This is a genomic window from Kumtagia ephedrae (genome assembly GCF_003012745.1).
GTDB lineage: Bacteria > Pseudomonadota > Alphaproteobacteria > Rhizobiales > Rhizobiaceae > Kumtagia > Kumtagia ephedrae.
Genome location: NZ_PXYK01000009.1, coordinates 1 through 56,621 on the forward strand (window position 1 = coordinate 1; position 56,621 = coordinate 56,621).

At 65.5% G+C, this 56,621-nt stretch carries 50 protein-coding genes and 1 pseudogene (1 of these 51 running past the window's edge); 24 read left to right on the forward strand and 27 right to left on the reverse strand.

Going from position 1 to position 56,621, the window contains the following annotated elements; all coding sequences use genetic code 11:
* Positions 1-148 precede the first annotated feature (148 nt).
* The 4 genes from C7I84_RS29675 to C7I84_RS10800 all read left to right on the forward strand — a co-directional run bounded on the left by C7I84_RS29675 (position 149) and on the right by C7I84_RS10800 (position 5,956).
* Positions 149-709, forward strand: coding sequence for a hypothetical protein (locus C7I84_RS29675; RefSeq protein ID WP_133170085.1), 561 nt, complete (start codon positions 149-151; stop codon positions 707-709).
* Positions 706-2,583 carry a MobA/MobL family protein gene (locus C7I84_RS10785; RefSeq protein WP_165816044.1) on the forward strand — a complete coding sequence of 626 codons (1,878 nt, stop codon included), beginning with the start codon at positions 706-708 and terminating at the stop codon, positions 2,581-2,583. The genes C7I84_RS29675 and C7I84_RS10785 overlap by 4 nt, the downstream gene beginning before the upstream one ends.
* Before the next feature lie 895 nt (positions 2,584-3,478).
* Complete coding sequence (locus tag C7I84_RS10795; protein WP_106772194.1) at positions 3,479-4,990, forward strand: hypothetical protein; 1,512 nt, start codon at positions 3,479-3,481, stop codon at positions 4,988-4,990.
* 6 nt (positions 4,991-4,996) lie between these two features.
* Complete coding sequence (locus C7I84_RS10800; RefSeq protein ID WP_106772195.1) at positions 4,997-5,956, forward strand: DUF4238 domain-containing protein; 960 nt, start codon at positions 4,997-4,999, stop codon at positions 5,954-5,956.
* A gap of 66 nt (positions 5,957-6,022) precedes the next feature.
* Here the strand turns inward: C7I84_RS10800 and C7I84_RS10805 are convergent, their stop codons facing one another.
* From C7I84_RS10805 to C7I84_RS10820, 4 genes are all read right to left on the reverse strand, one after another.
* Complete coding sequence (locus tag C7I84_RS10805) at positions 6,023-6,256, reverse strand: hypothetical protein (RefSeq protein ID WP_106772196.1); 234 nt, start codon at positions 6,254-6,256, stop codon at positions 6,023-6,025.
* Between the two features lie 383 nt (positions 6,257-6,639).
* Positions 6,640-7,605 carry a hypothetical protein gene (locus C7I84_RS10810; RefSeq protein WP_106772197.1) on the reverse strand — a complete coding sequence of 322 codons (966 nt, stop codon included), beginning with the start codon at positions 7,603-7,605 and terminating at the stop codon, positions 6,640-6,642.
* A gap of 384 nt (positions 7,606-7,989) precedes the next feature.
* On the reverse strand, positions 7,990-8,961 hold the full coding sequence (locus tag C7I84_RS10815; RefSeq protein ID WP_245428388.1) for a formylglycine-generating enzyme family protein: 972 nt from the start codon (positions 8,959-8,961) through the stop codon (positions 7,990-7,992).
* A 50-nt stretch (positions 8,962-9,011) separates the two neighbouring features.
* Complete coding sequence (locus tag C7I84_RS10820; RefSeq protein ID WP_245428401.1) at positions 9,012-9,965, reverse strand: HAD family hydrolase; 954 nt, start codon at positions 9,963-9,965, stop codon at positions 9,012-9,014.
* A gap of 430 nt (positions 9,966-10,395) precedes the next feature.
* Between C7I84_RS10820 and C7I84_RS10825 the strand changes: the two genes are divergently transcribed.
* The 10 genes from C7I84_RS10825 to C7I84_RS10870 all read left to right on the forward strand — a co-directional run bounded on the left by C7I84_RS10825 (position 10,396) and on the right by C7I84_RS10870 (position 22,548).
* A complete protein-coding gene (locus tag C7I84_RS10825) occupies positions 10,396-11,964 on the forward strand; it encodes an arylsulfatase (RefSeq protein ID WP_106772370.1) in 1,569 nt (522 codons plus the stop codon).
* Between the two features lie 307 nt (positions 11,965-12,271).
* Entirely contained in the window at positions 12,272-13,822 is a 1,551-nt protein-coding gene (locus C7I84_RS10830) for an arylsulfatase (RefSeq protein ID WP_425351327.1), read from the forward strand.
* 113 nt (positions 13,823-13,935) lie between these two features.
* Positions 13,936-14,913 carry an AAA family ATPase gene (locus C7I84_RS10835; RefSeq protein ID WP_106772200.1) on the forward strand — a complete coding sequence of 326 codons (978 nt, stop codon included), beginning with the start codon at positions 13,936-13,938 and terminating at the stop codon, positions 14,911-14,913.
* 131 nt (positions 14,914-15,044) lie between these two features.
* Positions 15,045-16,049, forward strand: a complete 1,005-nt coding sequence (locus C7I84_RS10840) for a DUF58 domain-containing protein (RefSeq protein ID WP_106772201.1) — start codon at positions 15,045-15,047, stop codon at positions 16,047-16,049.
* 2 nt (positions 16,050-16,051) lie between these two features.
* The gene (locus tag C7I84_RS10845; RefSeq protein ID WP_106772202.1) at positions 16,052-16,579 is read left to right on the forward strand and encodes a DUF4381 domain-containing protein; all 528 of its coding nucleotides are present in this window, start codon (positions 16,052-16,054) and stop codon (positions 16,577-16,579) included.
* The gene (locus C7I84_RS10850) at positions 16,566-17,576 is read left to right on the forward strand and encodes a vWA domain-containing protein (RefSeq protein WP_106772203.1); all 1,011 of its coding nucleotides are present in this window, start codon (positions 16,566-16,568) and stop codon (positions 17,574-17,576) included. Before C7I84_RS10845 ends, C7I84_RS10850 begins: the two co-directional genes overlap by 14 nt.
* Positions 17,573-19,144, forward strand: coding sequence for a VWA domain-containing protein (locus tag C7I84_RS10855; protein WP_106772204.1), 1,572 nt, complete (start codon positions 17,573-17,575; stop codon positions 19,142-19,144). The genes C7I84_RS10850 and C7I84_RS10855 overlap by 4 nt, the downstream gene beginning before the upstream one ends.
* Positions 19,141-20,511, forward strand: coding sequence for a BatD family protein (locus tag C7I84_RS10860; protein ID WP_106772205.1), 1,371 nt, complete (start codon positions 19,141-19,143; stop codon positions 20,509-20,511). The genes C7I84_RS10855 and C7I84_RS10860 overlap by 4 nt, the downstream gene beginning before the upstream one ends.
* Before the next feature lie 111 nt (positions 20,512-20,622).
* Positions 20,623-21,420 (forward strand): hypothetical protein, encoded by a 798-nt coding sequence (locus C7I84_RS10865; RefSeq protein WP_106772206.1) that lies wholly within the window; start codon positions 20,623-20,625, stop codon positions 21,418-21,420.
* 264 nt (positions 21,421-21,684) lie between these two features.
* Positions 21,685-22,548, forward strand: a complete 864-nt coding sequence (locus C7I84_RS10870; protein WP_165816045.1) for a SphA family protein — start codon at positions 21,685-21,687, stop codon at positions 22,546-22,548.
* 179 nt (positions 22,549-22,727) lie between these two features.
* Here C7I84_RS10870 and C7I84_RS10875 read toward each other — a convergent pair whose 3' ends face one another.
* The 3 genes from C7I84_RS10875 to C7I84_RS10885 all read right to left on the reverse strand — a co-directional run bounded on the left by C7I84_RS10875 (position 22,728) and on the right by C7I84_RS10885 (position 24,644).
* Positions 22,728-23,447, reverse strand: a complete 720-nt coding sequence (locus C7I84_RS10875; protein WP_106772208.1) for an SIMPL domain-containing protein — start codon at positions 23,445-23,447, stop codon at positions 22,728-22,730.
* Between the two features lie 226 nt (positions 23,448-23,673).
* Positions 23,674-24,039, reverse strand: coding sequence for a hypothetical protein (locus C7I84_RS10880; protein WP_106772371.1), 366 nt, complete (start codon positions 24,037-24,039; stop codon positions 23,674-23,676).
* A 158-nt stretch (positions 24,040-24,197) separates the two neighbouring features.
* Positions 24,198-24,644 (reverse strand): YcgN family cysteine cluster protein, encoded by a 447-nt coding sequence (locus C7I84_RS10885; protein ID WP_106772372.1) that lies wholly within the window; start codon positions 24,642-24,644, stop codon positions 24,198-24,200.
* A gap of 158 nt (positions 24,645-24,802) precedes the next feature.
* On the opposite strand from C7I84_RS10885, the gene C7I84_RS10890 reads away from it, so the two are divergent.
* Entirely contained in the window at positions 24,803-26,929 is a 2,127-nt protein-coding gene (locus C7I84_RS10890; protein ID WP_106772209.1) for an OmpA family protein, read from the forward strand.
* Positions 26,930-27,061: 132 nt separating this feature from the next.
* Here the strand turns inward: C7I84_RS10890 and C7I84_RS10895 are convergent, their stop codons facing one another.
* Positions 27,062-27,928: an SDR family oxidoreductase gene (locus C7I84_RS10895; protein WP_106772210.1), complete on the reverse strand. Its 867-nt coding sequence runs from the start codon at positions 27,926-27,928 to the stop codon at positions 27,062-27,064.
* Between the two features lie 131 nt (positions 27,929-28,059).
* Between C7I84_RS10895 and C7I84_RS10900 the strand changes: the two genes are divergently transcribed.
* Positions 28,060-28,461, forward strand: a complete 402-nt coding sequence (locus C7I84_RS10900) for a lysozyme inhibitor LprI family protein (protein WP_106772211.1) — start codon at positions 28,060-28,062, stop codon at positions 28,459-28,461.
* Between the two features lie 941 nt (positions 28,462-29,402).
* Here the strand turns inward: C7I84_RS10900 and C7I84_RS10905 are convergent.
* From C7I84_RS10905 to C7I84_RS10925, 6 genes are all read right to left on the reverse strand, one after another.
* A complete protein-coding gene (locus C7I84_RS10905; RefSeq protein ID WP_106772212.1) occupies positions 29,403-29,834 on the reverse strand; it encodes a hypothetical protein in 432 nt (143 codons plus the stop codon).
* Between the two features lie 20 nt (positions 29,835-29,854).
* Entirely contained in the window at positions 29,855-30,166 is a 312-nt protein-coding gene (locus C7I84_RS10910; protein WP_106772213.1) for a YcgJ family protein, read from the reverse strand.
* A gap of 98 nt (positions 30,167-30,264) precedes the next feature.
* A complete protein-coding gene (locus tag C7I84_RS30005) occupies positions 30,265-30,402 on the reverse strand; it encodes a hypothetical protein (protein ID WP_165816046.1) in 138 nt (45 codons plus the stop codon).
* Positions 30,399-30,626: an amino acid transporter gene (locus tag C7I84_RS10915; protein WP_106772214.1), complete on the reverse strand. Its 228-nt coding sequence runs from the start codon at positions 30,624-30,626 to the stop codon at positions 30,399-30,401. Before C7I84_RS10915 ends, C7I84_RS30005 begins: the two co-directional genes overlap by 4 nt.
* A gap of 165 nt (positions 30,627-30,791) precedes the next feature.
* The gene (gene carB, locus C7I84_RS10920) at positions 30,792-34,271 is read right to left on the reverse strand and encodes a carbamoyl-phosphate synthase large subunit (RefSeq protein ID WP_106772215.1); all 3,480 of its coding nucleotides are present in this window, start codon (positions 34,269-34,271) and stop codon (positions 30,792-30,794) included.
* 234 nt (positions 34,272-34,505) lie between these two features.
* Positions 34,506-36,005: an MFS transporter gene (locus C7I84_RS10925; RefSeq protein ID WP_106772373.1), complete on the reverse strand. Its 1,500-nt coding sequence runs from the start codon at positions 36,003-36,005 to the stop codon at positions 34,506-34,508.
* Between the two features lie 80 nt (positions 36,006-36,085).
* On the opposite strand from C7I84_RS10925, the gene C7I84_RS10930 reads away from it, so the two are divergent.
* Positions 36,086-36,646, forward strand: a complete 561-nt coding sequence (locus C7I84_RS10930; protein ID WP_106772216.1) for a TetR/AcrR family transcriptional regulator — start codon at positions 36,086-36,088, stop codon at positions 36,644-36,646.
* Positions 36,647-36,738: 92 nt separating this feature from the next.
* Here the strand turns inward: C7I84_RS10930 and C7I84_RS10935 are convergent, their stop codons facing one another.
* The 5 genes from C7I84_RS10935 to C7I84_RS10955 form a co-directional block, all read right to left on the reverse strand.
* Positions 36,739-37,212, reverse strand: a complete 474-nt coding sequence (locus tag C7I84_RS10935; protein WP_106772374.1) for a VOC family protein — start codon at positions 37,210-37,212, stop codon at positions 36,739-36,741.
* Positions 37,213-37,493: 281 nt separating this feature from the next.
* Positions 37,494-38,126 (reverse strand): SH3 domain-containing protein, encoded by a 633-nt coding sequence (locus C7I84_RS10940; RefSeq protein WP_245428390.1) that lies wholly within the window; start codon positions 38,124-38,126, stop codon positions 37,494-37,496.
* A gap of 191 nt (positions 38,127-38,317) precedes the next feature.
* Complete coding sequence (locus tag C7I84_RS10945) at positions 38,318-38,944, reverse strand: class I SAM-dependent methyltransferase (RefSeq protein ID WP_106772217.1); 627 nt, start codon at positions 38,942-38,944, stop codon at positions 38,318-38,320.
* Positions 38,945-39,303: 359 nt separating this feature from the next.
* Positions 39,304-40,278: an alpha/beta fold hydrolase gene (locus tag C7I84_RS10950; protein ID WP_106772218.1), complete on the reverse strand. Its 975-nt coding sequence runs from the start codon at positions 40,276-40,278 to the stop codon at positions 39,304-39,306.
* 97 nt (positions 40,279-40,375) lie between these two features.
* Positions 40,376-41,314 (reverse strand): NADP-dependent oxidoreductase, encoded by a 939-nt coding sequence (locus C7I84_RS10955; protein WP_342587161.1) that lies wholly within the window; start codon positions 41,312-41,314, stop codon positions 40,376-40,378.
* 198 nt (positions 41,315-41,512) lie between these two features.
* Between C7I84_RS10955 and C7I84_RS10960 the strand changes: the two genes are divergently transcribed.
* Entirely contained in the window at positions 41,513-42,112 is a 600-nt protein-coding gene (locus tag C7I84_RS10960; RefSeq protein ID WP_106772219.1) for a TetR/AcrR family transcriptional regulator, read from the forward strand.
* A 65-nt stretch (positions 42,113-42,177) separates the two neighbouring features.
* Here the strand turns inward: C7I84_RS10960 and C7I84_RS10965 are convergent, their stop codons facing one another.
* On the reverse strand, positions 42,178-42,933 hold the full coding sequence (locus C7I84_RS10965) for a metallophosphoesterase family protein (RefSeq protein ID WP_106772220.1): 756 nt from the start codon (positions 42,931-42,933) through the stop codon (positions 42,178-42,180).
* A gap of 2 nt (positions 42,934-42,935) precedes the next feature.
* Positions 42,936-43,328 (reverse strand): ArsR/SmtB family transcription factor, encoded by a 393-nt coding sequence (locus tag C7I84_RS10970; RefSeq protein ID WP_106772221.1) that lies wholly within the window; start codon positions 43,326-43,328, stop codon positions 42,936-42,938.
* A gap of 141 nt (positions 43,329-43,469) precedes the next feature.
* On the opposite strand from C7I84_RS10970, the gene C7I84_RS10975 reads away from it, so the two are divergent.
* The 3 genes from C7I84_RS10975 (at position 43,470) to ypfJ (ending at position 48,496) form a co-directional block, all read left to right on the forward strand.
* A complete protein-coding gene (locus C7I84_RS10975) occupies positions 43,470-44,642 on the forward strand; it encodes an MFS transporter (protein WP_106772222.1) in 1,173 nt (390 codons plus the stop codon).
* A 181-nt stretch (positions 44,643-44,823) separates the two neighbouring features.
* Entirely contained in the window at positions 44,824-47,475 is a 2,652-nt protein-coding gene (locus C7I84_RS10980) for a bifunctional diguanylate cyclase/phosphodiesterase (protein ID WP_245428391.1), read from the forward strand.
* Between the two features lie 103 nt (positions 47,476-47,578).
* The gene (ypfJ, locus tag C7I84_RS10985) at positions 47,579-48,496 is read left to right on the forward strand and encodes a KPN_02809 family neutral zinc metallopeptidase (protein ID WP_106772224.1); all 918 of its coding nucleotides are present in this window, start codon (positions 47,579-47,581) and stop codon (positions 48,494-48,496) included.
* 98 nt (positions 48,497-48,594) lie between these two features.
* Here ypfJ and carA read toward each other — a convergent pair whose 3' ends face one another.
* Positions 48,595-49,797, reverse strand: a complete 1,203-nt coding sequence (carA, locus tag C7I84_RS10990; RefSeq protein ID WP_106772225.1) for a glutamine-hydrolyzing carbamoyl-phosphate synthase small subunit — start codon at positions 49,795-49,797, stop codon at positions 48,595-48,597.
* 286 nt (positions 49,798-50,083) lie between these two features.
* Here carA and C7I84_RS10995 point away from each other — a divergent pair, with 286 nt between their 5' ends.
* Both C7I84_RS10995 and C7I84_RS31015 read left to right on the forward strand, forming a co-directional pair.
* Positions 50,084-50,533 (forward strand): GatB/YqeY domain-containing protein, encoded by a 450-nt coding sequence (locus C7I84_RS10995; RefSeq protein WP_106772226.1) that lies wholly within the window; start codon positions 50,084-50,086, stop codon positions 50,531-50,533.
* A gap of 135 nt (positions 50,534-50,668) precedes the next feature.
* Positions 50,669-50,878: pseudogene (locus C7I84_RS31015) on the forward strand (DUF433 domain-containing protein); the annotation flags it as partial.
* Between the two features lie 125 nt (positions 50,879-51,003).
* Here C7I84_RS31015 and C7I84_RS11005 read toward each other — a convergent pair.
* Positions 51,004-51,780, reverse strand: coding sequence for an alpha/beta fold hydrolase (locus C7I84_RS11005; RefSeq protein ID WP_245428392.1), 777 nt, complete (start codon positions 51,778-51,780; stop codon positions 51,004-51,006).
* A gap of 282 nt (positions 51,781-52,062) precedes the next feature.
* Complete coding sequence (locus tag C7I84_RS11010) at positions 52,063-53,727, reverse strand: Na/Pi cotransporter family protein (RefSeq protein WP_106772229.1); 1,665 nt, start codon at positions 53,725-53,727, stop codon at positions 52,063-52,065.
* A 469-nt stretch (positions 53,728-54,196) separates the two neighbouring features.
* Here C7I84_RS11010 and C7I84_RS11015 point away from each other — a divergent pair, with 469 nt between their 5' ends.
* Positions 54,197-54,598: an RcnB family protein gene (locus C7I84_RS11015; protein WP_106772230.1), complete on the forward strand. Its 402-nt coding sequence runs from the start codon at positions 54,197-54,199 to the stop codon at positions 54,596-54,598.
* A 105-nt stretch (positions 54,599-54,703) separates the two neighbouring features.
* On the opposite strand, the gene C7I84_RS11020 is transcribed toward C7I84_RS11015, so the two are convergent.
* The 3 genes from C7I84_RS11020 to C7I84_RS11030 form a co-directional block, all read right to left on the reverse strand.
* Positions 54,704-55,888, reverse strand: a complete 1,185-nt coding sequence (locus C7I84_RS11020; protein ID WP_106772231.1) for an MFS transporter — start codon at positions 55,886-55,888, stop codon at positions 54,704-54,706.
* 226 nt (positions 55,889-56,114) lie between these two features.
* Positions 56,115-56,450, reverse strand: coding sequence for a BrnA antitoxin family protein (locus tag C7I84_RS11025; RefSeq protein WP_106772232.1), 336 nt, complete (start codon positions 56,448-56,450; stop codon positions 56,115-56,117).
* Positions 56,413-56,621, reverse strand: partial view of a BrnT family toxin gene (locus tag C7I84_RS11030; RefSeq protein ID WP_106772233.1) — the 3' portion only. It continues 88 nt past the right edge of the window; the window shows 209 of its 297 coding nt (coding positions 89-297); its start codon lies off the right edge, out of view — the gene reads right to left on this strand; the stop codon is at positions 56,413-56,415. Before C7I84_RS11030 ends, C7I84_RS11025 begins: the two co-directional genes overlap by 38 nt.

Here is a 56,621-nt window from a genome sequence, read left to right on the forward strand (position 1 = left end):
CGACTTCATCCCCTCTCCATCCGCTCGAAAAACCGAACGGATGGTCGCAGAACGAACCAATGAGGGGGGTCAATTTTGGACGCCGATAACCCCGCCTAGGGGGTCAACTTTGCACGCCGGTTCACACGCAGAAGGAAGGGGCGTTCAAATGAGTGACGGTCCTATCAAAATCAGTCACGGCGGTCCTGGTGTTCAGCAACTTCCGCACATCGATCCGGCCCGCCCGCCGTTCCGGCCTGACCCGAATTTCAAGCCGTTGTGCTACGAATTTCGAGTGACGGTTTCCCGTCCGGATTGGCTCTGGACCGACGAGGAATTGCACGAGTGCAAATTGCCACGCACGGAATCCGGTCTCTTCCTTTCGTACCGCGAATCCGGGCGCTGCCACACCATCGTATGGTGTCGCCCGCAACAGTGGTGTCAGTGGAAAGGGGCATCGCTTTTCGGTGATGCACCTCCGGGCGGCGGATTCGACCGCTCCAAAATCGACCAATGGAGTCATCGCGATTTCTGCATGCTGCTCGCAGCGGAATACCTCCGCGACGAGGGCCATTACACCCGTTTCCCGAGCAACGATTTCCGCCCAGCCTCTCGATTCTCCCTAGAGGCGCTGGACATCTGGACCGCCGTCGATCCGCTCGGCGAATCCGGCAGGGCCATTTTCGGCGAAGGCTTCACGCCGTCTAAAAATGCCGGAGGATTGCATTGACCAGCCTCCCTTCCGACGCCGCCCTGTACCACGCGCAAGCCAAAATATTTAAAAGGTCCGAAGGCCGTTCCGCCGTGGCGGCAGCAGCCTACCGATCTGCCTCCCTGCTGCATGACGAGCGCACCGGTCAGGATTTCGACTATCGGGCGAAACACAAAGTCGCCGCCTTCATTATCGCGCCCGAGAACTCCCCGGCGTGGGCCCACGACCGTCAGGAACTCTGGAACCGGTCGGAAGCGGCGGACAGGCGGAAAGATGCCCAGATCGCTCGTGAATGGGAAATCTCGATACCGAGGGACATCCCCCGGGACCAATGGGAATCCTTCGCCCGTGAGGTGGCTGCGCCGTTCGTAGCAGCGGGCGCGATCGTCGACGTTGCCATCCACTGCCCGAGAGCGGCAGACGGCGGCGAGCAGCCGCATATCCACATGATGGTCACACTCCGTGCGATCGATGAATCGACGCCCTCCGGCTTCTCGAAAAAGAAGAATGCCGCTCTCGAATCCATGCATGCCAGCGGCGGCAGGTATGGGGGCGGGGAGCGCGGCGGCCGTCTGAAAGAGCAGCGGGAGCGCATCGCAGCTGTGATGAACCGATACCTTGAGGCGGCAGGCTCCGAACGTCGCGCCTCCCATCTTTCCCGTGTCGCCCGTGGCCTCGATGACGACCCCGAGCCGACCATGGGCGAGCAGCGCAAGCACGCCGCTGCCAAGCGCGGCTCTCACGATGCGGTGACAAGTGTTGTGTCTCGCATGCGGCAGACAAGAATTCTCGAAAACGAACTCGCCAAGACCGAGGAGGCAATCATGGCAACGAACCCGAAATTCCAGAACCTGAACGGCATCGCCCCGAGGCGGAAACAAGACTTCAAAACAAAATTGTTTCAGGAGAGGTTTCCCGACGCCGATCTGTCGGGTTTCGCCGACCAGCTTCACCAGGTCGACACCCGCAATCCGAGGACGACAAAGATTCGGATGAAAGACGGCGGATGGATCGATGTCGACGCCGCAGGTCGGACCATCAAAGTCTACGGCCCCACAGGTACCGCCGACGAGCTTGCACAGCGAGTTGTTGAAGCGGATTACGCCGACTATATCGACCGCCTTGAGATCACCCAGAGGCTTCAGAAACAGGGCGCGACACCGCGCAAGACGGTCCCTGCTGCCGAAGTCGAAACTATCGCCGATCGCTGGCGCTCGCGTGGCTACACTAACATTTCCGAAGCGCCGGATGGCGTTTGGGTCACCATCGGCAACACGCGCATCCAGGATCTCGGCGACGAACTCCGAATCCATGGAAAGCCGACTGAGGCAGCAACCCGTGCGATGGTCGAGAAGGCGATCGACGAGTGGTCGAGCGAGCTTGAGGTTTTCGGAACGCAAGAATTCAAGGATGCCGTTTGGCTTGATTCTGCCCGGCGCGGGGTGACGGTTTACGACAAGCTGACTGGCGAACTCTATCAGCCCTCTCCTGATGTCAGGGCCAAATTCGAAGCCGACCGCAAAAGGGTCGCCAAGGAGTCCGACGACATGGACGACTTGCAGGCGAACAAGAAGGTTTCGGCTCTCCTGAAGAGCGCCGCAGCGGGCGACGCCGAGGCCGCCACACGTTTGGAAAACAACGATGACAAGCTTTACGCCTTCGTGAGCCTTCACCTCGACGAGGACCAGCGGAAATCGCTGGCCCACGAGCCCGACGAAAAGGTCATCGCGGCCCTTGCTCACTTCCGTAAGCGTGGCGCGAAAGCGCTGGAAGACGAGGAAAAGAAGGGTGAGGACAAGAAGGTCGTTTCCCTGTCACAGCGCCTCGCTGCCAAGGCCGAGCGCGAAAAGGAACTGGAGGCGGGTCGCGGAAACGCCCCGGCACCGCAGTGAGCATCCACCGCGCCGCCGTCCGTCATGTCGACGACGAGCGCCTGTGGCTGACTCTGGAAGCGTTCGAGCGGCGGGGGCGTTACCCTCTGACACTTGAATCTTTCCTCCGGGAGCGCTGGCCCCCGCAGCCTGCCACGGACGGGGCGCATGTTGCCGTCCCTGTGGGCGTGTGGGAGGGAATCCGACTGTGGCGTCTCTTCCGTTCCGGAAGGAGCCTTGGCTATCTCGGCACCGACAATGCTGTCGGCATCGGAGCCCAAGCCGATGATGCTCTCGCCTTCGCAGGTAGGCTGTCATGAGCAGGATTCGACATCGGCACGAAGACGCGGACATTGCAGGGGGGCATGCCTTGCGGCGTTATGTTGTCGCCCGCGCGGCCGGTCGCACCGCTCCCGAGTATTCCCGCGCCGACATCGTAGACGGCTGCCCTGTATGGGTCGCTGCCACGTATGCCGAGGCCGCAGGCCAATGTGACGGCACCCGATTCAGGCAGGTTCGCCGCCCCGGGCGGCCTTGGTGCAAATACCTTGGGCTCGATGTCTCGATTGCAGCGGACTCGGCATTGCAAGCTTTTTTCGAAGTCACGGAAGAAGACCCGCATGCCTGGAACGCCCTCAGAACCGAGGTTTGCCGCGACCGCATGAAAGCCCTGCGGTCATGGCGGTCCCGTGGACGCGAAGTCCTGTCCCGTATTCGTGCAGCACGAACAGAGTCGGACATGTCCACGCTCCCCGAGCTTGCCGTCAAGTACGCCGAGCGCGGAAAAGGAATGCGGTGAGACAGGGAACCTGTCACCGTTCCTCCCATCTTGATCCCAGCATCTAACAGGTGGTGTCCAAGAGATAATTTTCCACGATGGATTGAAATGCTATACAGGCGGTCGGGGGGAAATAACATGCGCCAGAAGAGCATTGAAACTATCGTTAGCAAGGCCGAGGAACTGGCCACCAGCGCCAATAACCTTCTCAGCAGTCTCGCAAGGTTTGAGGATGGCAGTGGTCAGCCATTCGATGTTCGAAAGACGATCCGCAGCATCGACAGCTCCGTCTCGCAGATTGTAGCGCGCATTCAGTCGGCTGTTGGAATCATTGCCGAGTTTGGCAAGGCCACGCGGGCAGATCTCGTGCCTGCATTGGTGCTTTCCAATCTCCAGCAATCCATTACCGATTGCGTTACCGCGATCGACACTCTCATTAAGCTCGTCGAGAATTTAGTGCAGAGCCAAGGCGGGCTCCTGACTTTCAACTACACGAATTTTCATGCCCAGACGAAAAATGGGCAGAGCCACAATATGGAGGGGCAGTTTCTGGCCCTGTTCAATGCGTCGGAGACGTTCCTGCAACGATTCTTCGAGAGCCTCTATATTCTTAAGCCGCGCGCCTCGTATAGCTTTCAGGCCGCCGCGAGCGGTCTCTCGTCGGTCATTGATAATGCGAATGACAACCTCACGGCGCTCAAAAATTCTCTGAAGAAGGTCACCGTTTCGGAGCAAAGCCTTAAGTCCAAGGAAGACGAAGCGACGAGCCATCTTGAAGAAATCAAGCGCCTCAAAACGGACGGCGATGCCGACCGCAAGACGATTGCAGACTACCTCGCACAAGCCACCCAGCAGAAAGCTTCAGTTCAGGCCTTACATGATGAGGCGGTGAAATTAGATAGCAGCGTCAAGGCGTACCAGACGGCCTTCGACCAGTTCCAGAAACAATTGGACGAGCGGGAAGAGACATTTACGGAAGGCACGGCCAATCTCGCTGCATTGATTGCGATGTTCGAAGGGCAGCGGACCAGCGTCGAGGAGTTGATCAAACGCTCCGAGCAGATGCTGGCATCCGCAACAGTCTCGGGATTGGCATCCAATTTCTCAACGATGACGGAGAAACTGACCTCGGAGCTCTGGTGGGCACGTTTTGCCTTTTACATTGGCATCTTATTTCTGACGGTCTCAGCACTTCCGCTGTTGGCTTTCGTCATCATGCCGCTGGCAGCCCCGTTCATACAGTTCTATTTCCCCGGGGTCACCATACCTGCGATCGAGATTGCCCCCTCTGGAGCCCAGAACGGATGGCAATATCTGGGGCAGGTTTTGGCCCGTATCACCATCCTGCTTCCTGCTGCGTGGTTCGTCTCGTTTGCGGCAATCCGCCACTCGTCGTTGTTCCGGCTGCGGGAGCACTATGCCTACAAATATTCGATGGCCGTCGCTGTCGAGGGCTTCAAGCAGCAGGCACCTTCCTATGATCAGGAGATCGCTGCACTTGTTCTGGAGCAGTTGGCGTTCAACCCTGCGGATAAGCTGATTCCTTCAAAGGATATCAGGGAGGGAAAAGCACCGGGAATTGCTGGCTATCTGCTCGAAAAGATTCGGGCGAGGGTTGAACCACCGTTGGCTACGCCGAAGGCCAAATGATGGCAAATGGCCGACGCTCATAATCATCACTATGTCCCGCAGGGCTACCTGCGCAGATTCGCCCAAGGGGAAGGTCGCCAAGCGAAGATATTCACTTCCGATCTGGAAACGGGCAAGTCATTCACTACGCTTGTGCGCAACGTCGCGGCACTTCGCGATTTCAATCGCATCGAGACTGACGGGCATCATCCGAACGCGCTTGAAGAAGCATACGCGAAATTCGAGGGTCCGGCGGCGGAGGCCTTGAAACGGATCGGCGAAACCAGGTCCATTGCGAACGGCGACGACCGTTTGCTCGTCATCAACCTCATGGCACTTATGTCCACACGGCACCCGAGAGTGCGAGCGACGATCGACGAATTCATGGGTCGGGTCATGCGTGGCGTCGGCGAAATGATGACAAGCACAAAAGAGCGCTGGGAAAGTGTGGTCCGCAGGGCAGATGCCGCGCAGCCATTCTCACCAGAACATAAGGAAGTGACCTACGAGCAGATGCGTGATTTCGTTCGCTCAGGCGAGTATGACATCAAAGTTCACCAGAACATGCACATCGGCCTCGAAATCGACGGCATGGATGCAGTCCTGCGCACGATGCTGGCCCGCAAATGGGTGCTACATGTCGCCGACGAGCACGCAGGCGACTTCGTGACATCCGACAATCCTGTTTGCCTGATGACTACAAGGCCTCTCCCGGCCCCTTGGATGGGCGTGGGACATGGGATGCAACACACCGCTATCCTGTTCCCGGTTACGCGGCGGATGGCACTCGTTGGCCTGTTCGAGGGGATGGAAGGAGAATTGTCGGCCGACGGCGGAGCCGTAGCCCGGATGAATTCCTTGATCATCACCCATGCCGAGCGGCAGGTCTACGCCTATGACGACACCTTCAAGTACGCGAAAAAGGGGGGGTATTTCGGTGGCCGTGATCTAGTGCGCGATCCTGACGCGCTGAGAAAGCAGGACTAGTCGAAACCCTCCGCAATCGGCGATTGACACCAAAAGGGAGGCCGGTGAGCCTCCCTTTTCTGTGTCCTAGAGCAGTCTTATGAACCGCCGCCGCGCCTGTGCGATGGCCTCTGCCTTGGCCGCTGCCATGTCCGGCAGCACACCCCGCCAGATCACGTCAGCACCGTCGATCACATCCGCCTCGACGCCTGTCGCCGTCTCCGTCACGAGCATGTCGAGCAGCCTGTTGGCATGGCCGTACGAGGCAGCCTCGCCGATGCGGCCTTCCTTCTCCCATCCGTAAAATTCAAGCGTCCGCATATCTCTCACTCCTTCTGTTGACGACAGGAGCCTGGCGGGCTCAGGAAACAGAAACAAGTGAGATCTATTGATAGGTTCCAAGGCATAACCCAAGGATTCGATTGCGAAAATTGAATTTCCGGAATTTAGAATCCTTTTCCGGAGTCGCGAATCCTTGGCGGCGAAACTCCGATTCATCACTCGATTTGATGAGTTCATTCGGGCCTAGCCGAGCAGCCACCAAAGAACGAGGCACCATGTGCCAGCCGTCGCGGGCCCAGCGAGAAAATACCGCCAGCGGTCCCACTGCCAAGTCAGGTATTCCCGCCATGAAAGCGAGGCCCGCCATTCTAGGTAGGCCTTCTGTTGCGCTTGCTCGTAAGCCTTATCCGCCCGCCACCCCTCTATCGGTCTCGATGGTGTTTGTCGGCAAGGTCCAGGAAATTTCGCAACAGGTGTTCCCCCAATTCGGCAGCGGAGAAATCACGCCGTGGACTTTTGTTGTCGACATAGCCATGTCGATCCGAGGACAAGAGTTCGTATCTGAATTTGAGGTTGCGTAGTTGCCGCGCCTCGTTAAACGAGCCGTAAAACCCTGGAATGCCTTTTGGAAAGCCCTTGTAGTATTCCGCTTGAAGAAAAATCTCTTCCAGCGAATTGGCGTAGTGTGGTCGCCATGACACGATCAAATGCACCGGGCCATATCCGTTGACGATGCGGAATTGCTGGCTTGTCTGCACGCGAAGACTGATGCTCGGCTCAGCCTCGCCGATCGCTTTGCATCCCTCTTCCAAGGCCGTTGTGAGCACGGCATAGGCGTCGGTTGCAGCCTTGACGCCATGGTCGCTGTTCAGGAATTGTCGTTGCTGCTCTTTCAATTTTGTTGCACGGCTAAAACGCGCGGCGCGATCTGTCAGGGACTCGACCTTCGGTTCGCCGCCCCGTTCCCTTAACCGTTCCTCGACAACCGAGGCAGCACCGGTGAGACCCCACCGCTCCAAGCCGACGTAGAGTCTGGTTTTGGGAACCCACGCAGGCATCTTCGCGGGCATCTCGGTCGGAATGAAAACAGTGAAGTCCCACCCGTCTTGCAGAGACCGATTCTTGATTGCGTCCATCTCTATTCGGGTGAACGGTGTCTGTCCCCATTCTTCCCGATAAAAGACCACCACCAGGCGTGCTTTCTCGCCATAGACGGCACTGAAAGATTCCTGTCCATCCGTTCCGGCTATCTCTTTTTGACGGGCGGAGTAGATGAAGGTTTTCACCCTGTCCTGCAACAGGTCATTCAGGGCTGTTGCCGTGCCTTCATCCTTCGAGTGAAAGGAAAAGGCGATGTCATATTCGAAGTGATCAGGAGGATGACTCATTCGATATCGATAGCAGCTTTCTGCCGATCGAGGTCAAGGTCGGCATGGGTTTCCCGCCACATTTGCGACTTGGGCGGAAGAAGTCTTCGGACCTTCCCGCCCACTGCCACTACACCGCCCTCAGGAACCTGCGCTTTAACCTCGGCTTTAGCCGCCGCCATGTTCAGCAGTGTACGTGCCAGACAACTCGACGGAGCCAGAAACCCTAAATTGTTGACACGGGAATCCTTGGAGCGGTACACCTGACCGGACACCAAATAGGTGTACCACCCCCGATTCTGGCGGGAGACGGTGACCGAGATTTCTTAGTGGAATCAGTTGGTTAAGAGGGAAATGCCGACAGGCTCCCTCCGGGCCCACCATTTCTGCTTTGTACGTACGGCTTCAGGCGGCGGGCACCCTCACCACGCAGCGGAAGCCGAGATGGCTCATCGAGGTATCTTCCGGTTGCGTGTGCCGCGCCGCCGGGCGGTACCGGCGGCAGTAATTCGGCGCGCAAAGGTGCGACCCCCCCTTCACCACCCGGCGGGCGATGCGGATCGCCGGCTGGCGCGGGTCGTAGCTGCCTTCCTGCCTGCCGCCGCGCGGATTCTTCGGCGTGCAGCACGGGCTGTCGGCAGGCTCGGGGTGCCGCGACGACCAAAAATCGTCCGTCCATTCCCAGACATTGCCGATCATGTCGTGGAGGCCGTAGCCATTGGGCGGAAAGCTTCCCACCGGCGAGGTGCGCTCGAAGCCGTCGGCGCCGAGATTCTGGTGCGGGAACATGCCCTGCCAGATGTTGGCCATGTGGCGGCCATCGGGCATCAGCTCGTCGCCCCAGGCGAATTCCGCGCCCTCCAGGCCGCCGCGCGCGGCAAGCTCCCATTCGGCTTCCGTCGGCAGATCCTTGCCCGCCCAGGCGGCATAGGCCTTTGCATCGGCATAGGCGATATGGACGACGGGGTGGTCGAGCCTTGTGCCGATGCTCGACTTTCGCCCATAAGGCCGCCGCCAACTGGCGCCGAAGGTGAAGGTCCACCACCGCGTCATGTCGTCGGTCGGCACCGGATGGCCAGGCGGATCGAACACAAGCGAGCCGGCCCGCAGCATGCGTTTTTCGGCGCCGGGATAGTTTTTCGCGTCCGGCGCCTTCTCGGCGACCGTCACATGGCCGGTGGCGTTGACGAACTCCAGGAACTGCCGGTTGGTGACCGGCGTCACGTCGATCCAGAAGGGATCGATGGTAACCCGGTGGGCCGGCGCCTCTTCCGGATAGTGGTGGTCAGAACCCATGACGAAAGTACCGCCGGGGATGCTGATCATGTCGGGCGGGTCCACCATGCAGCCGCTCGCCCGGGCTGTCGTCTTCTCCATGGCGCTGCCTCCATCGATACTGCGGCCGGCCCCGATGCAGAACTTCGCAGCTATGGCGCCGGAGGATAGACCACTTTCCAGTCGGCTTTCATGTCGACGATGGTCCAGCCCCTGGCCATGCCCTCGTCGAGCGCCTTGTCGAGCTTGCCGATATGCGACTGGCGGTCATAGGCCCATTCGCGCGCCGCGTCGGTGTGGTGGACGATGCCCATGAAGCGGGCGCCGTCGCCGGCGGCCGTCCATTCGAGCATCTGCTGGTCGCCGTCGGAATTGCCGAAGGCGAAGATGGGGCGGCGGCCGATGAAGCGGTTGATGCCGACCGGCTTGCCGGGACCGTCGTCGACGAACTCCACCTTGGGCTCCTTGATCAGCACCGGCTTGCCGTCCGCACCCATCTCGAACTTGACCACGCCCGACGAGCCGACGACCTGCTCGGGCGGGATGCCGTAGGCGCGCTCCGCGAAGACGCGCATGAACTCGACGCCGCCGCCCGACACGATGAAGGTCTTGAAGCCGTTGGCGCGCAGATAGGCGAGGAGCTCGAGCTGCGGCTGGTAGACGAGCTGGTCGTAGGGCCGGTCGAAGCGTGGATGTCTCGCCGTCTCCAGCCAGTCGGCGACGGTCTTCGAGAACTCGTCGGTGGTCATGCCGGCATGGGTGACCTCCAGGATCTCGACAAGACCTTTCTCGCCCGCCGCCATGAGTCCCTGAACGTCGCCGGCCAGGGCCGACTTGTACGGCTCGGTATCCTTCCACTCGGGATGCTCGGGCGCGACCGCCTTGATGCGGTCGAGCGCGAACTGGAACTGGAAATAGATCGGCTGCTCGGACCAAAGCGTCCCGTCATTGTCGAAGACGGCGATGCGCCGCTCCGGCGCGACGAAGTCGGGTCCGCCGTCTTCCGTCACCCTGGCGACGAAGCCGGTGATTGACGCCTTGACCGCGCCGTCGTTCCACGAAGACAAGGGATCGGACTGAGCAAGGGCGCCCGCCGAGAAGGCCATAAACAGACCGACGACTACAGCGATGGCGGACAGCAGCCTGACCGAATTCGGGTGCATGGAAACCCTCCTGGTTACTTCCCGCCGGGGACCCGGCGGGAAGCTTAGCGGATCGCCCGCAGCAAACTAGTGATTTCTGCAATCATCGCCCGGTGATGGTTATCGAGATTGGTGCAGCAGGACTGCAATGACTGCACCAGAAAAGGTCAATCACGGCAAGTTGTTAACACTCAATGCCGACCGCCTTGGACGAAAGTCCATATGCCCCGAATCGGCCTTGTCTTATCGCCTTCGCCGGAACATGCTTACCCTCGGCCGCGGATGCTAGGCTCTTCTTAGACTGCGGGCACGTTTGCAAGACGCTGGCTCGCGGTATCAGCGCTGCATTCCCTGACTTTTGCAAGAAAGAAATCGAGGGAGGTCAACCATGAGGATGCGAGGACTACTGAGAGCAATGGTGCTCACGGCGACGACCGCCTTGACCGTAGCCGCACCGGCGGCCGCGCAGGAGCAGCCGGCGGCGAAACCGAACATCCTCGTCATCTTCGGCGACGACGTCGGCCAGACCAATATCTCGGCCTACAGCTTCGGGGTGATGGGTTACAAGACGCCCAACATCGACCGGTTGGCCAGGGAAGGCATGATGTTCACGGACTACTATGCCGAGAACAGCTGCACGGCCGGGCGCTCGACCTTCATCACCGGCCAGGTCTGCCTGCGCACGGGTCTGTGCAAGGTCGGCATACCCGGTGCGACGGTCGGCCTGCAGGATCGCGACGTCACTATTGCGGAGGCGCTGAAGCCGCTCGGCTACGCCACCGGTCAGTTCGGCAAGAACCATCTCGGCGATCGTGACGAATATCTGCCGACGAAGCACGGCTTCGACGAATTCTTCGGCAACCTCTACCATCTCAATGCCGAGGAAGAGCCCGAGCGGCCCTACTATCCCAAGGACGACGCCGAGTTCGTCAAGACCCAGTCGCCGCGCGGCGTTCTCAAGGCGACCGCCGACGGCAAGATCGAAGATACCGGTCCGCTGAACCGAAAGCGCATGGAGACAGTCGATGACGAGACCACCAATGCGGCGATCGACTTCATGAAGCGGCAGCACGAGGCCGGAAAACCGTTCTTCACATGGATGAACACGACGCGGATGCACGTATTCACCCATGTCCGCGCGTCGATGAAGGGGCAGAGCGGCATGCCGGGCAACGAATATGCCGACGGCATGGTCGAGCATGACGGGCATGTCGGCCAATTGCTCAAGGCGCTCGACGACATGGGCATCGCCGACAACACGCTCGTCGTTTACACCACCGACAACGGTCCGAACCAGTGGTCATGGCCGGATGCGGCGACGACCCCGTTCAGAAGCGAAAAGGACACCAATTGGGAGGGTGCTTTCCGCGTCCCGGCACTTGTTCGCTGGCCGGGCAAGATCAAGGCCGGCGAGGTTTCGAATCAGATAGTATCGGGCCTCGATTGGTTCCCAACCCTCGTGGCGGCCGCCGGCAATTCTGACGTCAAGAACCAGTTGCTGAAAGGAACCGACCTTGGCGGAAAGCAGGCGAAAGTGCATCTCGACGGCTATAACCAGCTTCCGTACCTGACCGGACAAGACTCCAAATCGGCACGCAGTGATTTCTATTACTTCAACGATGACGGCGAGATGGTCGCCTACCGTTACAATGACTGGAAGATCGTATTCTGCGAGCAGCGTAAACCTGGCGGTTTTGAGGTCTGGGCCAACCCCTTCACCTGCCTGCGCGCGCCAAAAGTCTTCAATCTGCGCATGGACCTCTATGAACGCGCCGACGTCGTCTCGGACCAGTATTACGACTGGCTGGCCCAGAATGCTTATCTCATCCAGTACGGCGTTTGGCGCGTGGCGCCATTCCTTCAGACCTTCAAGGAATTTCCGCCCAGCCAGCGTCCGGCGAGCTTCAGCGTCGATCAGATGATCGATGCGCTGATGAACTCATTGGAAGGCACGGCCAACTAGAGACAAGCGACCGCTTCAACCCTCGGGCGCAGGTTGAAGCAGGCTTGCCCGCACGACAACTTTTATCAAATGCTAAAGAATCGGACCCAGCGAACCTCTTCAAAAACGGCAGTCCATCTTTTCAGAATCGGCCTTGAGTTGTTCCTGCTGCCGTAAGATGCTCTTCCCGTCCGCGGACCCCGAGCCCTTTCCGTCTGCGGGAACGTTCGTCAGATCGTCATCTGCGATGCCGGTCTGTATTCGTAAACGTCGCAAGCATTTTTAAGGGAGATCAGCCATGAGAATGCGAGGATTACTGGGGGCGATGATGCTCACAGCCACGACTGCCCTGACCGCCGGGCCACCGGCTCACGCCCAGGAACAGGCAGCGGCAAAACCGAACATCCTGGTCATCTTCGGCGACGACATCGGTCAGACCAACCTGTCGACCTACAGCTTCGGCCTGATGGGCTATCGGACCCCGAACATCGACCGGATCGCCAACGAAGGCATGAAGTTCACCGACTACTATGCGGAGCAGAGCTGCACCGCCGGCCGCTCGACCTTCCTGACCGGCCAGTCGACGCTGCGCACCGGCCTCTCCAAGGTGGGCCTGCCGGGCGCGGACATCGGCCTTCAGGCGAGCGACGTGACCATCGCCTCGGCTCTCAAGGACCAGGGATACGCCACCGGTCAGTTCGGTAAGAACCACCTTGGCGACCGCGACGAGTTCCTGCCGACTGCGCATGGCTTCGACGAATTTTTTGGCAATCTCTATCACCTCAATGCCGAGGAAGAGCCCGAGAATTTCAACTATCCGCGGGATCCTGCGTTCCGCAAGCAGTTCGGCCCGCGCGGCGTCATCAAGGCGTCGGCCGACGGCAAGATCGAGGATACTGGGCCGCTGACCCGCAAGCGCATGGAGACCGTCGACGACGAAACCTCGGCCGCAGCGATAGACTTCATCGACCGGCAGACACAGGCGAAGAAGCCGTTCTTCGTGTGGATGAATACGACGCGGATGCATTTTCGCACCCATGTCCGGCCCGAGAACCGCAGCCAGCCCGGCTTGACGGCGCTCACCGAATACGCCGACGGCATGATCGAGACCGACAAGGTGATCGGCAGGATTCTCGACAAGCTCGACGAACTCAACATCGACGAAAACACCATCGTCATCTACACGACCGATAACGGACCGCACCAGAACTCCTGGCCGGACGCCGGCACAACCCCGTTCCGCAGCGAGAAGAACACCAACTGGGAAGGCGCCTTCCGGGTACCGGCGATGATCCGCTGGCCGGGAAAGGTCGAGGCTGGTTCGGTCGCCAACGGCATCGTCTCTGGCCTCGACTGGCTGCCGACGCTGCTCGCCGCCGCCGGCGATACCGACATCAAGGATCGGCTTCTCAAGGGGGCGACGATCGACGGCAAGCAGTACAAGAACCATCTCGACGGCTACAACCAACTCGACTACCTGACCGGCAAGACCGATCAGAGCGCCCGCAAGGAGTTTTTCTACTTCAACGATGACGGCCAGCTCGTGGCGATGCGCTACGAGAACTGGAAAACCGTCTTTGCCGAGCAACGGGCGACGGGCACGTTGAGGATCTGGGCCGAGCCGTTCACGCAGCTTCGGGTTCCCAAGATGTTCGACCTGCGTGCCGATCCTTACGAACGGGCCGACATTACCTCGAATACCTACTACGACTGGGTGCTCGATCATGCCTACCTCCTTGTCCCGGCCCAAGCCGAGGTCGCAAAGTTCCTGGGAACGTTTGCTGAGTTCCCACCGGCGCAACGGCCGGCGAGCTTCTCGATCGACCAGATCCAGGCGCAGTTGGAAGAGCAGTTCAAAAACGCCGGCGGCGGCCAGTAGACGGCGCGCTCCAGACTGTCGATTCAGCTACGAGCCGGCACCAGAAATGGTGCCGGCTCCACACCTGCGCATCCGACGGCCACAGCGCCTGAAGTCCAAAGAGTGTGACCAGTATGAGCGCACATGATGATATCCTTGCCCTGGGCAAGCGGATCGGCCAGACGATCATCGGCCAAGAGGCGATGGTCGAGCGGCTGCTGCTCGGCCTGCTCGCCGACGGCCATCTGCTGGTCGAGGGCCTGCCGGGGCTGGCCAAGACGCGCGCCATCAAAAGCCTCGCCAAGAACCTCGACGCCGAGCTGTCGCGCATCCAGTTCACGCCGGACCTGCTGCCCTCCGACATCACGGGGTCGGAGGTCTATTTCAGCGAGGGCGGCAAGGGCGAGTTCAGGTTCCAGGAAGGTCCCATCTTCGCCAGTCTCATCCTCGCCGACGAGATCAACCGCGCGCCGGCCAAGGTGCAGTCGGCGCTGCTCGAGGCGATGGAAGAGCGGCAGGTCACGGTCGGCGGTCAGAGCCACCCGCTGCCCGATCTTTTCCTCGTCATGGCCACGCAGAACCCGATCGAGCAGGAAGGCACCTATCCCCTCCCCGAGGCGCAGCTCGACCGTTTCCTGATGCATGTGCAGGTCGGTTATCCCGACGAGAAATCGGAAGCCGCGATCGTGCGCCTCAACCGCGCCGAGGAGAACGAGGCCAAGTCGGGCGGCAGCAAGAAGCCGGCCGAAAAGCTGGCGCAGAAGGCGGTGTTCGACGCCCGCGCCGAGATCGGCAAGGTCACGGTTTCGGAGGCCGTCGAAACCTATATGGTGGCGCTGGTCTTCGCCACGCGCTATCCGGCAAAGCTCGACGCCGACCTGGCGAAGTGGCTGCAGGTCGGCGCCAGCCCGCGCGGCGCCATCGGCCTCGACCGGGTGTCCCGTTCCTATGCCTGGCTGAAGGGCCGCGACTACGTCACGCCGGACGACGTCAAGGCGATCGTCCACGACGTGTTCCGCCACCGGCTGATCCTGTCCTACGAGGCGCATGCGGGCGGGATCACCGCCGACCAGGTGATCGACCGCGTGGTGGAGCGCGTCGCCGTGGCCTAGAGCATGATCCCGGACCGAAGGTCAGCGCAGCAAAAAGTTGCAGACTTTTCGGGTAAGATCATGCGGCAAAACAAGAAGTTGGAGCGGATGAAGATGCTGTTCCGCTTCATCCTGCTCTGACGGAGGCAGAGATGGTCCAGTCCCTTTCCGCGCTGGCACGATCCAAGGGCGTCGCCCGCGTCCGAAGCGGGGGCGAAGCCGGCGCCAAGGGCGTCTATTCCACCGTCGAGGAGTTGGTCGCGCTGGAGGCGGCGGCGCGCGACTTCACCTTCTTGCGCAAGGCGCCGGTGCGCCGGCTGCTTGCCGGGCGCCACGAATCGCGCATGCGCGGGCGCGGTCTCTCCTTCGAGGAACTGCGCGAATATCTGCCGGGCGACGACATCCGCACCATCGACTGGCGGGTGACGGCGCGCACGGGAAAGCCGTTCGTGCGCGTCTATGACGAGGAGAAGGACCGGCCGGCGCTGATCCTGGTCGACCAGCGCATCAATATGTTCTTCGGCAGCCGGCGCGCGCTGAAGTCGGTCGCCGCCGCCGAGGCCGCCGCGCTCTGCGCCTGGCGGGTGATGAACCTCGGCGACCGGGTCGGCGGCTTCGTCTTCAACGATACCGAAATCGACGAGCTGCGGCCACACCGCAGCCGCGACGCGGTGATCGCGCTTGCCTCGACAATCGTCCGCCGCAATGGTGAGCTCACCGCCGCCTCCACCGTGCCGCGCGCGCCCGCGCAGCTCGACCGCGTATTGGCGACGGCCAGCAGCGTCGCCCGTCACGACCATCTGGTCATCGTCATCAGCGACTTCGACGGGCATGGTCCGGCGACGCGCGATATGCTGCTCAGTCTGGCCGTGCACAACGACGTCATCGCCATTCTCGTCTACGACCCGTTCCTCCTGGAATTGCCGCAGTCCGGCGAGATCGTGGCGAGCGGCGGCGCCTTGCAGGCGGAACTGCCATTCGGGCGGGGAAGCGTACGTGCCGGCATCACCGATTTCGCGCGCCGGCGTGGGCGGGAGCTGTTGTCGTGGCAGCAGGAGCTCGGCCTGCCCATGCTGCCGGTCTCAGCTGCCGAAGAGGTCGCGCCGCAGCTCCGAAAATTGCTCGGCCAGCTCGCGTCCCGGGGCAGGAGGCGGTAGCGATGGACGAAGACGCTGCGCCCCAGCTCGACGCCGCCACGCGCGCCGCGCTGCAAAAGCTCGCCGACATCGCGCAGCCGCCGCCGGTTTCGTGGATGCCGCAGACCTGGGGATGGGCGGCGCTCGCCGTGCTGGTCGCGGCGCTGCTTCTCTGGGCCTTGTGGCGCTGGCACCAATATCGCGTGCGCAACCGCTACCGGCGCGAGGCGATTGCCGAGCTCGCCAGGATCGAAGCGAGGCACGGCGCGCCTGAGGGCCGAGCGGACGCGGTGACGGAGGCGGCTGCCCTGCTGAAGCGCGTCGCGCTTGCGGCCTGGCCACGCGAAGCCGTGGCGCCGCTGAGCGGGAGGGACTGGGTCGCCTTCCTGCGCCGGACCGCCGGCGGATCGTCCTTCCCGGACGAAGCCGCCGCGCTGCTCGATGATGCCGAATATCGCTGGCCTTCGAATCGGCGCGTCGCTGACGCCGACGAAAAGGCTTTCCTCGTCGCCGCGCGTCGCTGGATCGAGGGGCACCATGTACCAGCTTGACCATCCCTGGCTGCTGGCGCTGCTGCCGCTGCCCCTGCTGGTCTGGTGGCTGCTGCCGGCCTATCGCGAGGAGAGCGCGTCGGTGCGGCTGCCCTTCTTCGACGAGATCACGCGGGCCGCCGGCGTGTCGCCGACGCAGGGTTCCGTGGTGCCGCGCGCCAACTGGGTGCAGAAGCTGCTCGCCCCGGTCTGCTGGGCGCTGATCGTGCTGGCGCTGGCGCGGCCGCAATATGTCGAGCCGCCGCTGGAGAAGACCGAGCCGCAGCGCGACCTGATGCTGTCGCTCGACCTGTCGCAGTCGATGGACACGCGCGACTTCCGCGATCCCGCCGGCCAGCTCCAGCCCCGCGTCGACGCCGTGCGCACGGTGGTCGCCGATTTTGTCGCCCGCCGCCCCGGCGACCGGATCGGGCTGATCGCCTTCGGCGACGCACCCTATCCGCTGGTGCCCTTCACGCTCGACCATAGAACCGTGCAGGCGATGCTGGCCGACACGCTGCCCGGCATGGCGGGCCCGCGCACGGCGCTCGGCGATTCCATCGGGCTGGCGATAAAGATGTTCGCCGACAGCCCAGCCCCGGACAAGGTGCTGGTGGTGCTGACGGACGGCAACGACACGGCGAGCAAGATGCCACCGGACAAGGCTGCCGACATCGCCAAACAGAACGGCATCACCGTCCACACGGTCGGCATCGGCGACCCGAACGCCACAGGCGAGGACAAGCTCGACCAGGCCGCGCTTGAAAAAATCGCGCAGGCGACGGGTGGCCGCTATTTCTTCGGCGAGGACCAGAACCAGCTTGCCGACATCTACGCCACGCTCGACAGCATCACGCCGGCGAACCAGAAGACGCTGTCCTGGCGGCCGCGCATCGAGCTTTTCCACTATCCGCTCGGCGCGGCGCTGATCCTGCTGATCGCATATCACGCCGTGATGTGGCTTGGTGCGGTGCTGCGACGGCCGTCGCCCGCTCCGGTCCGCGAGGCCGAGGCATGATAGCGGATTTCCATTTCCTTCGTCCCTGGTGGCTGCTGGCCCTGGTCGCCGCCGTCGTGCTGCCGTGGCTGCTTGGCCGGCAGACGGATGTGCGGGCGCGCTGGCGCGGCATGATCGCGTCCGGCCTGCTCGACCATCTCGTGATTACGCGGCAGGCGACAAGAAAGCTGCGTCCGGTACATCTGACGGCCGCGGCGATCGCGCTTGGGGCGATCGCGGCGGCCGGGCCGACCTGGGAACGCGAGCGGCCGCCCTTCGTCGAAGACACCGCGCCGCTCGCCATCGCCATCGACCTGTCGCCGACCATGGACGCCACCGACATCTCGCCGTCGCGGCTGGAGCGAGCGAAACTGAAAATCCAGGACCTCCTCGACCGGCGCAAGGGCGCACGCACCACCGTGTTCGCCTATGCCGGCTCCGCCCATATGGTGCTGCCGCTCACCGACGACGCGGCGCTGATCAAGACCTACACGGCGTCGCTCGCCACGCGGCTGATGCCGGTGCCCGGCAAGGACACCGCCAGGGCGCTGCAGGCGGCCGAAGCGGGCCTCGCCAACGAAGAGGCGCCCGGCACCATCCTGTTCCTCACCGACGGTGTAGAACAGGCGGCCTTAGACGCCTTTTCCGGCTACCGCGGCCGTCACGACCTCATGGTACTCGGCATCGGCACGGCCGAAGGCGGGCCGGTCAGGATCGGCGAGGGCGCATACCTGACCGATTCCGCCGGAGCGCGCGTCTTCGCGAAACTCGACGTCGAAGGGTTGAAGGAACTGCAGCGGCAGTCCTCCGTGCAGGTTGCGACCGTGACGACCGACGACACCGACGTCGACTGGATCGTGCGGCGTATCCAGACCGCCTTCCAGCAGAAGGCCGCCGAAGGAGCGACCCGCTGGCGCGACATGGGCTGGTGGCTGACCATTCCGATTGCCGTGCTGGGCGCCCTCTGGTTCCGCCGTGGCTGGAGCGTGCAGTGGACCGGCGTCTTGCTCGCCGCCATGCTCCTCGCCCTGCCGGACCGGGCGGATGCGGCGGACCGGCGTCTCGCCGACATGTGGCTGACGCCGGACCAGCAGGGCCGGCTCGCCTTCGAGCGCGGCGACTTTGCCGGCGCGGCGGAGCGGTTCCGCGATCCGGCGTGGCGGGGGATCGCCCTCTACCGCGCGGGAAAATTCGGCGAGGCGCTGGATGCCTTCGCGCAATCCGACACGGCTGAAGCCTACTACAACCAGGGCAACGCGCTGATGCATCTTGCCAGGCCCGAGCAGGCCGTGGCCGCCTATGGCCAGGCCCTGAAGACGCGCCCGGATTGGGCCGAGGCCAAGGCCAACCTCGCCATCGCCGAAGCGCTCGCCGCCGCCAAGAAGAAGGACGATGAGGAGCAGGAGGCGCAGGACCCCAACGAAAAGCCGGACGAGATCCAGTTCGACGACAAGGGCAAGAAGGGCAAGGCCGGCACGGTCGACGCCGCCGAGCAGACCGCCGAGATGTGGATGCGCAACATCCAGGTGACGCCGGCCGACCTGCTCGCCCGAAAGTTTGCCATCGAGGCCCGAGGCGAAACGCCATGAGACGCGGCGCGTCAGCCTTTCGCCGTCTGGCGGCGGCCGTGCTTCTGCTTCTGGCGCCGATCGCGACCGCATTTGCGGCGGACCCGTTCGCCCGCGCCACCATCGACGCCCAGGGCACAATCTATCCGGGCCAGCAGATCACGGTGCAGGTCGACGTGCTTGTGCCGAATTTCTTCATGTCGCCGCCGCAATTTCCGCTGTTCGACCTGCCCAACGCCGTGGTGACCCTGCCGGATTCCGGGGCGCTAAATCTCAACGAAACCGTCGACGGCGAAAGCTTCGCCGGCATCCGCCGCAGCTACCTGGTCACGCCGCAGGGGGCGGGCGACTACGTCCTGCCGCCGGTCGAGATCACTTTCACCTATGCCGCCGTGCCCGGCCAGGCTTCGCAAGGAAAGGTGACGCTGCCGCCGACAAGGTTCACGGTGACCGCCCAACCGGGCGCGGAAGCGGGCGACGCCTCGGTGACGGCGGCGCGTGTCGGCGTCGAGCAGTCGCTCGACCGGGACGCCAAGGCGATGAAGGCCGGCGACTCGCTGGTGCGCACCGTCACCGTCACCGCCGACGGCATGCAGGCGATGATGATCCCGGAACCGTCCTTCGAGGCGCCGGAGGGCGTGCGCATCTACCACCATGATCCGAAACTGGAGGATCAACGCACGCCGCGCGGAGAATTCGTCGCCGGCCGGCGCACCGACATAGCGACCTATGTGTTCGAGAAGGCGGGGAGCTACACGCTGCCTGCCGTGGAGGTCCAGTGGTTCGATCCGCAAAGCGGTAAAAGCGAAACGGCCTCCGCCCCGGCCGTTGCCGTGACGGTGGCGGAAGCGGCGGCGGCCGGAACCGCGATGGCGCCCCCCGCGCCCGTCGAAAAACCGCAACCGGCCTGGACGCGCATCGACTGGCGCTTCTGGCTGCCGGCCGCCGGCGCCGGCTTGGCCGCGCTTGTCGCGGCAGGCTGGCTCCTGTTCTCGGGTCTGCCGCGCCTGCTGGCGCATCTTCGCGAGCGGCGAAAAGAACGGGAAAATTCGGAGCCGGCCTATTTCCGCCGCTTCGAACACTCCTGCCGCGGCGGCGATCGCCGCGCCGCCTACGCGCTTCTCGATGCCTGGGCACGGCGCTGCGATCTGGGACCGGTGGCGGAGTGGCTAAGCCGCCACGGCGACGCAGACGCGCAGCACGCCTATGCGGCCTTCGAAAAGCAGATCTTCGGCGGCGATGGCGGCGCGGTGCCAGACGCCGGCGAACTGGCGACGAGCATGGCGCGAGTGCGGCATTCGTGGCTAGCGAAACAGCGGCGTCGCGGCGAACACGTTAAGGCGCTCCCGCCGCTCAATCCGCGATGGACGGAGAGTTCCGGGAACTGATCGGGCCGGAAGGTTGGCCCCGGGGAAGTGGTGGAGGATGGCGCCATGTTCGTCTTGACTAACGTTGCCACGGGGCCAACGATCAGCCTCTGGCCATGTGTGGGGGCTACCATGCCGCTTCGCTTCAGCACGTTCCTTCTGGCAGTGGCGGCGGTCTGCTGCTGGAGCATTGCGGCGACCGCGCAGGAGCATGCGGACGTCAACGAAGCCAACAACCCGCTGACGCCGAAGATCACGGTCAACTTCCACGATTACTACGTACCGGAGTTGACCGATCTCGACGACCGGTACGCCAACCAGTTCCTGCTGCGCGGCCTGATCCCGTCCGACCTGTTCGGCGCTCCTCAACTCTTCCGGTTCACCTTGCCCGTCGCGAGCGCTCCGGAATTTCCGGACGGCTACGTCACCGGTCTTGGCGACCTCACCCTGATGGACCTCTTCGTGCTGCCGAAGGTGGAGGACGTGACGCTAGGGGCGGGTCCGATCCTGGTTGTGCCCACCGCGACCGACGATGTGCTCGGCGCGGGCAAGTGGCAGGCCGGCGCTGCCGGCATCGCCATCGCACCCCAGCACTGGGGCCTCTTGGGCGGGTTGGTGACCTACCAGCACTCCTTCGCGGGCGACAGCGACCGGGAGGATGTATCGCTGCTTACGCTTCAGCCGATCGTCAATTTCAACCTGTCGGACGGTTGGTATGTCAGGTCGTCGGCGATCTGGAACTTTGATATCGAGAGCGGCAACTATTCGATCCCCGTCGGCCTCGGGTTGGGCAAGGTCATTCCCGTCAACGACAAGGTGACGATGAACGCCTTCGCGGAGCCGCAGTACACGCTCTTCAGCCACGGCGCCGGACAGCCCGAATGGCAGATTTTCGCCGGCGTGAACTTTCAGTTCGCGATCGGGCAGTGAAGGACGGGGAAAGCAAGGATGAGGATGCCGAGTCGGCATGCACGACGCGCCCAGAAGTTCATCATCGGCAGGGTTCTGGTGCGTGGCCTGTGATACGGTGGCGGCCGGGGCATCAGGACGGACAGGGCAGATAACTCGCGACAACGCAAACATCTCAGCGACAGGGGACGAGAGATGAGATCGGGCAGGTCGACACGCCTTTTAGCCGCGACCGCATTCCTCGCCGCGATTGCCGGAGCCGGACGCGCGGAAGCTACCGAAGCCGTGGCGGGGCGCTACATTCCCGGCGCCTTCGCCGGTCCGGGCATGGGCATCGTGCCGCCGGTTCCGGGCGCCTACTGGGCCATCGAGAACGTCTACTATCATGGTGAGGCGGGCGCGGACGTTCCGTTCGGAGATAATTCTGTCGCTGTCGGACTGAGCGCGGACATTTGGATCACGGCGCTTGCCGGGGTGTATGTGCCCGGCATCGACCTTCCGGGTAACTGGACCTATGCCGTGCAGGGCATCCTGCCGATCGGCTGGACGGGCGCCGACGCGGTGGTCGGCCCCTTCGCGGCACACGAAGAGATGGCCGGCATCGGCGACATCGCCATCGCCCCGATCCTGCTGGGCTGGCACGACGACGCTTTAAACACGTTCTTCTCGACCTCGCTCACCGTCACGGCGCCAACCGGCCGATGGGAGGACGGCGCCCTCGCCTTCGTGGGCCTGAACTACTGGACCTTCACGCCTGCGGTCGCCTTCACCCGGCTGTTTCCCGAGCACGGGCTCGACTTCTCCGCCAATCTCGGCATCGACATCAACACGAAGAACACCGACACCGACTATTACAGCGGCGCGCTGGCGCATCTCGACCTGGCGCTGACCAAGAAGGTGACGGAAAATCTGTCGGTCGGCGCGATCGCCGGCTTCCTCTATCAGGTCGAGGGTGACGACAGCGACTTCGCCGACGCCCATGACGGCTTCAAGGGCCGCTCCGTCGCCGTCGGGCCCCTGGTCCAGTACAAGGCGAAATTCTCCGAGACGACCGAGTTCGACCTGATCTTCAAATGGTCGCACGAGCTTGATGTGAAGAACCGCATGAAGGGCGACGCGCTCGTCTTCCAGATCAGCGGAAAGTTCTGAGGGTAACCGCGACAACCCGTTCCATCCGCTATCGCGCCGCAAGGTTCGACGCGACACTTGTCACTCGGCGCGTGTCCCGATCTGGCAGAAGCAGGCGAGGCCACCGCCGGCGCGCTGCGTGCGCACCGGCCGATCCTGTCACCCACTACAGTTCCGACACCTTGTCGTCGGTCTGCCAGTCACTTCAGCTCGAAGGTCACCGTGACCTGGACGCGGTAGGCGTTCTCGCCGGCTTCCACCGGCACCGCCTGAGCCTCGGCGCGGTCGAATCCCTTCGCGGTGATCGGCATGGGCGGCGGCGCGAAATTCTGGTCGGCGATCTCGATCACCCTGCCCAGGCCCACGCCGGCTGCCTCGCTCAGCGTGCGCGCCTTTTCGATCGCGTCGGCGACGGCGCGCTTGCGCGCGTCGGTCAGCGCCTTCGACGGGTCCTCGTTGGCAAAGGAGATGCCGCCTCCCTGGTTGACGCCGAGCGACACGGCCTTGTCGAGGATCTCGCCGGTCTTGGCGAGATCGCGCACCCGCACCGACAGCGTGTTGCTGACCTGATAGCCGGCGAGTTCCGCCGTCTGGGTGCCGTCCGGCCGGTTCGCGTAGTTGTAGCGGGGGTTGATCTGCAGGCCGCCGGTCTGCAGGTCGCGATCGGCTACACCAGCCGCCTTCATCGCGGCGATGACCGCCGCCATGGCCGCATTGGCGGCGTCGAGCGCCTCGCGCGCCGTCTTGGCCTCGCGCATCACGCTGAGCGACAGCAGGGCCAGATCGGGCGGGATCGAGCTTTCGCCTTCGCCGATGACGATGATGCGCGGCGGAGTCGGCGGCAACTGCTGCGCGAGCGCGGCCGAGGCGGGCGCCACGAGGGAGGCCGCGAGGGCCAGCGGCAACAGGCGGTGCATCATGAAAATCTCCTGGGATGCGTTTGCAACCATGCGGTTAGGCAGGGATTGTGGGCTGATTGCGGCGAAGAAATGCCGACCCTGCTGTCTGGGAAACCATAACAGCTTCCGTTGTCGAGAGCCTCCGAAACCGGCGGACGCGGCGTCGTTCGACCATGGTCCTTCGATCAGGCATCGAAAACGACCCGCCGTCGGTCCCGGAGACCCGTTTTGAAGCACTGCCGTGCGGTCAGCGGATGATCGGGCAGTGCGGCGCGCGGGCGAAGGTCACGATCACGCGCTCGCCGTGACGGCGGCCGGCCACGTCGATGGTGCGGCGGCCGACGTCGACGACGCGGGCGCGGCGGACGCCGAGGCGTTCGGCCTTGTCGACGGCACGCCGGGGCGTGCATTCGCGGCGCTCCCACCGGTCCCGGCGGTCCCAGCGATCGTGGCGCCAGCGCGGCCCGTGGTCGCCGACATAGACGCCGACGCGCGACTCGCCGCCGCCGAAGTTGAGGTAGAGCCCGTCCGCCTGCGCGGTGGCGGCCATGCCGGTGAGCGCGGTCAGACCGACGACGGCCGAGAGGGCAGCGGTCCTGAGCATGTTGAACATCGTCATCTCCTTGTCGATCGGCCGGCGCTTCTCGCCTCAGCCTTGGACGCAGAATGACGGATCGTTGCTGAACGGCCGCGGAACCCACCGTTCAGCCGGCGTTCATCGAGACGGCAGGCGTCTTGCCTGGAGGTTTTGGTGAAAAGCGGGTGCAAGCCCTACGGTTCGGCCTCGACCACATGGTCGAAAAAATCCTCGTCCTCGGCGAGATCGCTGTCGAAGGCGGTGACGCGGCCGCGGATCGATATGCCGGCCTCGTGCACCGTGTCGCGGTCGCCGCTGACCAGGTGGTGCCACCAGTAGAGTTCCTGCCCCTCGGCGACCAGCCGGTATCCGCAGGTCGACGGCAGCCAGTCGATGGTGCGGACGTTCTCGGGCGTGAGTTGCACGCAGTCAGGCACCTGTGCCTTGCGGTTGGCGTAGTCGCGGCAGCGGCAGCTGCCGGTGTCGAGCAGATGGCAGGCAACGGTGGTCCAGTAGATTTCCCCGGTATCCTCGTCCTCGAGCTTGGACAGGCAGCATTTGCCGCAGCCGTCGCAGAGCGACTCCCACTCGGCGGCGGACATTTCTTCCAGCGTCTTGGTCTTCCAGAACGGCTCGCCCATGGCGGCCATGTGGAGCGCGGCGGGACGGCCGTCAAGCCATGGCGTCGCCGCAAGGCCACATCTGCCACCCCCCTGCCCCATTGCCGCCCGACCCGGAACAAAGTGGGGACTATGCTGGTTTCATGGGCGTTGGGACCCTGTATGCACGGAGTTTTCGAATGAACCGCAACATCCGCATTCTGGCGGGAACGGCGCTTGCGACCGTGATGGCTTCGGCCTCGGCCGGCGCTTTCCCCGCCCGGAACCCGGTCCCGACAGGGTTCGAACCTGCGATCCTTCTGGCGCAGTCCGACGAGTCCGTGGAAGAGCTGCGGCCGCGCGGCGGCGGCTCGGAGGAAGCCGAACCGCGCGAGAGGCGCAAGCAGCGCGCCGAGAGGCAGGCCGAACCCGAGGGCCGGCAGGCTCAGGAGGAGCCCCGCCGGCGGGAGGCCTCCGAGGACGAGGCGGAACGCCCCAGGCAGAAAAGGGCTCGCGAAGCCGAACGCCAGGCCGACGAGGAGCAGGCGGAACCCCGCAGAAAGGCCAGGGAAGCCCGGCAGGCCGAGGAGCAGCCCGCTGCAGCCGAGCAGGAGCGGCCTCGCCGCAAGAGCCGCGAGGCGCAGGCCGAAGAGCCGCCTGAAGCCGGCGAAGCCGAGCGCCAGGCGGAGCAGGAACGTCCCCGCAAGAAGTCCCGCGAAGCGCGGCAGGCCGAGGAACAGCAGGAGCCACAGGCCGAAGAGCCGGCGCGCCGCAAGCCCCGCCAGGCGGAACAGGACGCGCAACCCGGTGGAGCGGACCGGCAGCGGGCCGGCTCCGCCGAGGAATCCGACCCGCAAGCCGAAGAGCAGCGGCCAAGGGACCGACGCAAAGCACGCGAGGCCGCGCAAGATGCCGAGCGGCAGCGCGCCGAGGAGCAGCAGCGCGAGGAGGCCGCGCCTGAGGAGGCTCGCCCCGCCGAGCGGCAAAGGCGTGACGGCGAGCAGCGACGCGAGGCCGGAGACGAGCCCGCGAGAGCCGAAACGCCGGAAGACGGCGACCGCCCGACGGAGCGCGCCGAGCCGCAAGAGCCGACCCCGCGCGAGCGCACGGCCAGGGAAGAGGCGCCGGACGACGGCAGTGCCGCCCCGGTGCTCGACAGCCAGAAGCAGCGGCCGCGCGAGGAACGCGACCGTGATCAAGCCCGCGAGCGGGACCGGGATCGTGAGCAGGCCGGCGACAGCGAACGGCCCAGAACCGGCGAGGACCAGGCTCGTGAGCGGCGGGAAGAGCCACGGACCGACGAGCCGCCCGCCGCCGAGGTCCCGGCCGGTCCGCCGCCCGACAGCGACCGTGCCGCGCAGGAGTCTGTGCGCCGCGCCGAGATCCGCCCGGTCATCGCCGAGGAAGGCCGGCGCCGCGAAGGCCGGCCGGACGACGACCGCTGGCGCCGGCGCGAGCGGCCGGAAGGCACAGACGTGCTGCGCGAGATCGGCGACAGGCTGATCCTCGGGTTCGGCGATCAGGTGATCGTCGAGAGCAACGACCGGCCGCGCATGGCCCGCGGCGCCCGCGAGGTCTATTACGAGGACCTGCCGCGCGGCCGTACCCGCGAGGTGATCGTTCGGGCGGACGGCACCCGTGTCGTCACCATCCGCAACGCCTATGGCGACGTGATCCGCCGCTCGCGCATCGCGCCGGACGACCGGGAATACATCCTCGCCTATGTCGAGGAGGACGACTACGACCGGGTGCGCGACTGGCGCGATCCCGGCCTCGACCTGCCGCCGCTCCGGCTCGACATCCCGGAGGAGGAGTACATCCTCGATGCCGCCGCGGTGGAGGAGCCGGACGTCTACTACGAATTCCTCGAGCAGCCGCCGGTGGAGCGGGTGGAGCGCCTCTATTCGGTCGACGAGGTGAAGCGCTCGGCCAGAATCCGCGACAAGACCCGCCGCATCGACCTCGACACGCTGACATTCGAATTCGGCTCGGCGTCCATTCCCGAGGACCAGATCCCGCGGCTGGAAGGCGTCGCCCAGGCGATCGAAAAACTGCTCGAGAAGAACCCGGCCGAGACCATCCTGATCGAGGGCCATACCGATGCCGTCGGCTCCGACCTCGCCAATTTGGCGCTGTCCGACCGCCGCGCCGAGGCGGTGGCGGAGGCGCTGACCAACGTCTTCGCCATCCCGCCGGAGAACCTGTCCACCCAGGGGTATGGCGAGGAGTTCCTGAAGGTGCGCACGCAGGAGCCCGAGCGGGAGAACCGCCGCGTCGCGATCCGCCGCATCACCCCGCTCGTCGCCCCGGTGGCGTCGGCGCAGTAGCGCGCTTCCCTGCCCAGTCCCGTTTCTCCAGTCGGGACCAGGCAAAAGAGGCCCGGCCGGTTGATTGACCGGCCGGGTTCTTTTCAAACCCCGGCAAAGCCGGCCGCGGCGGGCCGACGGCGCGTCGCCTCCCTACCCCCACTGCCTCATCACTTTCGTATCGGTGCGCGCAAAAACCTCGTCCGGGACGAAAAAATCGCCGGCGAGCGGGCCGGCGCCCGGCGCGTATTTCGAGAAGTCGGTGACGCCTTCCTCGCGCAAAACCTCCTCGTCGATGTAGAAATTGCCGGTCGCCTCGCGCGACGGGCGGGTGAGGATCGTGTGCGCGGCGTCCGCCATGATCTCGGCCGAGCGGCTGATCGCGGCGACCTGCTCGCCGCCGAGCAGGTTGCGCACCGCCGCCGTGTCGATCGCCGTCAGCGGCCACAGCGAGTTGACGGCGATGCCGTCCTTCGCGAACTCCGCGCTCATGCCGAGCGTGCACATCGACATGCCGAACTTCGCCATGGTGTAGGCGACATGGCCCTTGAACCATTTCGCCTTCATGTCGAGCGGCGGCGCCAAATTCAGAATGTGAGGATTCTTCGCCAACTTCAGGTGCGGAATACACATTTTCGACACCAAGAAGGTGCCGCGCGCGTTGATCTGCTGCATCAGGTCGTAACGCCTCATGTCGGTCTCCAGCGTGCCGGTGAGCTGGATGGCGCTGGCATTGTTGATGCAGATGTCGATGCCGCCGAATTTTTCGACCGTCTTCGCCACCGCCTCGGCGACCTGGCTTTCCTCGCGGATGTCGCAGACGACGGCCAGCGCCCTGCCCCCGGCCGCCTCGATCTCGGCCGCCGCGGTATGGATCGTGCCCGGCAGCTTCGGATGCGGCGTGTCGGTCTTGGCGGCGATGGTGACGTTGGCACCGTCGCGCGCCGCGCGCAGCGCGATCGCCAGCCCGATGCCGCGCGACCCGCCGGAAATGAACAGCGTCTTGCCCTTGAGCGACATGGTCTTTCGCCTCCTCCTGTTTACCAAAAGTTTGTTGTGGCGGCCAAATGTGCGGCCGGCAAGGGGTGGGCAGGCTTGCGCAACGGAAGGGGGTGGCGCCTAATGGCGCGACTGCAACCGGAGATCGTATCATGCGTCTCGTCTTCGCCGCGCTCGGCGCCATGCTTCTCACCACCGCCGCGGCGCAGGCCGACGACTGCGCCAACGCGCAGGACCAGGCGACCATGGACAAATGCTCGGCCAAGGCGTTCGCCGAAGCCGACAAGAAACTCAACGCCGACTTCAGGGAGATCGAGAAGCGGCTGGGCGACGACGCCAAAGCAAAACACCTGCTGGTGCATGCGCAGCGCGCCTGGATCGCCTTCCGCGACGCCGAATGCGCTTTCAACGCCTCCGGCGTCGACGGCGGCAGCGCCTATCCGATGGTCTATTCCGAGTGCCAGGCGGCGCTCACCAATCAGCGGGTGAAGGACTTCAGGACCTATCTCTCCTGCGAGGAAGGCGACATGAGCTGCCCGGTGCCGGCGCAGTAGTGCGGCGCGCCTTATCCTCCCCCTTGTGGGAGGGTAAGGCGCGCCGCACCGCCGGGCATTTTCCGTGCCAAGGTCCCCCTCTCCGTCTCGGGCTACGCCCTCGACACCTCTCCCCCACTCCGTGGGGGAGAGGAACCCAGGCTGGAGGAGCGCCGGCATCGCGGCAGCGGTTCCTCGCCCCCGCAGGGGAGAGGTGTCGAGGGCGAAGCCCGAGACGGAGAGGGGGAAGCGCCGGGAGAGGAAGCGCCGGGGACAGTTTACTTTTTTCGGCCCGCGCGACCTTTGAACTGCTGCGGCCTTTCTGCCGAAAGAAAGTAAACTGTCCCCTGAGCATACGTCGTCCTCGCCACGCCCGGCACCGCCGTCTGGCCATTGAGAAGATCGGGAAGACGGGCGGCCGCGGGGTCGCGCATCTAAGTTTTAATGCGACCTCGCGGCCGCCCGTCCGGTGCTTTCGGCCGGTTCCGTTCCCCAACCAAGGCATCAGCCCGGCATGCGCCGGCGATATGCGTGTCGGCGGCGGACATACCCCGCCTGGTCCCCGTCTGGTGCGGGGAGTCTTGGGAACTCTGGACCGACCCCGGACTTCGCGGCCACGTTAGCCGCTACCCTCCGGACACCGATCCCTCCCCGCAGACCACCGTCATGATCGGCGTTCCCGCAGGAGGGACTGCCGGAGATTATGCACGAGGTCTGGAGCAAGGGGATAAAACCAGCGCGAAAAGCGCATGTTTCTTGCAGCGGCTATCGTAGCAACGGCAGGCAAGTGCCGGGGACAGTTTACTTTTTCCGCCCGCGCCGGCCTTGGAACGCCGCCGCTTTTCCGCGGAAAGAAAATAAATTGTCCCCTGCAATCTGTCCTTGCCCCCTCTCCGTCTCGGGCTACGCCCCCGACACCTCTCCCCCACTTCGTGGGGGCGAGGAAACACCAGGCAGGAAGCCTACCGCCACACCACCTCGGCCGCGGCCTCCGGGTCGGCCTGGAACTCGGCGGCGCGGGCGCAGGCCTTGCTGACGTCGTCGGCCATGGCGGCAAGCTCGCCGCCGACCAGCACGCCGTAAATCACCAGCACGTGCTGATCGTGATAGGTCTTCTGCGCGTCGGTCATCTTTGCCGCGTCGGCGGGCGCCAGCGCCTCGAAGGCCGTCTTCATCTTGGTGTCGTCGAGCACGAAACCGTCGCAGGCGGCGGCGATGGCCGCCTGGTGTGCAATCAGTTGCAGCTTGGTCGTCTGCTCGCGCGTCAGCGCGCCTTCCAAGAGGTCGACGGCGTGCAGGCGCACGAAGGCGGTGTCGGGCTCGTCGGCCAGCGCGGGCTGGGCGGCTGAGGCGGACAGGGCGGCGGCGAGGCAGAGGGCCGGAAAATGGCGCATGGCGAAAATCCCCAAAACAATCAGAAGACGCGGTGCGTCCAGGACGGCAGGAAGTCGCCGTCATTGTCGTAGCAGGCGCCCTCGCGCGGATAGCAGACCACGCCGCGCGCCGGGGAAAACGGCGCGGCCGGCTGGTAGGCGGGCGCGGGCGGGATGTACTGGTCGCGATGGTGGTGGTCGTGCGAGATGGCGGCGGCCGCGATGCCGCCCAGCACCAGCCCGCCGACCAGCGCGGCCGTGTCGTCGGAATGCCAGTGGCGGGCAAGCCCCGGCACCGTCATCGACAAGGCGAGCGCTCCCGCCAGTGCCAGTCTCGCCAGTGTCCCGCGCATCGGCGCCCCTCCCGATTTGTTGATGGTGGCGGGAGAGTATGCCGGGCGAAGCGGCGGTGGCAAGCGGGGATGGGGCCGATAGATGGCTTGGCGAACGGCTACTCGCCCGGATGCGGATGTTCGCCCGGTTTCGGACGTTCATCATCCCAGGTCCGTATCCAGAGCAACCCCAGGCCCGCAATGACGAGAGCGCCGACCGGCATGATGAGTAGGGAAAGCATCTGGATGGTGGTCATGGCAATAGCCTCTTGAGCACCAGGCTCGCCATCCAATGTAGTGCGGCTGACACGACAAGACAAATCACGCTGACGACCACAACCGATATCGTCGAGCTGTTCGTCACGGTACCGTACAGCGTCGAGAAAACTGGAGCCAAGCCGCCGACCGCGAAAAGTGCGATGGCCAAGCCGTTGAGATAGGTAGCGAAAAGCTTCAGGCGCTCATTACGGATCAGACTCATGGCGTCGGAAATCCCCCGAGCGCACTTCACACGAGAGCCGCAGCGGGGTCAACGCGCCGCAAATCGACGACAGCTCCCATTATGGATGGCGCACTTCCGCGGCGACCCCACCCGGCGCGCTGCGCGCGCCCACCTCCCCTCAAGGGGGAGGTGGGCGTCGGCGCATCAGAAATAAGATTGCAGCGGCCTGACCTCGAGGCTGCCGGCCTTGAGCGCGGCGATGGCTTCGGCGACCGCGGCCATGCCGGAGAGCGTGGTGTAATACGGCACCTTCTGCATCAGCGTGGCGCGGCGCAGCGATTTGGAGTCCGACACCGCCTTCTGGCCGTCGGTGGTGTTGAAGACGATCTGCACCTGCCGGTTGCGGATGGCGTCCTCGATGTGCGGGCGGCCCTCCAGCACCTTGTTGATCTTCTGCGCCTCGACGCCGTTTTCGACCAGGAAGCGGGCGGTGCCGGAAGTCGCCAGCACCTTGAAGCCCAGCCCGGCCAGCCGCTTGACCGCCGGCAGGATGCCCGCCTTGTCCTCGTCGCGCACCGACACGAACAGCGTGCCCGAGCGGGGGAGATCGATGTTGGCGCCGAGCTGGCTCTTGGCGAAGGCCATGGCGAAGTCGCGATCCAGCCCCATCACCTCGCCCGTCGACTTCATCTCCGGGCCGAGCAGGATGTCGACGCCTGGGAAGCGGGCGAACGGGAACACCGCCTCCTTGACGGCGACGTGGCCTGGGTTGCGGGCGTCCGGCTTGGCGCCGTAATGGGCGAAGGCATCGTCCAAGGTCTCGCCGGCCATGATGCGCGCCGCGATCTTGGCGATCGGCTTGCCGACGGTCTTGGCCACGAACGGCACGGTGCGGCTGGCGCGCGGGTTAACCTCCAGCACGAAGATGGTGCCGTCCTTCACCGCGTACTGCACGTTCATCAGCCCGCCGACGTTCAGCGCCTTGGCAAGTGCCGCCGTCTGGCGCTCCAGCTCGTCGACCAGCTCCGGGGCGAGCGAGTGGACGGGCAGCGAGCAGGCCGAGTCGCCTGAGTGGATGCCGGCTTCCTCGATATGCTCCATGATGCCGGAGACGTAGGTGTCTTTGCCGTCGCACAGGCAGTCGACGTCGACCTCGATGGCGCCCGACAGATAGGTGTCGAACAGCAGCGGGTTCTTGCCCAACAGCGTGTTGATCTGGCCGGTCTTGTCGTTGGGATATTTCTGCTTGATGTCTTCCGGCACCAGGCCGGGCACGGTGTCGAGCAGGTAGGTCTGCAGCATGCCCTCGTCGTGGATGATCTGCATTGCGCGGCCGCCGAGCACGTAGGACGGGCGCACCACCAGCGGGAAGCCGAGCTCGGTGGCGACGGTGCGCGCCTGCTCGACCGACCAGGCGATGCCGTTCTTCGGTTGGGTGAGGTCGAGCTTGCGCAGGAGCTTCTGGAAGCGGTCGCGGTCCTCGGCAAGGTCGATCATGTCGGGCGAGGTGCCGAGGATCGGGATGCCGGCCTTCTCCAGCGCGTCGGCGAGTTTCAAGGGCGTCTGCCCGCCGAACTGCACGATGACGCCGTGCAGCGTGCCGGCGGCCTGCTCGGCGCGGAGAATCTCCAGCACGTCCTCGGCCGTCAGCGGCTCGAAATAAAGGCGGTCGGAGGTGTCGTAGTCTGTGGAGACGGTCTCCGGGTTGCAGTTGACCATGATCGCTTCATAGCCGGCGTCGCGCAGCGCGAAGGCGGCGTGGCAGCAGCAATAGTCGAACTCGATGCCCTGGCCGATGCGGTTGGGTCCGCCGCCGAGGATGACGACCTTCTTCCGGTCGGAAACCTCAGCTTCGGAGCGGGTCTCGCCGGCGAAGGGAACCTCGTAGGTCGAATACATGTAGGGCGTCGGCGAGGCGAATTCGGCGGCGCAGGTGTCGATGCGCTTGTAGACCGGATGCACGCCGAGCCTTTCGCGCAGCTTCGCCACCTCGGAGGCTTCGCGGCGGGCGAGCGAGGCGAGGCGGGCGTCGGAAAAGCCCATGCCCTTCAGCATGCGCAGATTGTCGGCATCCTCCGGCAGGCCGTGCTCGCGCACACGCTGTTCCATGGCGATGATGCCGTCGATCTGTTCGAGGAACCACGGGTCGATGCGGCACATCTGGTGGACGTCCTCCAGCGAGGTGCCCATGCGGATCGCCTGCGCCACCATGCGCAGGCGATCGGGCGTCGGCGTGCCCAGCGCGGCGCGGATGGCGTTCTTCGCTTCCGGGCCGTCGGCGCCGGGGATCTCGATCTCGTCGAGGCCGGTGAGGCCGGTTTCAAGTCCGCGCAGCGCCTTCTGCAGCGATTCCTGAAAGGTGCGGCCGATCGCCATGACCTCGCCGACCGACTTCATGGCCGTGGTCAGCACCGGTTCGGCACCCGGGAATTTCTCGAAGGCGAAGCGCGGGATTTTCGTGACGACATAGTCGATGGAGGGTTCGAACGACGCAGGGGTGGCGCCGCCGGTGATGTCGTTCTCCAGCTCGTCCAGCGTGTAGCCGACCGCCAGCTTCGCCGCGATTTTTGCGATCGGGAAACCGGTGGCCTTGGAGGCAAGCGCCGAGGAGCGCGACACGCGCGGGTTCATCTCGATGACGACGAGGCGGCCGTCGGCCGGGTTGACGGCGAACTGCACGTTGGAGCCGCCGGTCTCCACGCCGATCTCGCGCAGCACCGCTATGCTCGCGTTGCGCATGATCTGGTATTCCTTGTCGGTCAAGGTCAGCGCCGGCGCGACAGTGATCGAATCGCCGGTATGCACGCCCATCGGGTCGATGTTCTCGATCGAGCAGACGATGATGCAATTGTCCGCGCGGTCGCGGACGACCTCCATCTCGTATTCCTTCCAGCCGAGCACGCTCTCCTCGATCAGCACCTCGGTGGTGGGCGAGGCGTCGAGGCCGGACTGCACGATGTCGAAGAATTCGGCGCGGTTGTAGGCGATGCCGCCGCCGGTGCCGCCCATGGTGAAGGACGGGCGGATGATGGCGGGCAGGCCGACATGGTCGAGTGCCTGCGCGGCGATCGCCATGGCGTGGCTGATGTAGCGCTGCTTGCGGTCGCCCTCGCCGAGATTCCAGCTTGTTTCGAGCGCGTCGAGCGCGGCGTCGAGGTTGTCCGGCTTCTCGGCCTTCAGCGCGGCGCGCTCGGCCTCGTGCGTCTTGCGGTCGGCGTCCTTGACGGCCGAGGCATTGGCCAGCATCGATTTCGGCGTCTCCAGGCCGATCTTCTGCATCGCCTCGCGGAACAGCGAGCGGTCCTCGGCCTTGTCGATCGCCGCGGCGTCGGCGCCGATCATCTCGACATTGTAGCGGTCCAGCACGCCCATGCGGCGCAGCGACAGCGCGGTGTTGAGCGCGGTCTGGCCGCCCATGGTCGGCAAGAGCGCGTCCGGCCGCTCCTTGGCGATGATCTTTGCCACCACTTCCGGCGTGATCGGCTCGATATAGGTGGCGTCGGCCAGCTCCGGGTCGGTCATGATGGTGGCCGGGTTGGAATTGACCAGGATGACGCGGAAACCTTCGTCCTTGAGCGCCTTGCAGGCCTGGGTGCCGGAATAGTCGAACTCGCAGGCCTGGCCGATGACGATCGGGCCGGCGCCGATGATCAGGATCGATTTGATATCGGTGCGTTTCGGCATGGCTCGCTCGTCGATCTGGCCCCGCGCGAAAGACCGGTACGGGCGTGCCCGGCCGGTGCGCGAGAGAAATTCAGGTGTCAGGCTAGGCGGGCCTTATAGGGGAGAGTTTTCCGCTATGTAACCCCGAAAATGTGTATGCCCGCCCTGCGAAGGCGGGCAGCGAACCCTCAGGCGCCAGCGGCTGCGGGAGAGTTCCCGTCCAGGACAGGACGAGCACGACCCCGCCGGGCAGAATCACCGTTCGCGGACGAAGGAACCGCCCCTGCTGCGCGACACGTTCCACACGAGCCCGGCCACCAGCAGCAGGCATGCGATCGCCGCAGCGACAACGCCTACGAACGCCTGGTCGAATGCCGCGCGGGCAAGCGTGGCGACCTGCACGGACTGGCCGGCCGGCAGCGTGGCCGCGAGCATGAGGGCTTCGTCGAGACTGTCGCGCGCCTGCGGAGCGATCGCCATGCCCGCGGGGACGATCATCGCGCTGGTATAGAGAAGCGACATGAGGCTGCCGAGCAGCGCGATGCCGAGCGCTCCGCCGAGTTCGTAGGAGACTTCCTCGACGGAGGCTGCCATGCCCGCCCTCTCCTCCGGCGCCGAAAGCATGATGGCGCTGGAGGCCGCCGTCATCGCCGCTCCGAGCCCGAAACCCATGACCGCGAGCGGCGTGAGCCACACCCCCGTCGGTCCGTCATAGGCCAGGAGAAACGCCGCAAGCGCGACGCCGGTCAGCAGGAGGGAACCCATCAGGATGCGGGCCGGCTCGACCCAGGGCAAGGCCAGCCCGGTGAGCGGACCCGCCACGAAGGCGGCCAGCGGGATCGGCAGGATCAGCAGACCCGCCTCGAGCGGTGAGTATCCGAGCACGAGCTGCAGCCGCTGGCTGAACACCAGCTCGACGCCGACAAGCGCACCCGACGCCACCAGCGCGGTCGCCACGCCCGAGGAGAAGCGCGGATCGGCAAACAGCGAGAAGTCGATCAGCGGCGCTGCGCTGCGGCGCTGCCGGCGCACGAACACGATCAGGGCTGCCGCGCCGAGCGCGAACGCGGCAGCGGCGGCGATCCAGGACGGATCGCGCTTGCTGAGTTCCTTGACGGCATAGACGACGCCGATCAGGCCGACCATCACCTGCACCGAGCCCACCAGGTCCCAGGGACGGCTGGCGTCGCCGGGGCGGGTTGCGAGCAGCAGGGCGCTCGCGGTCAGCGCCAGAAGCACGACCGGCACGTTGATCAGGAAGACCGAGCCCCACCAGAAATATTCGAGCAGCAGCCCGCCGACGACCGGACCGAGCGCGGCGCCGCCGGAGGCGACGGCGGCCCAGATGCCGATGGCGAATGCGCGCTCCTTCTCGTCGGTGAAGGTGAGGCGGATCAGCGAGAGCGTAGCGGGCATCATCATGGCCGCGCCGACGGCGAGGAGCACGCGGGCGGCGATCAGGGCCGCGGACGACGGTGCGAAGGCCGCTCCCAGGGACGCAGCACCGAAGACGACGAGGCCCGCCATGAACATCCGCTTGTGGCCCAGCCTGTCGCCGAGCGTGCCGAGGCCCGGCAGCAGCCCCGCCACGACCAGCGGATAGGCGTTGACGATCCAGAGCTTCTCCGTGGCCGTGGCGGCGAGGTCGTGGGTGAGCGTCGGCAGCGCCGTGTAGAGCACCGTCATGTCGATGACGATCAGGAAAAGGGCGCTGGAGACTATGCAGAGGACCAGCCATCGGTTTTGGTGCGACATCGGATTTTCCTTCGACATGCGCCGGTTGCCGGCACATGGCTGCCGATATAAATACGATCGTATTGAAATGGAAGAGGCTAATGGCTGGGCGCCCGCGAAGCATCGACAGGGACAAGGTTCTGGATGCCGCCGAGGCACTTGTGGCGCAGACGGGCGCCGCCGCTCTGAGCTTCGAAGCCGTGGCCAAGGCGGCCGGAATCACGAAGAGCGGCGTGCAATACTGCTTCGGAACCAAGGAGAACCTGATCCGCTCGATGATCCAGCGCTGGGGCGATTCCTTCGAACGCGACGTGATGCAGCGGATCGGCGAGGACAGGTCGCCGCGCTCCGTCATCCGCGGGCATCTGGAGGCGACGCGCGACGGCGACGAGTCCGAATACTCCCGTTCGGCGGCGATGATGACGGCGCTGCTTCAGCGCCCCGATCAGGTGGCGGCAAGCCGGGCCTGGTACACCAGCCGCCTCTCCCAGCTGGACATGACGGATCGGGCGGACCGGCGCGCCGCCCTGGCTTTCCTCGCCGGCGAGGGTGCGTTCATGCTGCGAACGTTCGGGTTGATCGATCTCGACGATGCGCAATGGGATGCGCTGTTCGCCGACATGCTGTCGGTCGCCGGCGAGGATGAGTCGCCCGGCAGGTAAGGATTAGGGACCGGTCACCTCGCTTCGGGACCGGTCACCCCGCTTCGCTCGACCATGCTCCGGTTCGGGACCCGACTCAGGCGTCCTGTCCGTCAGCCGCGCCGCGCCGCCTCGATCGCGGCGACGTCGATCTTCCGCATGTCCAACATCGCCTCGAAGGCGCGCTTCGCCTCGGCGCCGCCGGCCGCCATCGCCTCCGTCAGCACGCGCGGCGTGATCTGCCAGGAGACGCCCCATCTGTCCTTGCACCAGCCGCACGCGCTTTCCTGGCCGCCATTGCCGACGATGGCGTTCCAGTAGCGGTCGGTCTCCTCCTGGTCGTCGGTGGCGATCTGGAACGAGAAGGCTTCGTTGTGCTTGAATATCGGTCCGCCATTGAGACCGATGCAGGAAATGCCGGCGACCGTGAAATCGACCGTCAGCACGTCGCCCTCCTTGCCGGACGGGTAGTCGCCAGGAGCACGGTGCACCGCATGCACGGCGCTGTCCGGAAAAACCCCTGCATAGAAGCGGGCGGCAGCCTCGGCGTCTTTGTCGTACCACAGGCAGATCGTGTTCTTGGCAATTTGCATTGCTAGTCCTCTCTCTTGAAACCTACTCGGTCCTGATTTCCGCGCACTGGGAGCGGTTCACAGCCGTCGCAACAATGCACAACGTTCACAGAATGCGCTGGCACCATCCGACGTTCCGCCGGCAATGCCTGAAAGGTGCGATATCAGGACCGCCGCTTCCAGGGCCAGATGCGGGCAGCGTTTCGATCAGGACGCGGCCTGCCGGCGGCTTCGAACCAGCCATCCCACTTCGCTCGATCCGGGAGACGGCTGGCTCGGGACCGAGCGAGCCACCCCTACCCGCCGAACGCCAGCGCGTCGGGGATCTCGAAGCGCTCGGCCTTGCCGATGCGGATGATGTTGAGTTCGGCCTCGCGGGTGTAGCTCACCGGGTCAGGCGCATCGGAGGTATCGGCCCGGCCGTTGCGGAAGCTGATCACACGCTGGCCGCCGTCCGGCCATGTGACGGTGACCGTCGCCTCCTTCTCCGCATCCCGCCGCACGGAGGCGGCGCACATGCGCATCGGCTGCCCATAATAGCGTGAGCAGGGAATCTCGGCGGCCGCATCGACCCTGGCCGGCTCCGCTTCCGCCGGCGGCTCGCCTTCTTCTGCCGGCGGGACGGCGCTCGCCTCGTCCTGCGGCGCCAGGCCGGGATCGTCGGCGAGCGTTTCGTGCAGGTAGCGCCCGGCGACGAAGCCGGTGATCCTGGGAGCCTCGACCGTCTCGACCTCGCACCAGCTATTGCCGTTGACGTCGCTGCAGCCGAGATTGCGCAGCAGCGCGCCGTTTGGCAGGCGCCCCACCACCCTGCCGCCCGCCGAGGCCGTGGCGCGGACGTTCAGGAGGTCGTTGCTGGCGACACCTTCGACCACAAAGAAGCCGGCAGCCTCCTCGGATATTTGCGGACGAGCCTCGGTCTGCGCCATCGACGGACCGGCGGCCGGCAACAGAAGACAGGCCGCAAGGGCCAGAAGAAATCCACAGCGCATGGCGGTTCCACGGCTAAACAAGGCCGGATGCCACCGTGCCGCGCGTTCGAGCCGGCCCTTCGGCATCCGTTCGGGAGTCCGCCATATCATATCCAGGCCGGTCGCCGGAACGGCAAGCTTGCCCGTCATCACACCGGCAGCGTCTCGACGGCCGGAGCGCTCTGCACCCCGCCCTCGCCGCGCCGCGAAATCCGGTAGACGCTCGCCGGCGGGATGTTGCGCATGGTCCGGCCGATCTGGACGGACTGCAGGCCGAGCCGGTCCAGGATCGCGTTGGGCACGGGACAGCGCGGGCCGTAGGTGAACTGATAGAAGCTGCCGCCGGGGCGCAGGCAGGAAAAGGCGCCGGCAAGGATCGCTTCCACCTTGGCCTGCGGCATCGACAGGAGCGGCAGGCCGCTGACCACCGCGCCGGCCGGGCGCTCGGCGAAGAGGCCGGTCGCGCCGATCGCCGCGGCGTCGATGGACAGGATATTTGCCGCGGGAAAGCGCAGCCTGAGCAGCCGCGCGAAGTCCGGGCCGAACTCCACCAGGGTGAGATCGCTTTCGCTGAGCCCGCGCGCCAGCAGCGCGCGGGTGAACACGCCAGTGCCGGGGCCGAGCTCGAGCACCGGCGCGTCGGCGGGGGAGATTTCGCAGGTGATCAGCCGCGACAGGGCCGGTCCCGAGGGCGCCACCGCAGCGACGCGCAGCGGGGCCGCCAGCCAGGAACGAAGGAAGCGGAAGAAATCCGCCTGGACGCAATCTGCGGTCATGAAGTCCCTCTCGTCACGGCCCCGCCTGACGTTGCGGCACAATCCCCGATTCCATGGCGGGATTAGGGCAAGCACCCCGGCTCCCGCGCCGACCGGATCGGCCGGCGATCATGCAGGGCCGCCATTGCGGCTGTGTGACAGCACGCTGGGTGGAGAGCATCACGCCTTCCGAATATGCCGACGCCTGGCAACGGCCGCGAGCAGAAGCAGCGGGATTGCCGGGGCCGACGATCTGGATCGCAATGAGGCCGGTTTCGCCGAGCCAGCCGCCGAGATGCGAGAACGACGACGTCGCGCCTATGCCCGCCCCCGCAGTAGCCGATGTCGAGGAGGCCTGGCCGTACATGAGGCATCCAGGATCAACCCTGGTCCGGCAAGCTCCGGAGGAACCCGATTATCGCCGCGTTGACCTCGTCCGGCCGCTCCTGCTGGGTCCAATGCCCGCAGCCCGGCAGCATCAGCGTCTCGCGGAGCTGCGGGACGAAAAGCTTGAGATTGGCCAGCAGCCGATCCATACCGGGGAAGGCCACCACCAGGTCGCGGTCGCCGGCCATATAGAGGGCGGGAACGTTGACCCGCGCCCCTGCAAAGGGCGCCATCAGCTCCCAGTTCCGGTCGATGTTGCGGTACCAGTTGAGGCCCCCGGCAAAGCCGGTGCGCTCGAATTCGCCGGCGTAGACATCGATGTCGCTTTCGCCGAGCCAGTGCGGCAGCATCGCTGGCGCTTCGACGCCCTGCAGGATGCCGGCGCTGCGCGGGACCATGCTGATTCCGGCGCCCGCGCCCGTACCCTCTCCCGATACGGCGTAGAGCATGGTGCGCACCGTAGCCCGAGGGTCGCGTTCCAGCTCCGCCTCGGCGACGCCGGGCTCCTGGAAATAGAGCTGGTAGAACTGGGAATCCGCCGTGCGCGGCATGAGGCTGGTCGGGCGCGCATTGGCGCGCGGCCGGAACGGCACGCTGAGGCCGACGACGGCGCGAAAGCGGTCCGGCCGCAGCAGCGCCGCATGCCAGGCGACAGGGGCGCCCCAGTCGTGGCCGACGATGACGGCGCTGGGCGCTTCCAGGGCGTCGAGAAGGCCGACCATGTCGCCGACCAGGTGAAGGATCGTGTACTGCTCGATCGTCTCCGGCCGATCGCTCTTGCCGTAGCCCCGCATGTCCGGGGCGACGGCGTGAAAACCGGCCGCCGCGAGCGCGCCCAGCTGATGGCGCCAGGAATACCAGGATTCGGGAAAGCCGTGGCACAGGAGCACCAGCGGCCCCTCTCCCTGCTCGGCCACGTTGAGCCGGATGCCGTTGGTTTCAACGATTCGCTGCGTCGGTTCGCTCATGCCTCTCACGCTCGCGTTCCGCCTCAGATTAATGGCAGACCAGGCAAGCCGCAACGAGTGGGCCGAGCGAACCGAACGGCAAGTCTCGGAGGGCGGTTCAGCCGCCGGCGAGCTTGACCAGCATCTTGCCGGTGTTGTCGCCGGAAAACAGGCCGATGAACGCTTTTGGTGCGTTCTCCAGCCCCTCGACCACCGTATCGCGCGACTGGATGCGGCCCTCGGCAAGCCAGCCGAGCATCTCGCGCGTGAACCGCGGCGTGAGGTCGGGATGGTCGAGGATGATGTAGCCTTGCATCTTGATGCGCTTGGCGATCAGCGCGGTCATGTTGCGCGGGCCTGGAGGCGGAGTCTCGTCGTTGTACTGCGCGATCATCCCGCAGATGACGAAGCGGGCGAACCTGTTGGCGACGGCAAGCGCGGCATCGAGATGATCGCCGCCGACATTGTCGAAATAGACGTCGATTCCCTCGGGCGCTGCCTCGGCAAGCGCTTTGGTGAGGTCCCCGGCGGCGCGATAGTTGATGACGGCATCGGCGCCGAGTTCGTCGCGCACCCAACGCGCCTTGTCCTCCGTGCCGACCGACCCGACGACGCGGGCGCCCTTGATCTTGGCGATCTGCACAGCCATCGAGCCGACGGCGCCGGCCGCCGCCGAGACGAAAACCGTGTCTCCCTCCTTCAGCCCGGCGATATGCAGAAGTCCGGCATGCGCGGTCTGACCGGGCACGCCGAGCGGACCGAGCCAGGCCTGGAGCGGCGCGGCGGGATCGATTTTGCCCGCCGTCGCGGCGTCGATCACGGCGCGGTCGCGCCAGCCGGAGAAATGGGTGACGACGGCGCCCGGCGCGAAGCCCGGCGCGGCGGACTGCTCGACCACGCCGACGGCCGCGCCCTCGAGCGGCTGGCCGACCTGAAACGGCGCGATGTAGCTGGGGCGGTCGACCATGCGGCCGCGCATATAGGGATCGACCGACATCCACAGCGTGCGGACGAGGAGCTGGCCTTCGGCGGGCACCGGCAGGCGGCGCTCGACCAACTAGAAGTTTTCCGGACCGGGCAGGCCGGCCGGGCGGCTCTTCAGGTGGATTTCGCGGGCTGCAATGGTCACGAGAATCTCCTATATAGGAAGCTAAGAGAAGTAACTTACCACCAGTAAGTTACTTCTGGTAATATGCGCCGCGATGGAGCGATGTCAAGCCGAGCGCCGGATGCGGTGTGGGCCACACAAGTCGGAATGACTGGAACAGCAGCAAAAAAACTGCCGAGGGCGGAGCGGCGCGAGCAGTTGCTCGAGACCGCCCAGGCGATCATGGGCGAGACAGGCACCGACGCATTGACGCTCGGCTATCTGGCCGAGCGCGCCGGCGTCAGCAAGCCGATCGCCTACGAGCATTTCGGCACGCGCGCCGGTCTCCTGATCGCCATCTGCAGCGCCTATGACAAGCGGCAGATGCAGGCGCAGCGCGAGGCGCTGGCCGCCGGCGGCGAGACGCTGGAGGATGTCGCCTCGATCTTCGCCTCGTCCTATGTGAGCTGCGTGCTCGACATGGGCCCCGCGATGGGCGCCGCCTTCGCCGCGCTGTCGGCGACGGAGGAGACGGCCGATTTCCGGCAGTCGCTGCGGCGCGGCTATGTCGAGCGCTACCGGGAAGGTTTTAGCCGCTTCGTGGAACTGCCGCCGAACGACACGGCCGTGCTGCTTGGCTGTCTCGGCGCGGCCGAAGCGCTGGCGCAAGACGCCGCGGCGGGCCGCGTCTCGCGCGACGAGGCGGTGGAGGCGCTGGCGGGCATGTTCACGGCGACGCTGAAGCGCTATCCGGCCAAGGCCGGTTGATACTCAGGCCAGAGCGGGCGGACGCTCGGATGAGCCGCAGGATGAAGATGGGCTCCGCGACCGGATCAAGCCTCCCCGCTTATAAAACCCGTGCGCAGGCCTTCCGCCCATTCCGGGCGGCCGGCTTCGGCGGCATGTTTGGCCGCCGCTTCATGGTCGTAGCGGACCGCGATCGCCTGGAAGCTGAAATCCTTGCCGTCGGTCTCGACGAGGCCATAGCGGGCGTGCGGCGAGCCCTGTTCCGAGCGATGCGCCGGCTCGGCCGGGTCGAAATAGGCCGGACAGCCGACGCTGCCCGGATTGAAGACGATCGGGCCGCCGGGCAATTCGACCAGTTCGGGACGATGGCTGTGGCCGGCGAGCACCAGCCGGACGGCCGGGTCGAGACCTTCCAGGCGGCGGGCGATGGTCGCCATCGGCGCGCGGACGAGGCTTCCGTCGACGATGTTTTCGGTCAGATATTTTTCGTCGTGGTCCGGCCGGGCGTGGAAGGCGAGGATGGAGGGCGCGGGGCTGACCTGTAGCGGCAGGCCGGCGAGCCAGTCGCGTTGCGCCTGCGACAGCCGGTCGTGGGCAAAGCGGTCCGACGGACCCATCGCGTCGAGCGGATCGAGCGGCACGCGGCGGTCGTGATTGCCGCGCACCGTCGGCCAGGCGAGCGACATCAGCCGCCCGACCGTCTCGCGCGGCCACAGCGGGCCGGAAGCGCAATCGCCGAGATTGACGGTCAAGTCGGCGCCGCCGCGCCGGGCGAGGTCGGCAAGAACGGCCTCGAGGGCGAGTATATTGCCGTGGATGTCGGCGATAACCGCGATCCGCATCTCTACCCGACCGATCCCTTCGTGGCCTCGCCGTCGCGTTCGAGTTGGCGCAGCTCGACCCTGGCGACCTCCCGCATGTCGAAGGGAATGGCGGCCGCGCTGGCCAGGATCGAATCGAGCAGGCCGGGGAAGCGCGCGTCTAGATCGGCGCGGCGCAGCGAGATCAGCCGGTTGACGCCGCGCACTTCAGTGCGCGTGATGCCGGCTTCCCTCAGCTTGGCAAGGTGATAGCTGATGTTGGTCTTCGAGCCGAGGTCGAGGAAGCGGCTGCAGTTGATCTCGAAATCCTCGTTGCGGGCGAGATAGCCGACGATCGACAGCCGTGTCTGGTCGCCGAGCACGGACAGCACGGTCGCCAGGTCGATCTGTTCGGCCGATGGATGAAAGAGCGACATTCCGGACCAATTCCGACATTTCGACGCCCGCCGGTCTCCTGACACGGGCTGGCGGGAGCCATGCGTAACAATAGTCTGGCACATTGACATAGGCGCCGATCGGGCTCAATAGTTCAATGAATTTTGAACTAAGGATCTCCCATGGACAGACGTCTCGTCTGGCTCGCCGTCGGCGCCTTCGCCACGAGCACGGTGGCATTCGTGTTCGCGGGGCTGCTGCCGCTGATCTCGGCCTCGGCCGGCATTTCCGTGTCGGATGCCGGCCATCTGGTCACCGTCTATTCGCTCGCCTATGCGATCGGCACGCCGATCCTGTCAACATTCGCCGGTGCCGCCGACCGGCGCCGCGTCATCGCCGCCGCGCTGCTTGCCTTCATCGCCGGCAACGCAGCGGCGGCGTCCAGCGGCTCCTTCGCCACCCTGCTCGCCGCGCAGATCGTCATGGGCGCCTCGGCCGGCCTGTTCGCCTCCACCGCCCAGGCGACGGCGGTGGCGCTGGCAGGCCCCGAGCACCGCGCCCGCGCGGTGGCCACCGTGCTCGGCGGCACCACCTTCGCGGTGGCGCTCGGCGCGCCGCTCGCCTCGCTGGTCGGCAGCCTCGCCGGCTGGCGGGCGGCCTATCTGGTGGTGGCGGGACTGGCGCTGCTCTGCCTTGCCGTGCTGTGGCTGCGCCTGCCGCGCGGCCTGCCCGGCCTGAAACTGTCGCTGCGGGAACGGCTGGCCGCTCTCGGCCGGCCGGGCATCCTGCCCTCGCTGGCGGTTACCCTGCTCTACCTTACCGGCGGCTTCATCATCATCGCCTATCTCGGCCCGCTCGCCACCGAGGGCGCGGGACTGCCGGTCGCCATGCTGCCGGCGCTGCTGCTCACCTTCGGCATCGGCGCGATCGCCGGCAACTACGCCAGCGGCCAGCTCGCCGATCGCCTTGGCCCCGGCCGGATGATCGTCATGGCGCTGCTCGCTTCTTCGGCGATCTGCGCATCGATGACCGCGATCCTGGAGCTGCTGCCGCCGGAGATCGCCGGCCCGGCGCTGGTCGCGATCATGCTTCCCTGGGGCTTCGTCGGCTGGACGTTCCCACCCGCCCAGGCCAGCCGGCTGGTCGGCCACGCGCCCGAACTCGCCAACCTGACGCTGCCGCTCAACGTGTCGGCCATGTATTTCGGCATCGCGCTGGGCAGCTTCATCGGCGGAAGGTTGCTGGAGGCCGCTCCGGTGGCGGAGCTCGGCATCGCCGCGGCCGCCTTCCCGCTCGCCGCGCTCGCCGTCATCGCCCTGACGCGCCGCGGCACGGCGCGCGTGCCGGCGGCCTGAGCCGGCACGGACGTCTGGCGGCCGCGGCATGCGGTAAAGTCCCAGTGCCGGATGCAGCGTTTTCGAGAATTTCGAGTCCCGTTTAACTACTTTTTGACGACGGACCGAAAGTGATACTTAAAGGTTACATGCCATCGTCGGATTTTGGCAGGCCCCGGCCGTTCCGGTGCGAGTGGCAACCTTGATAAACTTCGGCCAGATTTCACGAAGCTTGATCTCGCCCGGCACCTTTCCAGCTGTCGTCGCCGTCATCGGTATAGCCCTGCTCGGCATCTTCGCCGACCATCAGAACAGAATCGTCTCCGAACAAGCGCTGCGCGCCCAGGTTCTCGCCAAGATCAACCTGGTCCGCGCCAAGTTGGAAGGCAATATCCACGGCAACGCCCAACTGGTGCGCGGCCTCGTCGCCATGGTCGCCGCCGAACCGGACATCGACCAGCGGCGCTTCGGCGAACTGGCGAAACGCCTGTTCGACGGGACCAACCAGCTCCGCAACGTCGTCGCCGCCCCCGACCTCGTGGTCACCATGGTCCATCCCGCCGACGGCAACGAGCGGGTGGTCGGCCTCGACTATCGCACCAATCCCGCCCAGCGGGAGGCCGCGCTTCGCGCCCGCGACAGCCGGCGGATGGTCCTCACCGGTCCGGTCGACCTGGTGCAGGGCGGACAAGGGCTGATCGGCAGGTTTCCGGTGTTCGTCGGCGACGATGGGGGACGGCGCTTCTGGGGCCTGGTGTCGGCGGTGATCGATATCGACAAGCTCTATCGCGACAGCGGACTGCTGGAGGATCACGGCGTCGAGATCGCCCTGCTCCGCCGCGAGGCGCCCGCAAGCGCCCCGTTCTTCGGGCGTCAAGGCATTACCGAGGAAGACCCTGTCGTGATGGACGTGTCCATGCCCTTCGGTACCTGGCAGATCGCGGCGGTGCCGCGGGGAGGCTGGGATGGCGAGCCCGGCAATGCCTGGCTGCTGCGCGCCCTGATCCTCGCCGCCGGCGTCCTGGTCGTCATCCCCATCGCTTTCGCCGGCAGATTCTATGCCCAGCGCCAGCGCAACTATCTTGCCCTGCAGGACAGCGAGACGCGTCTGCGCCGGCTCTCGAACCGCCTCGAGCTCGCCCTCAGCGCCTCGCATATCGGCGTGTGGGAACTCGACCTCGCCACCAACGAGCTGATCTGGGACGACCGGCTTTCCGATATCTACGGCCTGGGCGGATCGGGCGGGCCGCGCAACTACAGGGATTGGCTGGCGGTGCTGCATCCCGACGACATCGCGCGCGCCGACGCCGATTTCCACCGCCAGGTCGCGGAAGACAGGCCGCATTCGTCCAGATACAGGATCATCCGTCCCGATGGGACGGTGCGCCACATCCGCACTCACGCTACCATCGTCCACCATCCACGCGACACGCCGCGCATGATCGGGGCGGAATGGGACGTCACCGACGACGTGACGCTCAACAAGGACCTGGAAAAGGCCAAGGTGCTGGCGGAGAAGCGGAGCGCCCAGCTTGAAGCAGCCCGGGCCCGCATCGAGCACATCGCCCAGCACGACGCTCTGACGGGTCTGCCGAACCGCCGCTATCTCGACCAGGAACTCGAACGGCTGGCGGCGGCGTGCGCCCGCGACGGCCGGCGCATCGCGCTGCTGCACATCGATCTCGACCGCTTCAAGCAGATCAACGACACGCTCGGCCATGTCGCGGGGGATGCCATGCTGGTCCACGCCTCGCAGGTGCTGAAGCAGAACGTGCGCAGCGACGACTTCGTCGCCCGCATCGGCGGCGACGAATTCGTGGTCGTCTGCGTCGGCCGGCCGGGCAGCGACAATATCGAGGAGATCGCCCGCCGCATCGTCCGGGAGATGCGCCGCCCCGTCGCCTATCAAGGCCACCAATGCCGCTTCGGCGTCAGCATCGGCATCGCCGTCGAGGAAGGCGCCGGGATCGATCCGGGACGCCTGCTGGTCAACGCCGACATCGCGCTCTACCGGGCCAAGAACCGCGGCCGCAACCGGCACGAATTCTTCGACGAAGCGTTGCAGGCTGAGATCGTGCGTACCAAGAAACTCGCCGACGACATCCTGCGCGGGCTGGAGCGCAACGAGTTCATCGCCCACTACCAGCCGCAGTTCGACGCCCGCACGCGTGAGATCGCCGGCGTCGAGGCGCTGGTGCGCTGGGCCCATCCGACCGAGGGCCTGCTCACGCCCGACGCCTTCCTGGCGACCGCGGAGGATCTCAATGTCGTCTCGACCATCGACAGGATCATCCTCGAGCAGGCGCTGTCGCAGTTCGACCGCTGGACCGCGAGCGGCCTCCTGGTGCCGCGCATATCGGTGAACGTGTCGGCGCGCCGCCTGCGCGACGAGGAACTGATCGACAGCCTAAGGCGGCTCGACATCCGGCCCGGAGTGCTGTCCTTCGAGCTGGTCGAGTCGATCTTCCTCGACGAAACGGACGAGCTGGTGCGCTGGAACGTCGACCGCATCAAGGAATTCGGCATCGACATCGAGATAGACGACTTCGGCACCGGCTATGCCTCCGTCGTCGGCCTGCTCAAGCTGCAGCCGCGCCGCCTCAAGATCGACCGCCAGCTGGTCCAGCCCATCGTCAAGTCGGTGCGTCAGCGCCATCTGGTCGAATCGATCATCGAGATCGGCAGGACGCTCGGCATCGAGGTCGTCGCCGAAGGTGTCGAGACCATGGCGCATGCGCGCATCCTGGAGAAGATCGGCTGCGACAAGCTGCAGGGTTTCGCCTTCGGGCCGGCGCTCAGCGCCGCCGCCCTGGAAGACTACATCCGCGGCGGCTCGTGGCGGGCGGCGTCCTGAGCCGCTCAGCTGAGACGGGCAGTTCCCTCCAGGCAACCTTTGCTCTAGTTTCGGATTCCACGGACAAGATAGCCGGTCGTCCGCCGGCGCAGGGAGAGCCGGTATGCTTTGGAAGGGCCGCAGGCAAAGCCAGAACGTCGAGGACAGGCGCGGCGGCGGTGGAGGGGGCGGCGGCCCGTTCGGCCGGCCGGGCGGTGGAGGCATGCGCATCCCGATCGGCCGCGGCGCCGGCGGCGGCGGCATATCCACCATCGTCATCCTGGTCGTGCTGTTCTTCGCGCTGCGCGCCTGCGGCATCGATCCGCTGGCCATGCTGGGTGACGGCGGCCAGCAGGTGCCGGGCGGCGGCGGCCAGCTGACGGAGCAGAAGAGCACGCCGGCCAGCGACGAGATGGGCCAGTTCGTCTCGACCATCCTGGCCGAGACCGAGGACGTCTGGAGCGGCATCTTCAAGGCCGAGGGGCTGACCTACCAGGAACCCAGCCTGGTGCTGTTCTCGGGCGGCATCGCCTCTGCCTGCGGCTACGCTTCCTCGGCGGCCGGGCCGTTCTACTGCCCCGGCGACCGAAAAGTCTATCTGGACACCGCCTTCTTCGATCAGCTCGCGCGCCAGTTCGACGCGTCGGGCGACTTCGCCGAAGCTTATGTGATCGCCCACGAGGTCGGCCACCACGTCCAGAACCTGATCGGCGTCCTGCCGAAGTTCAACCAGATGCGGCAGCAGATGTCGCAGGTCGAGGCCAACCAGATGTCGACCCGCGTCGAGCTGCAGGCCGACTGCTTCGCCGGCGTGTGGGGCCACTACACCGCGCAGAAAGGCATTCTGGAGCGCGGCGATCTGGAGGAGGCCCTGAACGCCGCCGCGCAGATCGGCGATGACACGCTGCAGCGCCGCACTCAGGGCTATGTGGTGCCGGAGAGCTTCAACCATGGCACCAGCGACCAGCGCCAGCGCTGGTTCGCCGCCGGTTTCAAGAGCGGCAAGCTGTCGGACTGCGATACGTTCAACAACCCGATCTGAGGGCAATAGCCCGGACGGCTCCGCCGCCCCAGCCTGCGCCGGATGAGCGAGGAGGCGATTGGCCTCCTCGCTTCGAGAACAGGAAAGATTCTGTCCTGTCAGCGCTCGGCGAGCGCCGGCTCGCCCTTGCGCTGGCGGATCAGGTTGGCGAAGCGGCGGAACAGGTAATGCGAATCCTGCGGACCGGGCGAAGCCTCGGGATGGTGCTGCACCGAAAACACCGGCCGGCCGGCCAGCGCGATGCCGCAGTTCGAGCCGTCGAACAGCGACACATGCGTCTCCTCCACGCCCGTCGGCAGGCTCGCCGAATCCACCGCAAAGCCGTGGTTCATCGAGACGATCTCGACCTTGCCGGTGGTGTGGTCCTTGACCGGATGATTGGCGCCGTGGTGGCCCTGATGCATCTTCGTCGTGGTCGCGCCCACTGCCAGCGCCAGCATCTGATGGCCGAGGCAGATGCCGAAGATCGGGATGTCGGTCTTCAGCAGGTCCTTGATCACCGGCACGGCGTATGCGCCGGTGGCGGCGGGATCGCCGGGGCCGTTGGAGAGGAAGATTCCGTCCGGCTTGAGCGCCATTATGTCCTCGGCGGTGGCGCTTGCGGGGACCACCGTCACCTTGGCGCCGAGCCCGGCGATCAGGCGCAGGATGTTGCGCTTGACGCCGTAGTCGATGGCGACGACGTGGAATTCCGGTTCGCCCTGCCCGTCATAACCTTCGTTCCACACCCAGGGCTTTTCCGTCCACACCGAGGACTGACCGGAGGTGACGTCCTTGGCGAGGTCGAGGCCGAGCAGCCCCGGCCAGGCTTTGGCCTGCTGCTTGAGGTCGTCGAGGTCGAATTTTCCGTCCGGCGAATGCGCGATCACCGCGTTGGGCATGCCCTTCTCGCGGATGAGCACGGTCAGCGCCCGCGTGTCGACGCCGCTGATGGCGATGATGCCTCGCCGCTTCAGCCAGCGGTCGAGATGGTCGCCGGCCCGGTAACTGGATGGGTTGGTGACGTCGGCCTTGAATACAGCACCCACCGCGCCGGCGCGCGCCGCCGGGTTCAGGTCCTCGATGTCCTCGTCGTTGACGCCGATATTGCCGATATGCGGAAAGGTGAAGGTGACGATCTGGCCGGCATAGGACGGGTCGGTAAGTATCTCCTGGTAACCGGTGAGCGCCGTGTTGAAGCACACTTCGGCAACCGCGCTGCCGGTGGCACCGAGGCCTCGCCCGCGGATCACCGTGCCGTCGGCGAGCACCAGGGCGGCGGTCAGCAGTTCGGGTCCCCAGGGGGCAGTCGAGGCGGTCATCAGGCGGCTCCGTCAGAAAATGCCCGGTGCTTGCGGACAAGCACGCGAAGGGCCATATACGCGGCAAGAAACGGCTCGCCGCAATGTTGCGGCAGCCGTAAATGCAAAACCCACTTTATGCAAGGCGCGCACGATATTCGATGCCTCCCGGCGGGTCAACCGGCGTGAGCCGGCCGCAATGCCAATTATTTTCCGGAGCGAAAACAGGAAGTTGGCTGCGCGGCTCGGATTTGCGTCGGCCGGGCGGCAGCGCTATTGTCCGCGCTCGTGAAAAGGAGAATCCGCCATGCGCGCGGCTATCGCCGAGGCCCTCAAGACCTCCCTCAAGGCTCAGGACAAGCGCCGCACCTCGACGCTGCGCCTGATCAACGCCGCGATCCAGGACCGCGACATCGCCAATCGCGGTGCCGGCAAGGATCCCGTCAACGACGAGGAGATCCTGCAGATCCTGGCCAAGATGGTGAAGCAGCGCGAGGAATCGGCGGCGGCCTTCGAGCAGGGCAGCCGGCTGGAGCTGGCCGAGCAGGAGCGCCAGGAGATCGCCATCATCCGCGAGTTCCTGCCCAGGCAGCTGGGTGAGGACGAGGTCAAGCGCGCCTGCCGCCAGGTGGTCGACGAGGTCGGCGCCGGCGGCCTGCGCGACATGGGCCGCTGCATGAACGCGCTCAAGGAAAAATATCCGGGCAAGATGGACTTCGGCAAGGCGAGCGGCATCGTCAAGGAGCTGCTGCAGTAGCAAGTCTCCCCAAGCTGCGGACCGGGGACACTAGCTCTTAGAGAGGGTATAGTGTCTCCGGAAGGCCGACGAAGGAGCATGGAGCGATGACAGCACTGAAAAGGCGAGCCGCTTCGAGAAGCGGTTCGCGATCCGTCCGTCATGAGCAATGAGCCTGTCGTTCGAGGAACAAGGGTTCCCGCAATGACGGTTGTTGCCTATCTGCGCGCTGGACGGAGCAGTCGGGAAATTTTCGAGGACTACCCAACTCTTCCCATCGGCAGCATCGAGGCCGTTGCCGCTTGGGCGGAGGAAGAACTGGGGCCGGACTGGCGCGGGCAGACTTCGTCTCTCTCGCACTCCTGATAAACCGCCTCTTCATCGACGAATGCCTGTCCGCGTCGTTGGCCGTCGCCAAGGAACGTGGTTTCTCGGCCGATTTCGGACCCCTATACCCAGCTAACCCGGGGGCATGTTGCCTCGCTCGCCCGTCAGGTGCGCCTGATGAAATCGACCATGAGCGGCGCGGCCGTCGCCGCGTGCGTCTCGAGCAGCTTGTGGCCCGCATCGAGGACATGGGCTTCCATCCTCGGCAGCGCCTGCATCCATGACAGCACCTCGGCGAGGTCGAAGAAGGGGTCGTGGCGCGCCCAGATCATCAGGGAGGGCGGCTGCCAGCGCGCGAGATGGTCGGCGATCTCGTCGAATCGCGCGGCGTAGTTCCCATAATCCTTGATCAGCGCCCGCTGGGTCTCCATCCGGCCCGGCAACTGCATCACCCGCCAATCCTCCTCCCAGACTTTGGGCGGGATTCGCGCCGCCACGTCCGGCGGCATCCCGCCGAGATAGCCGTTGCGCACGCCCTCGAATGTCAGATGCGCGGTCGAAGCCGCCTCGTTGTCCGGGTCCGGATGCGACCAATAGGCGATGACCGGGTCCCATGGCGGCCCGAACCCGGTCCGGTGAGCGTTGGCGTTCTGGATGATGTGGCCAAGAACCTGATCCGGCGCCCGCATGGCGATGTGAAAGCCGACCGGGGCGCCGAAATCGTGAAGGTAGACATAGCGCGGCCCGACGGCGAGCCGGTCCAGCAGCTCCGCGATTGCCTCGCCGAAGGCATCGAAGGTGACCTGTGGCAGGACATCCGATTCGCCGAAGCCGGGCAGATCCGGCGCGATCACGTAGGCGACCTGCGACAGGAGCGGCACCACGTCGCGAAAATAGTCCGCCGAACCGGGAAAGCCGTGCAGCAGCAGGACGGGGGGCATCGACGCCTCACCCGCGGTGACAAAGGACAATTCCGTGCCGCCGGACAGGCGGAGTCGTTGCCGGGCCAGGTCCATCTCCTGCCTCCTCTGCTCGATCGTCCGATTCTTCGCAATGTCCGCGCAGCGGCAATTGTTCCAGCAGCCGGCGCAGCAGCCAGGCAGGAAGCCCGGTCCGCCCGTCGCTTGTGCCGGCCAGCTCGACAACGAATTTTGCGCAGGAGCGAGGCGGGCTTGCCCCATCGCGCGGTGAATGGCCCGCGCTTCCGCATCAGGCCACGGGCCTTAGACCGCCTTAAGCCGGGTCCCGGTGAGCAGGCCGGCCTCCTCCAGCGCCGGATAGGCCATCGAGGCGAGCAGCGAGTTGATCTGCTTCAGGTCGCGGATGGTGTCGAGATGGATGGAGCTGGTCTCGACACTTTTCGCCGTGCCCTCGCGCAGCCGCTCGAAATGGCTCTGGCTTGCCTGCTTCTCCAGCGCCCGCAGCCGGTCCTTCTCCTGGACGAGCTGGCGCGCCGTCTCGGCGTCGCGCGACACCAGCACGTTGAAGGCGAGCCGGGCATTTGTGAGCACGACGTGGTGGAAGGCGGTCAGCTCGCGCCAGCCCTCGTCGGTGAAGGTGAGCCCGCGGTCGAGCTTCTTCTGCACATGCGCCAGCATGTTGCGCACGATAATGTCGCCGACCTGCTCCAGCTTCACGCAGGCCCCCAGCAGCTCCTGGCAGCGCAGCGCCTCGGCCTGCGTCAGCTCGGCCGGCGCGATCTTGGCCAGATAGAGCTTTATCGCCGCATGGCGGCGGTCGACGCGATCGTCGAGCGCGGCCAGCTCATCGATCTTGTCCTGGTCGGCATGCTCGTAGAGTTCGATCACCCGTGTCAGCATGATCTCGACGGTCTCGCACACCTGCACCACCTCGCGCGTCGCATTGGCGAGCGCCAGGCTGGGCGTGGCGAGCGCCGCCTCGTCGAGCGCGCTCAGCTCGGCATCGGCAAGCGAGCCGGCCTTCTCCCCGCCGCCGCCCAGCGCCACGATCGCCTGCGAAGCACGGTAGACGAGCCCGGCCAGCGGAATACCGGCGATCAGGATGATGCAGTTGAACAGAATGTGGGCGTGGATGATCTGATCGCTGACGGCAGCGCCGAGCATGCCGACCGGCGGCTTGAACACAAGGAACAGCGTCAGCATGACGATGGACCCGGCGCCGCGCATCAACAGGTTGCCGACCGGCACGACGCGCACCGCCGGCGCGGCGCCGCGGGTGAGCAGCGGCGCGATCACCGAACTGCCGAGATTGACGCCGAGCACCAGCACGATGCCGAGCTCCGGCGGGATGAAGCCGCGCTCGGCCAGCGTGACGAACAGCAGGACGGCGGCGATGCTGGAATGGAACAGCCAGGTCATCAGCGCCGCGAGCAGGAAGGCCGTCACCGGGTCGCTGGCGAAATAGGCGACGATGACCGGCAGGAGCCGGCTCTCGCGCAGCGGCTCGGCAGCCTCGCCGATCATCTCCAGCGACAGGATCAGCAGGCCGACGCCGACCAGGATGCGCCCGATCTGGCGCCAGTCGCGGCGCTCGGTGGCCATGAACATCACCGTTCCCGCGGCGATGCAGACCGGCACCAGGAGGCTCAAGTCGAAGGACAGCAGCTTGACCACAAGCGCCGAGCCGATCTCGGCGCCGCGCACGGCGAGCTGGCCGGCCATGCCGCTGACGATGCCCGCGCCGGCGAAGGAGCCGACCAGCAGGGTGACGGCGGTCGAGCTCTGAAAGGCGATCGACAGCCCGGTTCCGGCCAGCACCGCCAGCAGCGGATTGCGCATGGTGCCGCGCAGCTTCTGCTTGAGCGCATCGCCATAGGCGCGCTCGACGCCGGTGCGCACCATGCGCGTGGCGAAGAGCAGCAACGCGATCGCGCCGGCAAGGTGGACGAGGACGACCGAGCCGGTCACCGGCCGCACCTGTACAGGCGAAGCGGGCGGCCGAATGGTCGACGACCGGCTGGAACCATGCGCATGACAAGCCCAAATATATTAGCCGATTAATAGAATGCCAAGTGGATCGACCGGGTTGTCCGGCACCGACCTGCGATGTCGGAAACAGCCATTTTTCATCAACGCACGACGTAAGGAAAAGAAGCATGGAGCATTGTGCCGGCACAAAAATCCACAAGCGGCGCGTTCGCGCGGCGGGTCCGGCGGCACTGCGCAGCGATCGGCATCGACGGTCGCGTCCTCCCCGGGCAGCGGCCCGCCGCCTCGGGGGCCATGGTTCGCAACGACTGTCGGGAAATTGCGGAGAAGTTTCAGAACCCTTCCTACGCCATTGAATCCATTACGTAATTGTAATGTCCCCGTTCAGACTGCATTCATCCGCCGAGACCTACCGTCCATCGTGTCACATGACGAAAGGACCTCCCGAATGAAACGTCTCATCCTCTCCGCACTCGCCCTGTCGATGCTCGCCGTGCCGGCCGCCCAGGCCGCCGAGCGCCACGGTTCTCGCGAGGAATACCGCAAGGTGCAGAAGTACCACGCCCCCAAGCACGATTCCCGCCACTTCGACAGGCGGGATTCCCGTCATGTCGAGAGGAAGGAGGTGATCCGGCGCGGCGACAAGGTCGTCGTCCGCAAGGTCGAGCGCCATCGCTGGGTGAAGGGGCACCGCGTTCCGGAGTGGCAGCGCAAGCATGTCGTGCGTGACTATGGGCGCTACGGCCTCCACCGCCCGGGTCCGGGACAGCGCTGGGTCAAGGTCGACAACGACTACCTGCTGATCGGCATCACCAGCGGCATCATCGCCGGCCTGATCGCCGGACGCTGAGCGGACGAGCGGAAATGACGGGGGCGGCTCGCGAGGGCCGCCCCTTTGGCATCTCCGGCATTGCGGCGCGGCGCTTTCACGCCGAAGCCAAGTCCGTGCCCGGCCTCAATGCGCCTCGACCCGGCGCGGCGGCTTGATCCCGCTGCGCTGCTCGGAGAGGTATGAGAGCACGGCCACGGCGGCCGCGACGATCATCGCGCCGACGCCCAGCACCGGCAGGTCGCGATAGCCGTAGCCGCCGTTCAGCATGGCTGCGCCGACGAAGGCGGCGAGCGCGATGCCGATGTTGAAGCCGGACGGGATGAGCGAGGAGGCGAGGTTGGGCGCGTCGGCGGTCCAGCCGAGGATGCGCGCCTGGATCGGCGTGCCGATGGCGAAGTTGAGGCAGCCCCAGGCGGTGACGGCAAGCACCATCGGCAGCGGATGAGGGCTGGCGAAATACATCGCCGCCAGCACCGCCGCCTGCAAAGCCAGCATGACGATCAGCGACGGCATGAGCTTCCAGTCGGAAAGCCGGCCGCCAAGGAAGACGCCGAGAGTGGCGCCGGCGCCATTGAGCAGCAGCACCCACGGCACCGAAACCGCCTCGATGCCCGTGACTTCCTGCAGCAGCGGGGCGATATAGGTGAACGGCACGAACTGGCCGATCATCAGCATCAGCATGAGGATGAGCGACGTCCACACCTGCTGGCGGCCGAGCACCCGCACCTCCTTCAGCAGCCCCGCCGGACGCGCCGAGGCGCCAGTGGCGGCCGGCAGCAGCGCGATCATGGCTATCAACGCGACGCCGCCCAGCGCCAGCATCGACCAGAAGGTGGCGCGCCATCCCAGCGCATTGCCGATGGCGGCGCCGACGGGCACACCGATGACGTTGGAGACGGTGAGGCCGGCAAGCACGACGGCGACCGCCATGCCGCGCTGCTCCGGCCGCACCAGGCCGGTGGCCACCACCATGGCGACGCCGAAATAGGCGCCGTGCGCCACCGCCACCGCAAAGCGGATCATCAGCATCGAAAAGAAGTCCGGCGCCAGCGCGCAGGCGACCTGGCCGATCACGAAGGCGACCGTCAGCCACACCAGCAGCGTCTTGCGCGGCAACCGGGCGGTCAATAGCGTCAGCAGCGGGCCGCCGATGGCGATGCCGAGCGCATAGCCGGAAACCAGGTAGCCGGCGGTCGGGATCGACACCTCCAGCCCCGCCGCCACCTGCGGCAGCACGCCGGCGATGACGAACTCTGTGGTGCCGAAGGCGAAGGCGGCTATGAACAAGGCGATGAGCGGAAGCGGCATGAGGGCACCGGAGGAGGCAGGCGAAGCCGGCGACCAAGCACGGACGGCAGTGCGCGGCAACCCGGAAGTTGTAGACAAGGGTTTAGATTTTCTTCAGCCGCTATTCGGTTGCCGATGTCCCGCTATCTAGAGACCGCCTTGATGAGCAGTTCCTCGACATCGCTACGAGGAAAGATGCGGAAGAATCCGTGGACGATACCGGACTCGGAGCGCCTTGGCGCTGTTCTCACCCCGTCTTCCTGGCCTTTGCCGCTTCCTGCATGTAGTGCCGCAGCACCGCGTTGATGCGAGTCTGGTAACCTTTGCCGGTCGCTTTGAAGAAATCGATCACGTCCTTGTCCAGGCGGATCGAAATGGCATGCTTGGATACCGGAAATACCGCCACCACTTTCGACCAGTCGATCTCGCTGAAGTCGGCCCAGTCGGGATCGTCGCGCATCTGCGCCTCGATCTCCTCGTCGGTGATCGTATCAAGCCGTTCGAGATTTGTGCGGCCTTCTCCAGCCGCAACCATTCGACGGATCTCATCCGCCGAATACCTCACGATATTCTTTTCGCTCATAGCGTCTGGCAGCCCTTGCCGTAATGATGCGACAGACATCGCCTCTTTCGGTGTAAACCACCGCGACGATTTTCGTGTGCAACAGGCATACGGCCAGTGTTCGGGCTTCTCCCTGTTTGTCTGACGGCCCTTCGAGATGAGGGAGCAGAAGCGCTTGCGCAGCCTCCAAAA

Excerpts from the sequence above, each read along its gene's own strand:
- C7I84_RS29675 (WP_133170085.1), top strand. The coding sequence starts at position 149 with ATGAGTGACGGTCCTATCAAAATCAGTCACGGCGGTCCTGGTGTTCAG.
- C7I84_RS10795 (WP_106772194.1), top strand. The coding sequence starts at position 3,479 with ATGCGCCAGAAGAGCATTGAAACTATCGTTAGCAAGGCCGAGGAACTG.
- C7I84_RS10800 (WP_106772195.1), top strand. The coding sequence starts at position 4,997 with ATGGCCGACGCTCATAATCATCACTATGTCCCGCAGGGCTACCTGCGC.
- C7I84_RS10805 (WP_106772196.1), bottom strand. The coding sequence starts at position 6,256 with ATGCGGACGCTTGAATTTTACGGATGGGAGAAGGAAGGCCGCATCGGC.
- C7I84_RS10810 (WP_106772197.1), bottom strand. The coding sequence starts at position 7,605 with ATGAGTCATCCTCCTGATCACTTCGAATATGACATCGCCTTTTCCTTT.
- C7I84_RS10815 (WP_245428388.1), bottom strand. The coding sequence starts at position 8,961 with ATGGAGAAGACGACAGCCCGGGCGAGCGGCTGCATGGTGGACCCGCCC.
- C7I84_RS10820 (WP_245428401.1), bottom strand. The coding sequence starts at position 9,965 with ATGGCCTTCTCGGCGGGCGCCCTTGCTCAGTCCGATCCCTTGTCTTCG.
- C7I84_RS10825 (WP_106772370.1), top strand. The coding sequence starts at position 10,396 with ATGCGAGGACTACTGAGAGCAATGGTGCTCACGGCGACGACCGCCTTG.
- C7I84_RS10830 (WP_425351327.1), top strand. The coding sequence starts at position 12,272 with ATGCTCACAGCCACGACTGCCCTGACCGCCGGGCCACCGGCTCACGCC.
- C7I84_RS10835 (WP_106772200.1), top strand. The coding sequence starts at position 13,936 with ATGAGCGCACATGATGATATCCTTGCCCTGGGCAAGCGGATCGGCCAG.
- C7I84_RS10840 (WP_106772201.1), top strand. The coding sequence starts at position 15,045 with ATGGTCCAGTCCCTTTCCGCGCTGGCACGATCCAAGGGCGTCGCCCGC.
- C7I84_RS10845 (WP_106772202.1), top strand. The coding sequence starts at position 16,052 with ATGGACGAAGACGCTGCGCCCCAGCTCGACGCCGCCACGCGCGCCGCG.
- C7I84_RS10850 (WP_106772203.1), top strand. The coding sequence starts at position 16,566 with ATGTACCAGCTTGACCATCCCTGGCTGCTGGCGCTGCTGCCGCTGCCC.
- C7I84_RS10855 (WP_106772204.1), top strand. The coding sequence starts at position 17,573 with ATGATAGCGGATTTCCATTTCCTTCGTCCCTGGTGGCTGCTGGCCCTG.
- C7I84_RS10860 (WP_106772205.1), top strand. The coding sequence starts at position 19,141 with ATGAGACGCGGCGCGTCAGCCTTTCGCCGTCTGGCGGCGGCCGTGCTT.
- C7I84_RS10865 (WP_106772206.1), top strand. The coding sequence starts at position 20,623 with ATGCCGCTTCGCTTCAGCACGTTCCTTCTGGCAGTGGCGGCGGTCTGC.
- C7I84_RS10875 (WP_106772208.1), bottom strand. The coding sequence starts at position 23,447 with ATGATGCACCGCCTGTTGCCGCTGGCCCTCGCGGCCTCCCTCGTGGCG.
- C7I84_RS10880 (WP_106772371.1), bottom strand. The coding sequence starts at position 24,039 with ATGTTCAACATGCTCAGGACCGCTGCCCTCTCGGCCGTCGTCGGTCTG.
- C7I84_RS10885 (WP_106772372.1), bottom strand. The coding sequence starts at position 24,644 with ATGGGCGAGCCGTTCTGGAAGACCAAGACGCTGGAAGAAATGTCCGCC.
- C7I84_RS10890 (WP_106772209.1), top strand. The coding sequence starts at position 24,803 with ATGAACCGCAACATCCGCATTCTGGCGGGAACGGCGCTTGCGACCGTG.
- C7I84_RS10895 (WP_106772210.1), bottom strand. The coding sequence starts at position 27,928 with ATGTCGCTCAAGGGCAAGACGCTGTTCATTTCCGGCGGGTCGCGCGGC.
- C7I84_RS10900 (WP_106772211.1), top strand. The coding sequence starts at position 28,060 with ATGCGTCTCGTCTTCGCCGCGCTCGGCGCCATGCTTCTCACCACCGCC.
- C7I84_RS10905 (WP_106772212.1), bottom strand. The coding sequence starts at position 29,834 with ATGCGCCATTTTCCGGCCCTCTGCCTCGCCGCCGCCCTGTCCGCCTCA.
- C7I84_RS10910 (WP_106772213.1), bottom strand. The coding sequence starts at position 30,166 with ATGCGCGGGACACTGGCGAGACTGGCACTGGCGGGAGCGCTCGCCTTG.
- C7I84_RS30005 (WP_165816046.1), bottom strand. The coding sequence starts at position 30,402 with ATGACCACCATCCAGATGCTTTCCCTACTCATCATGCCGGTCGGCGCT.
- C7I84_RS10915 (WP_106772214.1), bottom strand. The coding sequence starts at position 30,626 with ATGAGTCTGATCCGTAATGAGCGCCTGAAGCTTTTCGCTACCTATCTC.
- carB (WP_106772215.1), bottom strand. The coding sequence starts at position 34,271 with ATGCCGAAACGCACCGATATCAAATCGATCCTGATCATCGGCGCCGGC.
- C7I84_RS10925 (WP_106772373.1), bottom strand. The coding sequence starts at position 36,005 with ATGTCGCACCAAAACCGATGGCTGGTCCTCTGCATAGTCTCCAGCGCC.
- C7I84_RS10930 (WP_106772216.1), top strand. The coding sequence starts at position 36,086 with ATGGCTGGGCGCCCGCGAAGCATCGACAGGGACAAGGTTCTGGATGCC.
- C7I84_RS10940 (WP_245428390.1), bottom strand. The coding sequence starts at position 38,126 with ATGGCGCAGACCGAGGCTCGTCCGCAAATATCCGAGGAGGCTGCCGGC.
- C7I84_RS10945 (WP_106772217.1), bottom strand. The coding sequence starts at position 38,944 with ATGACCGCAGATTGCGTCCAGGCGGATTTCTTCCGCTTCCTTCGTTCC.
- C7I84_RS10950 (WP_106772218.1), bottom strand. The coding sequence starts at position 40,278 with ATGAGCGAACCGACGCAGCGAATCGTTGAAACCAACGGCATCCGGCTC.
- C7I84_RS10960 (WP_106772219.1), top strand. The coding sequence starts at position 41,513 with ATGACTGGAACAGCAGCAAAAAAACTGCCGAGGGCGGAGCGGCGCGAG.
- C7I84_RS10965 (WP_106772220.1), bottom strand. The coding sequence starts at position 42,933 with ATGCGGATCGCGGTTATCGCCGACATCCACGGCAATATACTCGCCCTC.
- C7I84_RS10970 (WP_106772221.1), bottom strand. The coding sequence starts at position 43,328 with ATGTCGCTCTTTCATCCATCGGCCGAACAGATCGACCTGGCGACCGTG.
- C7I84_RS10975 (WP_106772222.1), top strand. The coding sequence starts at position 43,470 with ATGGACAGACGTCTCGTCTGGCTCGCCGTCGGCGCCTTCGCCACGAGC.
- ypfJ (WP_106772224.1), top strand. The coding sequence starts at position 47,579 with ATGCTTTGGAAGGGCCGCAGGCAAAGCCAGAACGTCGAGGACAGGCGC.
- carA (WP_106772225.1), bottom strand. The coding sequence starts at position 49,797 with ATGACCGCCTCGACTGCCCCCTGGGGACCCGAACTGCTGACCGCCGCC.
- C7I84_RS10995 (WP_106772226.1), top strand. The coding sequence starts at position 50,084 with ATGCGCGCGGCTATCGCCGAGGCCCTCAAGACCTCCCTCAAGGCTCAG.
- C7I84_RS11005 (WP_245428392.1), bottom strand. The coding sequence starts at position 51,780 with ATGCCCCCCGTCCTGCTGCTGCACGGCTTTCCCGGTTCGGCGGACTAT.
- C7I84_RS11015 (WP_106772230.1), top strand. The coding sequence starts at position 54,197 with ATGAAACGTCTCATCCTCTCCGCACTCGCCCTGTCGATGCTCGCCGTG.
- C7I84_RS11020 (WP_106772231.1), bottom strand. The coding sequence starts at position 55,888 with ATGCCGCTTCCGCTCATCGCCTTGTTCATAGCCGCCTTCGCCTTCGGC.
- C7I84_RS11025 (WP_106772232.1), bottom strand. The coding sequence starts at position 56,450 with ATGAGCGAAAAGAATATCGTGAGGTATTCGGCGGATGAGATCCGTCGA.